This is a genomic window from Streptomyces sp. Alt3, from assembly GCF_030719215.1.
In the GTDB taxonomy this organism is placed as follows: domain Bacteria; phylum Actinomycetota; class Actinomycetes; order Streptomycetales; family Streptomycetaceae; genus Streptomyces; species Streptomyces glycanivorans.
In genome coordinates this window covers 8,173,810-8,231,261 of the sequence record NZ_CP120983.1, presented here as the reverse complement: position 1 = coordinate 8,231,261, position 57,452 = coordinate 8,173,810, and the positions used below count along the sequence as shown (strand labels likewise).

The 57,452-nt window shown below is 69.7% G+C and carries 44 protein-coding genes and 8 pseudogenes (1 of these 52 running past the window's edge); 35 read left to right on the top strand and 17 right to left on the bottom strand.

Translation table 11 applies throughout. The annotated features are described in order from the left end of the window. A protein-coding gene (locus P8A20_RS36555) for an AfsR/SARP family transcriptional regulator (RefSeq protein ID WP_147958224.1) crosses the window boundary here: on the top strand, window positions 1-2,535 show its 3' portion. Its footprint begins 507 nt before the window's first position; only the last 2,535 of its 3,042 coding nucleotides appear in the window; its start codon lies beyond the left edge, outside the window; it ends in the stop codon at window positions 2,533-2,535. Window positions 2,536-2,696: 161 nt separating this feature from the next. On the opposite strand, the gene P8A20_RS36550 is transcribed toward P8A20_RS36555, so the two are convergent. From P8A20_RS36550 to P8A20_RS36540, 3 genes are all read right to left on the bottom strand, one after another. Continuing rightward, entirely contained in the window at window positions 2,697-3,068 is a 372-nt protein-coding gene (locus P8A20_RS36550; RefSeq protein WP_306105054.1) for a hypothetical protein, read from the bottom strand. A gap of 461 nt (window positions 3,069-3,529) precedes the next feature. After that, complete coding sequence (locus P8A20_RS36545) at window positions 3,530-4,567, bottom strand: ATP-grasp domain-containing protein (RefSeq protein WP_147958225.1); 1,038 nt, start codon at window positions 4,565-4,567, stop codon at window positions 3,530-3,532. Next, complete coding sequence (locus P8A20_RS36540; RefSeq protein ID WP_306105053.1) at window positions 4,564-4,854, bottom strand: tautomerase family protein; 291 nt, start codon at window positions 4,852-4,854, stop codon at window positions 4,564-4,566. Before P8A20_RS36540 ends, P8A20_RS36545 begins: the two co-directional genes overlap by 4 nt. 292 nt (window positions 4,855-5,146) lie before the next feature. Here P8A20_RS36540 and epsC point away from each other — a divergent pair, with 292 nt between their 5' ends. The 10 genes from epsC to P8A20_RS36490 all read left to right on the top strand — a co-directional run bounded on the left by epsC (window position 5,147) and on the right by P8A20_RS36490 (window position 15,869). Continuing rightward, complete coding sequence (gene epsC / locus P8A20_RS36535) at window positions 5,147-5,857, top strand: serine O-acetyltransferase EpsC (RefSeq protein WP_014158181.1); 711 nt, start codon at window positions 5,147-5,149, stop codon at window positions 5,855-5,857. Between the two features lie 43 nt (window positions 5,858-5,900). Then, complete coding sequence (locus P8A20_RS36530; protein ID WP_306105052.1) at window positions 5,901-6,884, top strand: PLP-dependent cysteine synthase family protein; 984 nt, start codon at window positions 5,901-5,903, stop codon at window positions 6,882-6,884. Between the two features lie 2 nt (window positions 6,885-6,886). Further along, window positions 6,887-7,447, top strand: coding sequence for a cupin domain-containing protein (locus P8A20_RS36525; RefSeq protein ID WP_109879853.1), 561 nt, complete (start codon window positions 6,887-6,889; stop codon window positions 7,445-7,447). A 43-nt stretch (window positions 7,448-7,490) separates the two neighbouring features. Next, window positions 7,491-8,441, top strand: coding sequence for a DMT family transporter (locus P8A20_RS36520; RefSeq protein WP_147958228.1), 951 nt, complete (start codon window positions 7,491-7,493; stop codon window positions 8,439-8,441). Between the two features lie 308 nt (window positions 8,442-8,749). Then, on the top strand, window positions 8,750-9,577 hold the full coding sequence (locus P8A20_RS36515; RefSeq protein WP_306105051.1) for a cupin domain-containing protein: 828 nt from the start codon (window positions 8,750-8,752) through the stop codon (window positions 9,575-9,577). 8 nt (window positions 9,578-9,585) lie between these two features. Beyond that, entirely contained in the window at window positions 9,586-11,448 is a 1,863-nt protein-coding gene (gene asnB / locus P8A20_RS36510) for an asparagine synthase (glutamine-hydrolyzing) (protein WP_306105050.1), read from the top strand. Further along, entirely contained in the window at window positions 11,445-12,548 is a 1,104-nt protein-coding gene (locus tag P8A20_RS36505; RefSeq protein WP_147958232.1) for a PrpF domain-containing protein, read from the top strand. Before asnB ends, P8A20_RS36505 begins: the two co-directional genes overlap by 4 nt. After that, complete coding sequence (locus P8A20_RS36500; RefSeq protein ID WP_306105049.1) at window positions 12,527-13,777, top strand: acyl-CoA dehydrogenase family protein; 1,251 nt, start codon at window positions 12,527-12,529, stop codon at window positions 13,775-13,777. The genes P8A20_RS36505 and P8A20_RS36500 overlap by 22 nt, the downstream gene beginning before the upstream one ends. Further along, window positions 13,765-15,252, top strand: coding sequence for a dihydroorotase (locus P8A20_RS36495; RefSeq protein WP_306105048.1), 1,488 nt, complete (start codon window positions 13,765-13,767; stop codon window positions 15,250-15,252). The genes P8A20_RS36500 and P8A20_RS36495 overlap by 13 nt, the downstream gene beginning before the upstream one ends. Continuing rightward, window positions 15,249-15,869: a flavin reductase family protein gene (locus tag P8A20_RS36490; protein ID WP_306105047.1), complete on the top strand. Its 621-nt coding sequence runs from the start codon at window positions 15,249-15,251 to the stop codon at window positions 15,867-15,869. The genes P8A20_RS36495 and P8A20_RS36490 overlap by 4 nt, the downstream gene beginning before the upstream one ends. Before the next feature lie 395 nt (window positions 15,870-16,264). On the opposite strand, the gene P8A20_RS36485 is transcribed toward P8A20_RS36490, so the two are convergent. Next, on the bottom strand, window positions 16,265-16,873 hold the full coding sequence (locus P8A20_RS36485) for a TetR/AcrR family transcriptional regulator C-terminal domain-containing protein (protein WP_147958236.1): 609 nt from the start codon (window positions 16,871-16,873) through the stop codon (window positions 16,265-16,267). Between the two features lie 40 nt (window positions 16,874-16,913). Between P8A20_RS36485 and P8A20_RS36480 the strand changes: the two genes are divergently transcribed. Together P8A20_RS36480 and P8A20_RS36475 are read left to right on the top strand one after the other, a co-directional pair. Then, on the top strand, window positions 16,914-18,164 hold the full coding sequence (locus P8A20_RS36480; RefSeq protein WP_306105046.1) for an FAD-dependent monooxygenase: 1,251 nt from the start codon (window positions 16,914-16,916) through the stop codon (window positions 18,162-18,164). A gap of 415 nt (window positions 18,165-18,579) precedes the next feature. Continuing rightward, entirely contained in the window at window positions 18,580-20,487 is a 1,908-nt protein-coding gene (locus P8A20_RS36475; protein WP_306105045.1) for a CASTOR/POLLUX-related putative ion channel, read from the top strand. 364 nt (window positions 20,488-20,851) lie between these two features. Here P8A20_RS36475 and P8A20_RS36470 read toward each other — a convergent pair whose 3' ends face one another. After that, window positions 20,852-21,223 carry a hypothetical protein gene (locus tag P8A20_RS36470; protein WP_371606731.1) on the bottom strand — a complete coding sequence of 124 codons (372 nt, stop codon included), beginning with the start codon at window positions 21,221-21,223 and terminating at the stop codon, window positions 20,852-20,854. Between the two features lie 437 nt (window positions 21,224-21,660). On the opposite strand from P8A20_RS36470, the gene P8A20_RS36465 reads away from it, so the two are divergent. From P8A20_RS36465 to P8A20_RS38855, 4 genes and pseudogenes are all read left to right on the top strand, one after another. Further along, on the top strand, window positions 21,661-32,115 hold the full coding sequence (locus tag P8A20_RS36465) for a non-ribosomal peptide synthetase (protein ID WP_306105044.1): 10,455 nt from the start codon (window positions 21,661-21,663) through the stop codon (window positions 32,113-32,115). Continuing rightward, on the top strand, window positions 32,112-32,318 hold the full coding sequence (locus tag P8A20_RS36460; RefSeq protein ID WP_147961005.1) for an MbtH family protein: 207 nt from the start codon (window positions 32,112-32,114) through the stop codon (window positions 32,316-32,318). The genes P8A20_RS36465 and P8A20_RS36460 overlap by 4 nt, the downstream gene beginning before the upstream one ends. Before the next feature lie 65 nt (window positions 32,319-32,383). Further along, window positions 32,384-33,396: pseudogene (locus P8A20_RS36455) on the top strand (ATP-binding cassette domain-containing protein). Then, window positions 33,393-34,191, top strand: a pseudogene (locus tag P8A20_RS38855) (ABC transporter permease). Before P8A20_RS36455 ends, P8A20_RS38855 begins: the two co-directional pseudogenes overlap by 4 nt. A 296-nt stretch (window positions 34,192-34,487) precedes the next feature. Here P8A20_RS38855 and P8A20_RS36440 read toward each other — a convergent pair. Further along, the gene (locus tag P8A20_RS36440; protein ID WP_306105041.1) at window positions 34,488-35,231 is read right to left on the bottom strand and encodes an AraC family transcriptional regulator; all 744 of its coding nucleotides are present in this window, start codon (window positions 35,229-35,231) and stop codon (window positions 34,488-34,490) included. A gap of 55 nt (window positions 35,232-35,286) precedes the next feature. On the opposite strand from P8A20_RS36440, the gene P8A20_RS36435 reads away from it, so the two are divergent. After that, on the top strand, window positions 35,287-36,492 hold the full coding sequence (locus P8A20_RS36435; RefSeq protein ID WP_306105040.1) for an MFS transporter: 1,206 nt from the start codon (window positions 35,287-35,289) through the stop codon (window positions 36,490-36,492). 365 nt (window positions 36,493-36,857) lie between these two features. After that, window positions 36,858-37,361 (top strand): GNAT family N-acetyltransferase, encoded by a 504-nt coding sequence (locus P8A20_RS36430; RefSeq protein WP_306105039.1) that lies wholly within the window; start codon window positions 36,858-36,860, stop codon window positions 37,359-37,361. Window positions 37,362-37,582: 221 nt separating this feature from the next. Here P8A20_RS36430 and P8A20_RS36425 read toward each other — a convergent pair whose 3' ends face one another. Further along, window positions 37,583-38,470 (bottom strand): helix-turn-helix transcriptional regulator, encoded by an 888-nt coding sequence (locus P8A20_RS36425; RefSeq protein WP_147961011.1) that lies wholly within the window; start codon window positions 38,468-38,470, stop codon window positions 37,583-37,585. Window positions 38,471-38,692: 222 nt separating this feature from the next. Here P8A20_RS36425 and P8A20_RS36420 point away from each other — a divergent pair, with 222 nt between their 5' ends. From P8A20_RS36420 to P8A20_RS36410, 3 genes are all read left to right on the top strand, one after another. Next, window positions 38,693-39,013, top strand: a complete 321-nt coding sequence (locus P8A20_RS36420) for a carboxymuconolactone decarboxylase family protein (RefSeq protein ID WP_147961012.1) — start codon at window positions 38,693-38,695, stop codon at window positions 39,011-39,013. Between the two features lie 71 nt (window positions 39,014-39,084). Then, entirely contained in the window at window positions 39,085-39,519 is a 435-nt protein-coding gene (locus tag P8A20_RS36415; RefSeq protein WP_147961013.1) for a cupin domain-containing protein, read from the top strand. Further along, complete coding sequence (locus P8A20_RS36410) at window positions 39,516-40,373, top strand: aldo/keto reductase (RefSeq protein ID WP_306105038.1); 858 nt, start codon at window positions 39,516-39,518, stop codon at window positions 40,371-40,373. The genes P8A20_RS36415 and P8A20_RS36410 overlap by 4 nt, the downstream gene beginning before the upstream one ends. 91 nt (window positions 40,374-40,464) lie before the next feature. Here the strand turns inward: P8A20_RS36410 and P8A20_RS36405 are convergent. Further along, window positions 40,465-41,073 (bottom strand): annotated as a pseudogene (locus tag P8A20_RS36405) (Tn3 family transposase); the annotation flags it as partial. Window positions 41,074-41,547: 474 nt separating this feature from the next. On the opposite strand from P8A20_RS36405, the gene P8A20_RS36400 reads away from it, so the two are divergent. From P8A20_RS36400 to P8A20_RS36385, 4 genes and pseudogenes are all read left to right on the top strand, one after another. After that, on the top strand, window positions 41,548-41,961 hold the full coding sequence (locus tag P8A20_RS36400) for a hypothetical protein (RefSeq protein WP_306105036.1): 414 nt from the start codon (window positions 41,548-41,550) through the stop codon (window positions 41,959-41,961). A gap of 134 nt (window positions 41,962-42,095) precedes the next feature. Next, window positions 42,096-42,311, top strand: a pseudogene (locus P8A20_RS36395) (winged helix-turn-helix transcriptional regulator); the annotation flags it as partial. Between the two features lie 125 nt (window positions 42,312-42,436). Next, window positions 42,437-43,978: an FAD-dependent oxidoreductase gene (locus tag P8A20_RS36390; protein ID WP_306105035.1), complete on the top strand. Its 1,542-nt coding sequence runs from the start codon at window positions 42,437-42,439 to the stop codon at window positions 43,976-43,978. A gap of 104 nt (window positions 43,979-44,082) precedes the next feature. Beyond that, complete coding sequence (locus P8A20_RS36385) at window positions 44,083-44,787, top strand: TetR/AcrR family transcriptional regulator (protein WP_306105034.1); 705 nt, start codon at window positions 44,083-44,085, stop codon at window positions 44,785-44,787. Between the two features lie 134 nt (window positions 44,788-44,921). On the opposite strand, the gene P8A20_RS36380 is transcribed toward P8A20_RS36385, so the two are convergent. Next, on the bottom strand, window positions 44,922-46,946 hold the full coding sequence (locus tag P8A20_RS36380) for an NACHT domain-containing protein (RefSeq protein WP_306105033.1): 2,025 nt from the start codon (window positions 46,944-46,946) through the stop codon (window positions 44,922-44,924). A gap of 302 nt (window positions 46,947-47,248) precedes the next feature. On the opposite strand from P8A20_RS36380, the gene P8A20_RS36375 reads away from it, so the two are divergent. After that, on the top strand, window positions 47,249-48,406 hold the full coding sequence (locus tag P8A20_RS36375) for a serine hydrolase domain-containing protein (protein ID WP_147964290.1): 1,158 nt from the start codon (window positions 47,249-47,251) through the stop codon (window positions 48,404-48,406). A gap of 277 nt (window positions 48,407-48,683) precedes the next feature. Next, window positions 48,684-48,908 carry a hypothetical protein gene (locus P8A20_RS36370; protein ID WP_147964291.1) on the top strand — a complete coding sequence of 75 codons (225 nt, stop codon included), beginning with the start codon at window positions 48,684-48,686 and terminating at the stop codon, window positions 48,906-48,908. Between the two features lie 112 nt (window positions 48,909-49,020). On the opposite strand, the gene P8A20_RS36365 is transcribed toward P8A20_RS36370, so the two are convergent. Beyond that, window positions 49,021-49,353 carry a putative type II toxin-antitoxin system PemK/MazF family toxin gene (locus P8A20_RS36365; RefSeq protein ID WP_147964451.1) on the bottom strand — a complete coding sequence of 111 codons (333 nt, stop codon included), beginning with the start codon at window positions 49,351-49,353 and terminating at the stop codon, window positions 49,021-49,023. 287 nt (window positions 49,354-49,640) lie between these two features. Between P8A20_RS36365 and P8A20_RS36360 the strand changes: the two are divergent. Further along, window positions 49,641-49,760 (top strand): annotated as a pseudogene (locus tag P8A20_RS36360) (IS5/IS1182 family transposase); the annotation flags it as partial. A gap of 97 nt (window positions 49,761-49,857) precedes the next feature. Here P8A20_RS36360 and P8A20_RS36355 read toward each other — a convergent pair. The 3 genes from P8A20_RS36355 to P8A20_RS36345 form a co-directional block, all read right to left on the bottom strand. Beyond that, window positions 49,858-50,307 (bottom strand): hypothetical protein, encoded by a 450-nt coding sequence (locus tag P8A20_RS36355; RefSeq protein WP_306105032.1) that lies wholly within the window; start codon window positions 50,305-50,307, stop codon window positions 49,858-49,860. 307 nt (window positions 50,308-50,614) lie between these two features. Next, entirely contained in the window at window positions 50,615-51,736 is a 1,122-nt protein-coding gene (locus tag P8A20_RS36350; RefSeq protein WP_306105238.1) for an NADAR family protein, read from the bottom strand. A 349-nt stretch (window positions 51,737-52,085) separates the two neighbouring features. Continuing rightward, on the bottom strand, window positions 52,086-52,235 hold the full coding sequence (locus tag P8A20_RS36345) for a hypothetical protein (protein ID WP_187282481.1): 150 nt from the start codon (window positions 52,233-52,235) through the stop codon (window positions 52,086-52,088). 117 nt (window positions 52,236-52,352) lie between these two features. Here P8A20_RS36345 and P8A20_RS36340 point away from each other — a divergent pair, with 117 nt between their 5' ends. From P8A20_RS36340 to P8A20_RS36330, 3 genes and pseudogenes are all read left to right on the top strand, one after another. Further along, entirely contained in the window at window positions 52,353-52,793 is a 441-nt protein-coding gene (locus tag P8A20_RS36340) for a DUF7878 domain-containing protein (protein ID WP_306105031.1), read from the top strand. Window positions 52,794-52,833: 40 nt separating this feature from the next. Further along, a pseudogene (locus P8A20_RS36335) lies at window positions 52,834-53,121 on the top strand (helix-turn-helix domain-containing protein); the annotation flags it as partial. A gap of 52 nt (window positions 53,122-53,173) precedes the next feature. Then, window positions 53,174-53,608, top strand: coding sequence for an integrase (locus P8A20_RS36330; protein ID WP_261989076.1), 435 nt, complete (start codon window positions 53,174-53,176; stop codon window positions 53,606-53,608). A gap of 14 nt (window positions 53,609-53,622) precedes the next feature. Here the strand turns inward: P8A20_RS36330 and P8A20_RS36325 are convergent, their stop codons facing one another. Together P8A20_RS36325 and P8A20_RS36320 are read right to left on the bottom strand one after the other, a co-directional pair. Continuing rightward, window positions 53,623-53,997 carry a hypothetical protein gene (locus P8A20_RS36325; RefSeq protein ID WP_147964358.1) on the bottom strand — a complete coding sequence of 125 codons (375 nt, stop codon included), beginning with the start codon at window positions 53,995-53,997 and terminating at the stop codon, window positions 53,623-53,625. 9 nt (window positions 53,998-54,006) lie between these two features. Next, the gene (locus P8A20_RS36320) at window positions 54,007-54,282 is read right to left on the bottom strand and encodes a hypothetical protein (protein ID WP_147964359.1); all 276 of its coding nucleotides are present in this window, start codon (window positions 54,280-54,282) and stop codon (window positions 54,007-54,009) included. 99 nt (window positions 54,283-54,381) lie between these two features. Between P8A20_RS36320 and P8A20_RS36315 the strand changes: the two are divergent. Together P8A20_RS36315 and P8A20_RS36310 are read left to right on the top strand one after the other, a co-directional pair. After that, a pseudogene (locus P8A20_RS36315) lies at window positions 54,382-54,849 on the top strand (Tn3 family transposase); the annotation flags it as partial. Window positions 54,850-54,895: 46 nt separating this feature from the next. After that, a complete protein-coding gene (locus P8A20_RS36310; protein WP_424921017.1) occupies window positions 54,896-55,624 on the top strand; it encodes a Tn3 family transposase in 729 nt (242 codons plus the stop codon). A gap of 103 nt (window positions 55,625-55,727) precedes the next feature. Here the strand turns inward: P8A20_RS36310 and P8A20_RS36305 are convergent, their stop codons facing one another. Next, a complete protein-coding gene (locus P8A20_RS36305; protein ID WP_306105030.1) occupies window positions 55,728-56,810 on the bottom strand; it encodes a protein kinase family protein in 1,083 nt (360 codons plus the stop codon). 161 nt (window positions 56,811-56,971) lie between these two features. Here P8A20_RS36305 and P8A20_RS36300 point away from each other — a divergent pair, with 161 nt between their 5' ends. Further along, complete coding sequence (locus tag P8A20_RS36300; RefSeq protein WP_261988536.1) at window positions 56,972-57,196, top strand: hypothetical protein; 225 nt, start codon at window positions 56,972-56,974, stop codon at window positions 57,194-57,196. A gap of 51 nt (window positions 57,197-57,247) precedes the next feature. Here the strand turns inward: P8A20_RS36300 and P8A20_RS36295 are convergent. Beyond that, window positions 57,248-57,447, bottom strand: a pseudogene (locus P8A20_RS36295) (transposase); the annotation flags it as partial. Between the last annotated feature and the right edge of the window lie 5 nt (window positions 57,448-57,452).

Genomic DNA, 57,452 nt, shown 5'->3' with positions numbered 1-57,452 from the left:
CAGCTCTTCGATTTACGGCTCAGCTCGGGCGAGAACAGCGAACTGGTGGGTGAGATAAGGGAGTTCATCGACGCACACCCACTTCGCGAAACTCTGCGCGGCCAGCTGATGCTGGCCCTCTTCCGGTCCGGCCGCCAAGCGGAGGCACTCGAAGAGTTCGCCAAGGTCCGAGAGTTCCTGATCGACGAACTCGGCATCGGCCCCGGCGACTCGCTCAGCGAACTGCACAACGCCATACTGCGCAACAGCCCCGATCTCGCGGCTCCGCCGCAGACCGCCCCCGCTCCCTTCACCCCGGAGGACAAGCCTTCCACCCTGCCCTACGACCTGCGCGACTTCACCGGCCGTGAAGCGGAGGTCCGCGAACTGCTCGGGTTCGTGCAGGAGGCTCCGGGCACGGGGCCACTGATCATCGCCATCGACGGCATGGGCGGCAGCGGCAAGACGTCACTCGCGGTACGGGCCGCTCATCAGCTCGCCGACAGCTACCCCGACGCCCAGCTCCACATCGACCTGCGCGGGTTCACACCCAGCGGACAGCCCCTCAGTGCGGGCGCTGCCGCCGAAGCCCTGCTGCGGACGCTGGGCGTGCCGGGCGATCGGATCCCGGACGACGCCGAGGGGCGCATCGCGCTGTGGCGGCGCACCATGAGCGCCCATCGAATGATCCTTCTGCTCGACAACGCCCTGGACGAGTCCCAGGTGAGGCCGCTCCTCACCTCTCCGACAGAAACCCTCGTCCTGGTCACCAGCCGAGCCCTGCTCGCGGACCTCGACGCCGCGCACACCATTTCCCTGGGCGTCATGCCGCCCGGCGACAGCGTCGCCCTCGTCGAGGGTGTTCTCGGCCGTACACGCGCCCGTGCTGAGCCGGAAGCCGTCGCACAACTGGCCGAACTCTGCGGCCATCTCCCGCTCGCCCTGCGCATCGCCGTCGCCAGGCTGCGGAAACGCCCCCGATGGACCGTCCGCTACCTCGTCGACAGACTCCGCGACGACGCCCACAGGCTGGCCGAACTCAACTCCGGCGAGCGCAGCGTCGAAGTGACCTTGAGGCTCTCGTACGAGGGTCTGGCCGCCGAGACCCGGGAGGCCTTCAGGATGCTGGGCCAGCACCCGGGGACCGAGATCGACGTGTATGCGGCCGGCGCCTTGCTCGACAAGGGCACCCGGGACGCGGAGGGGGTGCTGGAGTACCTCCTGGACATGCATCTGCTCCAGCAGCACGAAACCGGTCGCTACGCCTTCCACGATCTGGTCCGGAGCTTCGCCCAGAACCTCTCGCGCGGCAGTACGGGTCCCGGCGGGGCGGGCGGGAGCGCGGGTGTCGAGGAGGCAGCGCAGGCCGTGCGTCGGCTCCTCGACTTCGCTCTGGCTGCCACGGACGCCGCCTGCGACGTGCTTTTCCCCGGACGTGTCCGGATAAGCCGCCCCGAGCACCGGTCGCTCGCCGAACTCCCCCCGCTCAACACCCCCGACCAGGCCCGGGACTGGCTGGAGAGGGAGCAGGACTCGCTGCTGGCCGCTGTCTCCCTCGCATACCGATGGGAGCTGGACAGCCATGTGGGGCTGCTCGCCGCCAACGTTGCCTTCCCCCTCGACCTTCGTGGTCGCCTGGAGGAATTCCGGGAACTGAGCCGCACCGCGATCACCGCTTCCCGTCGGCTGGGCGACCCGGCCCTGTTACGGCTGAGTCTGTCGAACCTTGCCGTGGCCTGCTGGAAGCTCGGCCGCTTCGAGGAGGGGATAGAGACGGCGGAGGAGGCGTTCGGGCTGGCCGTCGCTCTCCACGACCGACGCGGCGAAGCCAAGGACACCGGCGTCCTGGGGCTCCTGCTCAGCGCACTGGGCCGGTACCACGAAGCGCTCCCCCGCCTCGAACAGTCCATCTCCATCAAGCGGGAGCTCGGGGCGGAGCGTGCCGAGGCCGAGTCCTTGACCAACCTGAGCAACCTGTACTCCGAGTGGAGGCGTTTCCCGGAGGCGGTGGAGGCCGCCACTCGTGCCGTGACGCTCTCGCGCAGCATCGGTTCCGTCGACAAGGAGGTCGAAGGGCTGACGGATCTCGCGGTCGCCCGGCTCGGACTGGGCGAGACCGAGGCGGCCGCCGATCTGCTGGGCCGGGCCCGCAAGCTGGCTGTGGACGTCATGTCGCCCGCAGACATGTCCTTGGTGCTCGCCCTGTCCGCCGAGGCCGCCGACCGGCTCGGCGAGAGCAAACCGGCCGCCGAGTGGGCCGAGTCGGCACTGCAGCTGGGAGACCTGAGCGGCACACCGATGCGCGAGGCCGCCGTCGGCAACATCATCGGGCGACTGCACGCCCGCAACGGCCGCTACTCCCTGTCCCTGGAGCTGCACCGGCACGCCCATGACGCGGCTACCGTGGTCGGCTACCGGGTGGAGGAGGCACACGCGCTCGCCGGAATGGCTCATGCCCTGGAGAAACTCGGCGAGCTCGGTCCGGCCCGGGCCCACCGCGAGACGGCGAACGAAGCCTTCGAAGCCATGGGGATTCCTGCGGACCAGACGATTTGACGGTTCGGCGCTGAGCGGGGTGGCCGCGCGAAACCGTTCCTGGCGTTCACATCACCGATGCCAGGAGGGCGGCTCCCCCGTACTTCGCCCAGGCGGTGCCGGCCTCCCCCAGGGGCCAGGTGGCCCGGGGAAGCATCGGACCGCAGCTCAGGCCTAGGGCTTCAGGCGGCGAAGTTGGGGCCTTCACCGCTGGACGAAGGACCCACATTGGGGCCTTCGCCGTCCGACGCCGGAACCACGTTCGGGCCCTCACCGTCCGACGCCGGAACCACATTCGGACCCTCACCGTCCGACGCCGGAACCACATTCGGACCCTCACCGGAGGTCGGCACGGCAGGCGCGATGTTCGGGCCTTCGCCCGAGTCGGAGACGACGGCTTCGAAGCTGGTGCCGTCGTGCAGGACCAGGTGCACAGCGGCCTGGGAATCGATCCGGGAACCGCTCGTCGGACCTGCCAGGTCACCGGCGCCGCCGCTGACCGAGAGAACGATCGCCGTGAGTATTCCCGCCGTCGCGAGCACCGAGTTCCGCATCTGAATCCCGCCTTCTGTGGTGGTCCTGCCTGGGCTTTCCTGCTGACAGGAATGACATTCGCGTGTCCCGCTCCCGGGTCGTTCCGCTTCGGCTACCTGTCGCCGACCGGGAGTCGGGAACGCAGCGGGAAAGCCTGTTCGCAGGCCTGGGGCCCGTGGCGCGGCGCGCTCGCGAAGGCAGGCAGCGAGCAGTGAGGAGGAGGAACGGGGAGACGCGCTGGGCCTGCGTGACGGCGCCGTTCCCTCCGCGGGGCTTGCCGCAGCGCCACCTGCGCTGCGGGGGTACTCCACCAGGTCCCGCGGTGGCTGCGGCCGACGCAGTCGCTTCGCCGGCCGGACGCCGTCGTCGTCGCCGAACCCGACGGCTGTACATGCGGAACGCCCGGCCGGGATGTCCCGGCCGGGCGTTCCGCACCGGATCCTCACGGCCCGGCCGACACGATCACGTAGGGCGACGCACGTCAGGGAGCGCCTCGTCCGGCATGCCCTTCACCGGCCGGAAGGAGACCGACGGGGGCCGGGCGCCCGAGGACGGCCTCTGCGCGGGTGGCCAGTTCGGCAGGGGTGAGGGCGGTGAGCAGGGCGTACCCCTCCCGCACCTCCCGTACCTCCGGCTGCGCCGTACCGCGGGCCGGCGCGTCGGTCGGGTCAGGCAACGGCACGGCGGCTGCGCAGCCCACCGTCACGGGGGTGTCCAGCGGGATGCCCGACAGGGCGCGCACTAGTTCACGTTCCGCGGTGAGTCCCGTGGTCAGTTCGATCAGCCGGGAGGTGGGCCAGCTCGCCTGGCGTGGAAGTGATTCGACGACGCGCGGCCCCTCGTCGGTCCGGGCGACACGGGTGAAGGCGTACCCGAACTCGTACCCGGCCAGATCCAGGAGGCCCGTGGCCAGGGCCCGGATCTCCGCTTCCTCCTGCCGGGTGATGGGCGCGGGGAAGGTGTGGACAGGTGTACCGCGGAGCCCCGTACCGACGGTCCCGTCACCGGTGCCCGGAGCGGGCCCGGAACCTGCGCTTGGTGCTCCCTTCCCCGTGGAACGCAGTTCGACGATGCCGGTGACCCGGTGCATCCCCTCCACCGTCAGCGTCTCCACGCCGTATTCGATGTCGTACGACGGTGGTGCGTCCCCAGGGCCGGTGGGCAGTGCGAGCGCTTCCCACTGAGGGCCGCTGCGCGTGAGCAGGCCCCTGATCTGTGATGCGTCGGCAAGCGACCGTGCCGCGGCGGCCGGGTTCGGGGACACGCCGAGGTGTTCCGCCGTCTCCAGCACAGCGGGCAGGGTGCTCGCGTCTCCGCAGGCGATCAGCATGCCCACCCGGTGGGTACGGACGGTCTCCACCAGGTGGTCACGCAGCTGGTCGTCAGTGAACCCGGCCGTCTCGGCGATCGTGACGACGGGGAATCCTGCCTCCTTCGCCTCAGCCACCAGCTCGGGCGTCGGACAGACGAGGAGCAGAGGACTCGGATCGGAGGACCCGGGTCCGGCGGACGCAGTCATGGCTTCTGTCCCCCGGCGTCCTGCGGGGCGGGCGGAACAGTCGCATAGGTCGAGGGACGTTCCTCGGCGAGGGTGGGGGCGGGCTCGTCGGCAGGGCCGGGAACGGGCTCGTCGGCGAGCAGGCCGCCCTTCCCCCAGTGGTCGGGGTCCACGTCGCGCACTATGACGGTGACGGCGGCCTCGGGGCATCCCGCTATACGGGATACGCAGGCGGTCAGCTCACCGACCAGTTCCTGACGTCGGGCACGGTCGTTGCCTTTCCACCAGTCAACGGAAATCACAGGCACGGGGAGCTCCTCTGCTCGCGGTGAACCACTTGGCGGGCGTGGGCCGGCGCACCGGCCCACGCCCGCCGGTGCGCCGATGCGCAACCGGGTGGTGCTCAGGCGAGTGTGGGAGCTGCCGTTCCCGAATGTTTCCCGCCACGTTCCCTTCTTCTTCCGTCGAGGGCTCCGGTGGCCCCGGGAGACGGGAACGTGCCGGGACTCCGGGGGACGGGAACGTGCCGGGACTCCGGCGGGAAGGCCGCCCGGCAGGCTCTGTTCCAGTCAAGAGGCCCACCCCGCCACTGGAGCCACGATGAGCCTGTTCAGTCCGACGAAAGCGGAGTCGAATCCGCCCTCCGGCCCCGCGTCCAGCACCGTCAGCGCCGGGGCATCCGGAACGGCGTGGGCCACCCCCGCGTCCGCCACACCCCGTCTGCTGTCCGCCCTCCGCGAGGATCTCGGTGTCGTCGTGGCACGCGACCCGTCCGTGCGGGGCAAGAAGGAAGCCATTCTCCACCCGGCGCTCACCGCGTTGTGGGCGCACAGGATCGCCCACCGCATGCACGGCCGCGGTCTGCGGATCCCGGCGCGGCTGCTGGCCCGGTGGGCTCGCAGGGTGACCGCCGTGGAGATCCATCCGGGCGCCGTCCTCGGCCGGCGGGTGTTCATCGACCACGGTGCCGGGGTGGTTATCGGCGAGACCGCCGTGGTCGGCGACGACGTGACGATGTACCACCAAGTCACCCTTGGCGCGGTCGGCTGGTGGAGCGACAACAAGCGGCCCGAGGGCGACCGCCGTCACCCCGTCGTCGGCAGTGGCGTGATCCTCGGCGCCAATTCCACCGTCCTGGGGCCGGTGACCGTCGGTGACCGTGCGGTGATCGGCGCCCAGGCCCTCGTCAACAAGGACGTACCCCGCGGTGCTCGGGTGCTCGCGCCCACCGCCGTCATCAAGGAGCCCGGCCGCCGGCCGGAGCTGATGGAGGACGTCTTCACCGTCATCGCCTCCTCCGGTTCCTGGTGACCCGCCCCAAGTCCCTGCCGACCGACTCCCCCGATTGCGAGAGATGAGAACCGTGCCCACCATCGCACAGGCCCCCTCGGCCCACACCGCCCCCGCCCGCCCGGCCGTCGCCTCGCGTATCGAGGAGCTCGTGGGCTCGACCCCGCTGCTGGAGCTGCGTCTGCGTGACCTGGCGCCCGGAGCGCGGGTGCTGGCTAAGCTGGAGCTCGCCAACCCGATGTCGTCCAGCAAGGACCGTGCCGCCCTCTACATGATGCGCGCCGCGGAGAGGCGCGGCGCACTGCTGCCGGGCGGTACCGTCATCGAGGCCACCTCCGGGAACACCGGGATCTCGCTGGCCGCGTTCGCCGCCTCCCGGGGCTACCGCTGTGTCATCGTGCTCCCGGACAACGCCACGACCGAGCGGGTCAAGCTGCTGCGCGCGTTCGGAGCGGAGATAGTCCAGACGCCGAGCGCTCTGGGCTACCCGGGGGCGATCGCCGAGGCGGAGCGGCTGCACGCGGCCACGCCGGGTTCCTGGTTCCCGTGCCAGCACGAGAACCAGGACAACGTCCGGGCGCACTACGAGACCACCGGCCCCGAGATCCACTCCGCCGTGGCGGCCACCGGCAGCCGTATCGCGGCCTTCGTGTGCGCAGTCGGCACCGGGGGAACGCTCACCGGCGTCGCCCGCCACCTCAAGGAGCAGGATCCGGACGTGCGGGTGATAGCCGTCGAACCGGAGAAGTCGCCGATCCTGTCCCAGGGGTACGCCGGCCAGCACCGGATCCCGGGGCTCAACGGCGGTTTCGTCGCCGACACGACCGATGTCTCGCTGATCGACGAGGTCCTGACGGTGTCCGACGAAGACGCCTTGGTGACGGCCCGCCGACTCGCCATCAGCCAGGGGCTGTTCGCCGGCGTCTCGTCCGGTGCCGCTGCCTATGCCTCCGAGGTGGTCGCCCGCAGGCCCGAGTTGACCGGAAGCGTCGTCGTCACGCTGCTGCCCGACACGGGAGAGCGTTACCTGAGCATGTGGGAGAGCTGAACATGAGTCACGCGATGTTCCGTGCGTACGCGGACGCGGTGAAGGCGGAGATCGGGACCGCCACGACCACCCGTTTCATCGCACTCGCCGAGACCACCGACGGGCGGTTCGGGCTCTTCCACCACTCGATGCTGCCGGGTGCCGGCGGCGCCGACCCGCACTACCACTCGCGGATCTCCGAGTCCTTCTACGTGCTGACGGGCGAGGTGCGCCTGCACGACGGCACCGGCTGGCGCACGGCGAGAGCGGGTGACTTCCTGCATGTCCCGGAGAACGCCGTGCACGGCTTCCGCAACGAGAGCGACTCGCTCGTCGAGATGCTGATCATCTTCACTCCGGCCGAGCACCGTGAGGGGTACTTCGAGGGTCTGGCCGGTCTTCTCGCCGACGGGAACCGCCCGTCGCGCGAGGAGATGGTCGCCCTGATGGAGAAGTACGACCAGTTCGAGGTCGATGCCCCCGACACGGATCACGACCACCCGCACGGGAACGACCCCTCGCACCGTCACGGCCCGGACGGCACCCACCACCACCCGGCCCCGCACCACCTCCACCACCACTGACCGACGGGCGTCATTCGCCCTGTCCCTCCGAGGAGAACACCGCATGAATCTCGTCAACTGGGGCCGTTTCGGCCTGCTGGCCGCCCTGTGGGGCTGCAGCTTCGCCTTCATCAAGATGTCCCTGGAGGCCTTCGCGCCCCTCCAGCTCGCCTCGGGCCGGCTGATCGTCGGCGCCCTGGTCGTCCTCGGCATGCTCGCCCTGAAGCGGCTGACCCTGCCCTCCCGGAAGCTGTGGGGCCACATCACCGTGGCGTCCGTCTTCGGTAACGTCATCCCCTTCACGCTCTTCGCGATCGGTGAGCAGCACACCACCGCGACCATCGCCGGGGTGATCCAGGGGGCGACCCCCCTCATCACCATGGGTGTCGCCGCTCTCGCGCTCTCCGAGGAGAGGCCGACGACCCGCAAGGTGGCCGGACTGGTCGGAGGGTTCATCGGACTGATCGTGGTCGTCGGACCGTGGAACACGAACGGTTTCGGCACGCTCGGCGGGCAGCTCGCCTGTGTGGGCGCCGCGGCCAGCTATGCCGTCAGCTTCGTCTACATCCGCCGCTTCATCGGTCCCCACAAGCTGCCGGCGCTCTCGGTGACCGCTGCCCAGCTGAGCGCGGCAGCCGTCATCACCGTGGTGGTCACCACGGTGATGACCGGATGGACGCTGCACGGCGACCTCACCGCCAAGCCCCTGCTCTCCCTGCTGGTCCTCGGCGCCGCCTCCACCGGTATCGCGTTCGCCCTGCTCAACCGTCTGATCGCGGACGCAGGTCCGACGACGGCCTCGGGTGTGAACTATCTCGTGCCGGTGTTCTCCGTGGTCGTCGGAGTGCTGGCCCTGGGCGAACCGCTGACCTGGAACGTGCCGGTGGGCGGCATCGTCGTGATCGCCGCGCTCGCCGTCGCGGAGGGGCGCTTCTCCGCTCTGCCGTGGCGTGCGAAGCCGGCGCCGAAGGCACCGGTCGCGGCAGCTCGTGTCCCGGAGAAGGCCTGCCCGTAGACACAGCACGGCACACCACACCGAGCCGGGGCCGGCGCGGACACCCATGAGGGGTGCCCGCGCCGGCCCCGTTGTGCGTGGACCTTCCATCTACGGATCCTCAACTCCCTTTATACACATGGGAGTTGAGCACTCCTTGAGAGCCCTCGCGATACGGGGTGGTTCCCGGTCATCTCCTTCTCCCCGGTAGCGAAGCGGGAGTACGGCGGGACCGGCCGGAGCGAGCCTGAGGTCACAGGACGAGGACGGGTCCATCCCTCCCGGTCCTCCTCCCCTCCCTCCCCTCCCCCCTTCAAGGAGCTCTTCGCATGACGCGCACATCCTTCTCGGGAACCCTCGCAGCGTCCCCTCTCGGGGGTGCCAGGATCGTCACGGCCGCCGAGTTCGAGTTCACCCGGATCGCCTGCAGGCGCACCACGATCGCCACTCCGGTGAGCCCGGCCTCAGGCGCCACGCACGTCACTCTGCACGTCGTGCGCGTCGCGGCCGGCGAGTCCTTCAGCCCGGACGGGAGCATCGGGGAGGAGAACACCGCAGTCGTCTTCGACGGTCGGGGCACCGCGACGGTCGGGCCGCGCAGTCACCCGGTCGAGCGCGCCCACGCCGTGTACGCGCCCACCGGGCAGGCTCTGAGTCTCACCGCCGACGCGGAAGGGCTGACCGTGTACATCTGGCGCACGCCACTCACGGCGGGCCGCCGGCCCGGTACGGACCCCGAGACCTTCTCCACCCTCTGGGACGAGACCACCCAGCTGCGCGGCTTCGGCGGCACCGGCCAGATAGCTCCCGACTCCGACCGCGCCACCATGAACTTCGTCTTCTGGCCGGGCAACGGCAGCAGCCAGCTCTGCCTGCACTGCGGCATCCAGCAGCCGGGCCAGACGTTCAACGTGCATCTGCACCCCGACAGCGACGAGGCGTTCATCGCCTTCGAGGGCATCGGCCAGATGTACCTGCGCGACCGCTGGATCGACGTCGCCGCCGGGGACGTGCTGTACGCGGCGCCCGGCGTCCTGCACGGGGCGCGCAACCCGCACACCGGTCCCGACGCCAGGCGTTTCGTGACCTGCGGCGGTCCCAGCCCGTACGACCCGGCGCTCTATTCCGCCGCCGGCCTCTCCTCCGACGTCAGGTGATCTGAGCCATGTGCCGAATCCACGGATCCTTCCACGCCCGTACCACCGCCCAGGAGATGCGCGACGTCGCCGCCCTCCAGCACCACGGAGGGCCCGACGCCCAGTCCTTCGCCCAGCACTCCGGCTGGGCCCTCGGCAACAACAGGCTGTCGATCATGGACCCCGAAGGAGGCGCCCAGCCGTACCGGCTCGGTGACATCACCGTCGTCTTCAACGGCGAGCTGTACAACCACGACCGGTTGCGCACCGAACTCATCAGGCAGGGATTCCACTTCGAGGACCGGTGCGACGGATCGATTCTGCCGGCGCTCTACCTCACGTACGGCGAGCGGTTCGCCGAGCAGCTCGACGGCATGTTCTCCGTCGCCGTCATGGACCTCCGACGTGCCCCGCGGCTGGTGATCGCCACCGACGCCTCCGGGATGAAGCCGCTCTACTACCACTGGGAGGAGCGCAGCGGCCGCTTCCACTTCGCCTCGGAGCTGCCCGCCCTCCTCGGCTTCACCGACGTACGCCCGTACGAGGACGACCTGGGCCTGCACACCTACCTCTCGGCGAAGACGCCCTTCGGTCAGCGGACCATGTTCCAGGGCATCGACGTCCTTCCGCCGGCCGCCACCGCCGTCGTGACCCGGGAGGAGGGCCTGCGCCTCACGACCCGGAGGATGGGCTACGAGTCCGCTCCGCCGGTCGCCGAGGAGCGCAGCCTCACCCGGGCGGGCGAGGAACTGCGCGAGCTGCTCTCCCGGGAGGTGTCCCGGCTGCTGGTCGCCGACGCGCCGGTCGCCGCCATCACCTCCGGCGGGCTCGACTCCAGCCTGGTCACGGCGCTCGCCGCTCGCACCCTGCACGACCGGGGGGCGTCCGGCGCCCTGCACACCTTCAACATCGCCTACACCGGGAACTGGCCCGGGGACGAGCGCGCCTTCGCCGCGGAGGTCTCCCGGCACACCGGCACCGTCCACCACCAGGTGGAGATCGACCCGTCAACCTTCCCCGACCTGATGGGCGACGTCGTACGCCATCTCGGCCAGCCCAACGCCGATCCGATCACCCTCAGCACCTTCTCGCTCTTCCGGGCGGTCCGCGACGCGGGGTTCAAGGTCGCCCTCACCGGCGACGCCGCCGACGAACTCTTCGGCGGGTACGCGCGAATGACGCAGGCGGTCGCCGCCCCCGAGGGGACCGACTGGGCCGGCGCCTATCTCGACCACCTGGCCGCCGTTCCCCGCGCCCTGCGGGAGGAGCTGTACACGGCCGAGTACGCCGACCGCGTCCTCCCGTACGGGGGCTCGGCCATGCCGCCGGGTCTCACCGACATCCTCGAGCACGGCACGGGCAGCAGGCTCCAGCGCATCTCCCGGATCGAGCAGCGCTACCGGCTTCCCGCCTACCACCTGCGAAGGGTCGACCACCTGTCCATGGCGAGCTCGGTGGAGGCCAGGCTTCCGTTCTGCCAGCCGAGTGTCGTGCGCTTCGCGGCGACGCTGCCCGACCGGCACCGCACGGTCCCCGGTGTCGGCGTCAAGCGCGCGCTGTACCGCGCAGCCGACGGGCTGCTGCCCGAGAGCGTGCTGAACCGGCCGAAGCAGCCGTTCACCCTGCCGATCACGGCGATGCTGGCCCCGGGCCAGCGGTTGTGGGCGATGGCCCGCGACGTCCTCTCCCCGCAGGCACTGCGCTCGGACGGACGGCTGCGGTACAAGGCCGTCGACGCCCTGTTCACCGAGCAGGCCGAACGGCCTTCCGACAACGCGTCGCTGGCGCTCTGGGCGCTGATGTCGCACCAGATGTGGCGGAGCGAGTTCCTCGGCAGGCCTGCCGGGCAGCCGACCCCGCGCACGCGCGAGCTGGCGGGAGCTGCCGGATGAACGTCTCCCTCGCCCGAGCACACGGCGCACCCTGCCCCACCGCGGTCCTGGACGGCCGCGCGTTTCCCGAATCCGGACCCCAGCTGCTGGACGCGCTGGCCGGCCTTCGGGCCGAGCTGTCGGTGCAGGGCGCCGGCGATGTACTCAAGAACGCCATCGTCCGCCCTTCCCGCCACCCGCTGTTCGACCTCGACTACCGGTTCGTGCAGTCCCTTCCGGGCAGTCACGACAGTTTCGACCTGCGCGGATCGTGCGGTCACTCGATCCTGGCCGCTGTCGAGGCGGCCGCCCGCACCGGCATGATCCAGCCGCTGGTACCGGGCTGCCGGGTCCGGGTCAACGTGCTCAACAACGGCGACAACGTGGTCTGCGAGACGGAGGAGACCTCCGACGGCGGCACCCGGTTCACCGCGCATTTCCTGTGCTCGCCGCCGCTGAGGCTGCCGGAGCTGCTCATGACGGGCGACCCGGTGACCGCTGTCCCCTTCGACGGCCGCATCGTCCCCGTCTCGCTGGTGTCGATGGGGAATCCGTACGCCTTCGTGGACGCCTCGCACCTCGGGGTGAGCGGGCCCGGGGCGCTGTTCGCGGACGACCCCCTGCTGTTCGACGCCATGACGCGGCTGCGTGTCGCGGTCTGCGAATCACTGGGCTGGGACACCTTCGGAGCGTTCCCGAAGATCGCGGCGCTGCTGCCGCAGGAGGGCGGAGGACTGTACGTGCGCGCCGTGTCCGTACCGTCCTGGCACCCCACGGTCGCTCTCACCGGTGCGATCTGCCTGGGTGCGGCTGCCGGCATCGAGGGAACGGTGCCCTGGTCCCTGTCCGGGCGGAAGGCCGCCCAGGACGCCGACGCACTGCTGCCGGTCCGCACTCCGGGCGGCTCCGTGCGGGTGGCCGCCCACTCGACGTACGGCTCCGACGGGGAACACAGGCTCGCCTGGGTGTCTGTCGCCGAGAAGCAGGTCGAGTACCGGGGGCTGCTGCCCCGTCTGCGGCACCCGGCCCCGCAGAAAGCGTTCGCCGCCCCCCGCGCTTCCGTACGCCCCTCGTCCGACCACGTTTCCGAGGAGACCCCGTGGGTTCCGTTGACAGCCTGACCCCCCTGCGCGGGAGCACGTCCGCGCGGACCTTGACCGATTCGTACACCGTTGGTCCCTTCCCGGCCACCGGCCCCCGCCGGGCCCCGAGCCCCGAGCCCGTCCGGGTCACCGCCCTGGTCCCCTCGCCCGAGGTGCTGGACCGACTGGCGGCCTGCGCCGAGGCTGCCGACGTCAGCGGTGAGCCGGACAGGGACGCCGTCCAGGTGCTCCGCGAAAGCGGACTGCTGGCGCTCGTCGTCCCCAAGTCGCACGGCGGGGCCGGTGCCGACGCGGTGGCACTCAACACATGCGTCGAACAGGTCGCCTCGGTGAACGCGTCCGCCGCGATCATGCTCTTCCAGCACTGCGCCGTCACCAGCCGGATCGTCGAGAACGGCACACCGGCCCAGCACCGCGACCTGCTTCCCAAGCTGGCCGGCGGCCGGTGGCTCGCCGCCTCCGCGTGGTCGGAGAGCGGAGCCGGGGCGGACAAGAAGAACCTTGCCACCCAGGCCCGCCGCACTCCGGACGGGGGATGGATCCTCGACGGTGCGAAGTCCTTCACCACCAGTGCGGGCCTCGCGGACGTGTATCTCGTCCTGGCACAGTCACAGGACGAGGTCCAGGCACCGGACGGCGCTGTGCAGGACACGGGGTACGGGGCCGCCGGGCAGACCTTCTTCCTGGTCCCCGGAGGACATCCCGGTCTGCTGCCGGACACGTCGATGCGGCTGGCCGGAATGCGCGGCTCCGCCACCGGCTTCGTATCGGTGCGGGAGTGCCGCGTCCCGGACTCGGCACGACTCGGCGCGCCCGGCGTCGCCGCTTCGATCATCGCCCGGGTCCGCAACAGCGGCGCCTCGCTCGGCGCGGTCGCCGTGGGCGTCGCCCAGGCCGCACTCGACGCGGCGCACGCACACGCCGGGCGTCGCGGACTCTACGTCCACCAGGCGGTCCGTCACCGCCTGGTGGACCTGGCGACCCAGGTCGAGTCCGCCCGCGCGGTGGTGGAACGGGCAGGCCGGCGCACCGCGGCCGACCCCGGTCTGGCGACGCTCCACTCCAAGCTGGCCGCCTCGGAGGCCGCCGAGCGGGTGGTGGCCGACGTCGCCCGATTCCTCGGCTCGGCCGGATACGTCGAGACGCACCCGATCAACCGGTTCGGGCGTGACGCCCGGGCCGTCGCCCTGATGGGACCGACCAACGACCTCTGCAAGGAACTGGTGAGTCTGCCGTGGAACCGTTGAAGACATCCTCCTTCTCCCGTACGTCCCCGACCTCCCCCCAGGCGTCCGCCGCAGAGGCGGACCTGGTGGTGGAGGGGGGCCGCCTCGTCACTCCCGAAGGTGTCGTCGAGGGCAGCGTCGTCGTCCGCGACGGCCGGATCGCGGCCGTCGTCGTACCCGGGGGCCCGCTCCCGGCCGGGCCACGGCTGGACGCCCGGGGCAGGTACGTCCTGCCTGGCCTCATCGACTCGCACGTGCACTTCCGCACCCCCGGTCTGGAGCACAAGGAGACCTGGGAGAACGGCAGCCGGGCGGCCCTGGCGGGCGGCGTCACCACGGTGATGGACATGCCCAACACGCGTCCCCCGTCGCTGGACACGGCGTCCCTCAGGGCGAAGGCGGCCCTGATAGCGGGCCGCTCCTACGTGGACCACCGCTTCCACATGGGAGCGGATCCCGATCACCCCGAGGTCCTCGCCCACCTGGACCCTGCAGTCGCGACCTCCGCGAAGGCCTTCATGGCCGGACACCACACCGCGCCCGTGGTCTTCCGCGAGGCTCATCAGCTGGAGGCGGCCTTCGCCTCCGCCGCGCGCGGCGGGGTCCGCCTCGTGCTGCACGCCGAGGACCAGCACGTCTTCGACCTGCTGGACTCCCGTGGCGGCGACCCCGGTACGTACGCCGACTACGAACCCCACCGACCCCGCTCCGGCGCGATCGTCGCCGTCGCCAAGGTGGTGCAGCTGGCCCGCACCCACGGCACCAAGGTGCACATACTCCACGTGTCGTCGGCCGAGGAGACCGACCTGCTGGTCGCCGCGGCCGCCGAGGGACTCCCGATCAGCTTCGAAGTCACCGGGCACCACCTGTCGTTCACCGATCACGACACCGCCCGGCGCGGCCCCCGCACCAGGCTCTCCCCCGCGATCCGGGCACCGCGTGACCGTGAGCGGCTCTGGCAGGCGGTGCTCCGCGGGGAGGCCTCCACCATCGGCAGCGATCATGCTCCGCACACCGTCGAGGAGAAGAACCGGCCGCCGGCCGAGGCGCCCCCGGGGCTGCCCGGTGTCCAGGAGCTCGCCGTCTCCGTGTGGACGGGCATGCTCGCACGGGGGGTGGAGCCCGACACCGCGGCTGCCCACCTCGCGCGGTTGATGGGGGCGGGACCCGCGGATCTGTTCGATCTGGCCGGCAAGGGCAGACTGACGGCGGGCGCGGACGCCGACCTGGCGCTCCTCGACCCCACCGAGCGGTGGCAGATGTCCGCGGGGCACGTGGAGTCGCTGTGCGGCTGGTCGGCCTATGAGGGATGGATGTTCACCGGGCGGTTCACCACGGTGGTGAGGAGTGGCCGGGTGGCCTGGGACCTGGCCGGCGGCACCGTGGGGGAACCCGTCGGCCGGTGGCTGCCGGGGCCGGCCCGGCCGGCCCCTGACCTCCCCGGGGCGCGACGCCCGGCGGTGCAGGCCCGGGAACTGGAAGGGGCTGTCCGATGAGCGCCACGAGTCTGCTGGCCAAGTCCGCGCCGGATACGGCAGTGACGGCCGCCCCGGCCCGCGGGCTGTCGAACGCCTCCGTCCGTCCGGGCCCGGACCTCCCCTTGCCGACGATGTCCGGTGACATCCCCGCCGACGAGTTCCGTGCCGCGATGGCCTCACTCGCCGCCCCCGTCACGGTGGTGACGTGCTACGACGAGGCTGGGAACCCCCGGGGGCTGACGGCCAGCGCGGTGTCCTCACTGTCGCTGGACCCCCCGCTGATCCTGGTCTGCCTGGACCGGGGCTCACGCACCCATGACGTGCTCGTCGCGGCGAACGCCTTCACCCTCCATCTGCTCGGCCCGGAGAACGAGGACCTGGCGCGCACGTTCGCGGGCCCCACCGACCAGCGGTTCGGAAACGTCCGGCTGGCATCCGGCCCGACCTCACGTCACGCACCCCAACTGGCCGACAGTTCGCTGCGCCTGACCTGTGCACGGCACGACACGATCGAGGCGGGTGACCACACGATCCTGGTGGGCCGGGTAGCCGCGTCCGACTGCCAGGGCCTGGCCGGAGGACTGGTCTGGCACCACAGAGGCTTCGCCCACGCCAAACCGGTCGCGGGCCCCTGAACGGCTCCTCCCGATCCGGGTTCGAACCGGCCGGCGGACCATTGGCCCACACCGTGAAGGAGGTCCCTGTCACCGAGTTCCTTGCGCGCCCGGATCGACGCAGAATGCGAGGAAGGCTCACGGAACCAGGCCAGGAACTGCTGACGTCCTCGCCTCGCGGGCGGCCCGCCACCGGTTTTCCGGTGGCGGGCCGCCCGCATTCGACAAGTTCGCCTGAGGCAGGCACCTGCCATTCGCAGCCGCGCGAAGTCGCTGCAGGGAAGCCCGAGGATCCCGGCTGCCTCCACCCCGTGCTGGGCGACCCGTCGCCCGCACGATCCGGGATCGTGAGCTGCGCACCGGAGCCGTCCCCCTCTCGGGGGTGGCCTCCGCATTCGCTCAGGGGGTCTTCCCACTCACAGGGCGCCTGGAACGGGGCCGGTCGACTCGCTGCGCCCCGGTGAGGTGCGGTACGCCAGGCCGTTCAGGATGAGGGTGAGGCCTGCCTCGAATGCCGACTCGTGATCGATCACGGGCATGTCGGCCGGTAGATCAGCGCTGTCACCGGGGTCGGTGTCCGCCTGTTCCTCCAGGACGCTGCCGACGGTGAAGCGGCCGGCGGCCAGCATGGCCGTCTGCGCGTCCCGCTCGGGCACGCCGGAGGCGACGAGGAACCCCATCTTGCGGCGGATCCGGTCGAGGTCGCCGACAGGCGTGCTGCCGGCGTGGAGCCGTGCGCCGTCCCGGCGCATCAGCAGGGTGCGCCTGAAGCTGCGTGTGTTGTCCGCGAACCAGTCGCGCCAGTCGTCGCCGGGTGTCGGCAGGGGCGCGGTCGCATGGGGCACCATCGCCGCTTCGGCCATGGCGGCGAGGAGGTCCTTCTTGGTGCGGAAGTACCAGTAGAGCGAGGGCTGTTCGACGCCCAGCCGCTTCGCCAGCCGCCGCGTACTCACCGCGTCCAGCCCGACCTCGTCGAGCAGGTCGAGCGCTTCGGAGACGACGATCTCACGGTTCACCTTGGTCACGTTGACAAATCTATCACTGATAGATTTTGGAGTGATGGGCATGGCCGACGGATCGGGAGCACGTCCCCTGCGGGTCCTTGTCGCCGGTGGTGGGATCACGGGGCAGGCGCTGGCCTTCTGGCTCACCCGGGGCGGTCACCGGGTGACCGTTGCCGAACGCTTTCCGGCGCTGCGGGCCGCCGGGGCCCAGGTGGATCTGCGAGGGCAGGGCATCGAGGCCGTCAGGCGCATGGGGCTGCTCGACACCGTCCGGGACAAGCTCGTGGACGAGGCGGGTGTCGCCTTCGTCGACGCACACGGCAAGGCCAGGGCGACGATCATGGCCAACACCTCGGGGAAGGGCCGGCAGACCCTCACGTCCGAGTACGAGATCATGCGCGGCGACCTGGTGCGCATCCTGCACGATGCGACGAAGGACGACACCGAGTACGTCTTCGGCAAGAGCGTGGACGGCTTCGAACAGGACGAGCACAAGGTCGTCGCGCACTTCTCCGACGGCTCGTCCGGCGAGTACGACCTCCTGGTCGGCGCCGACGGGCAGGGCTCACGCATTCGGCGAGCGATCCTCCCGGAGGGCTTCGACCCTTACTGGCGCGTCGGCATCCACATGGCTTACTGGTTCGTCCCGCGCATCGCCTCCGACAGCAACATCCGGGACACCTACATGATCCCGGGCGGCCGTCAGATCATGCGCCGCAGCCACAACCCGGCGGAGACCCAGGCGTACTTCGTCATACGGGAGGAATCCGAGGAAGCCTCTGCGATCCACCGTGCGCCCGTCGAGCGCCAGCACGACTTCTGGGCGAGCAGGTTCCACGACGCCGGATGGCAGACCGAACGCTTCATCGAGGGCATGAAGAACAGCCCGTTCTTCTACTCCCAGGAGATCGTCCAGGTCCGTACCGACACGTGGTCCAAGGGCCGCGTGGTCCTGGCCGGCGACGCCGCCCACTGCCCCTCCCCCTACAGCGGGATGGGCGTCTCGGGCGGCCTGGTGGGTGCCCACGTCCTGGGGGGCGAGATCAACCGCCTGCCCGGTGACCTGCCGACCGCGCTGGCGAACTACGACCGCGCGCTGCGGCCCTTCGTCAACGAGATCCAGGGCGAAGTCAACCCGCACCTGCTGCGGCTCGGCATGCCGATGACCCAGCGCGCGATCGACGCCTTCCGGGCTGTCACCGCACTCGCCTGCTTCCTGCACGTCCCCGACCTCGCCGCGCACTTTTCGAAGGGGGACCGCGGCGGCAACTGGCAGCTCCCCGAGAGCCCGGCACCGACCGGTACCGTCTGAAAGCGATCGCGCAGTTCGCGCCGAGGGCCACCCTGGCGATCCGCTGCCACGGTGCGAACTACGGCAGGCGAAGGCCCCTACAAGCCAACCAGCGGTCGCCCCTCGGCGTTCCTCATGCCCGCATCAGCCATCCTCCCCGTCTGCGGGTGAGCGGAGCCGGACACGGAGGGCCCCCGCTGGAGCACGGATCAGCAGCGCACCTCCCGGTGACACCGGCAGTGCGTCCGTCGGGTCGGGCCGCGCCGGCCACTCCTCGCGCCCGGCCAGGCCAAGTGGCCTGAACCGGCCCGTAAAAGCCCTTCATCGGCCGGGAGCCTCGACGGGACTGGGAGAATGATCAACCGTGCTTGGCCATGGCCGTGACGGCGGATATCACGGCTTGTCCGGAAGCTGTGGACGAAGGGGAGGGCAGGGCATGAAGGGCAGACTGCGGACTCGGTTCAGGTACTGGTTCGACGGCACCATGGACAGGGGGACGCCGGCGCTGATCAGTTGGCTGGCGCTCTCCTCGGTCATGCTCATCGCGATGACTTCGACCCTGGTGGTCCTGTTCACGGACACCGACGCGGAGGACAACGGCGGCTGGCTGGGTGTCGCCTGGATGAGCGTCCTGCGGACGCTCGACGCCGGCACCATGGGCGGAGACACCGGCGGCCCGGTGTTCCTGGGTCTGATGCTGGCGGTGACGCTCGGAGGCATCTTCATCGTCAGTGCGCTCATCGGTGTTCTGACCACCGGTCTGAACCAGAAGCTCCAGGAGTTGCGCAAGGGCCGGTCGCAGCTCATCGAGCGCGGGCACACCATCGTTCTCGGCTGGTCGGATCAGGTCTTCACCGTGGTCTCCGAGCTCGTCGAGGCGAATCAGAGCGAGCGCCGCTCATGTGTGGTGATTCTCGCGGATCGGGACAAGATCTTCATGGAGGACTCGATCCGGGCCCGCATCCCCGACACCGGCAGCACACGCGTCATCTGCCGCTCCGGAAACCCTCTCGTGCGGGCGGACCTGGAGCTGGTCAGTCCGGACACAGCAAAGTCGATCATGGTGCTGCCGCCCGAGGGCACCGACCGCGACATCGACGTCATCAAAGCCCTCCTCCTGCTGCACAGCCGGCAGTGGACCGGAAGCCGGCCGCACGTCGTCTCCGCCGTGCACGACTCGGAAAACCTCGCAGCGGCTCAACTGGCCGCCGGCGGGCATGCCCTGGTGATCGACGCCGAGGACATCGCGGTCCGCCTCATCGCGCAGGCGCACCGCCAGACGGGCCTCTCGGCCGTCTTCAACGAACTGCTGAGTTTCATCAGCAACGAGTTCTACTTCTACGCCGAGCCCGCCCTGGTCGGCTCCACGTACGGGCAGGCCCTGCACGCCTTCGAACTCGGCATTCCCGTCGGGCTGCGCAACGCCACGGGAGACGTGCTGGTCAACCCGCCGATGGACAGCGTGATCGGCCCGGGGGACCAGATTCTCGTCGTCGCCGAAGACGATCTGCTCATCCGCCTTCGTGAGGCCCGCCCGACGATCGTCGAGTCGGCGATCACGTCGGCTTCGGTGCAGTCGCCGACGCTCGACCGAACCGTACTGATCGGCGAGAACTCCCGTACCAGGAAGCTGGTCAGGCTGCTGGACAGCTTCGTTCAACCCGGTTCGACGCTGGACATAGCCGCGTCACGGCAGCCGGATACAGGACTGGACGGGACGCTCGTCAACCTGACACTGGGATTCAAGGTGTGCGAGCCCACTCGGAGGTCCTCGTTGGAGGCCCTGGACCTGGGCAGCTACCAGCACATCGTCGTGCTCTCGGACGACACCATGGCCCCCGGCCCCTCGGACGACCGGACCCTGGTGACCCTGCTGCACCTGCGGGACATCGAGGAGGCGCTCGGTGACCCGTACTCGATCGTCACGGAGATGAACGACGACGCGAACCGCGAGGTCGCCCAGGTCACCAAGGCCGACGACTTCATCGTGAGCACGAAGGTGATCAGCCTGCTGCTCACCCAGCTGACCGAGAACCGCCACCTGCATGCCGTGTTCACCGATCTGTTCAATCCGGAAGGCTCGGAGATCTACCTCAAACCGGCGTCCAACTACGTGGTCCCCGGAGCCGAGGCCAATTTCTCCACGGTGATCGAGGCCGCACGGCGCCATGGGGAGACCGCCATCGGATATCGCCTCGCCGAGCACAACGAGACACCTCCCAACTACGGAGTCTTCCTCAATCCGTCCAGAAGCGCCCCGCTCGTGTTCGGCTCGAAGGACGCGGTCGTCGTCTTCGCCGAAGAGGAGGCCACTGCGGTCGACGACGACGGACGCAGCGGGTAGCCCGGTGGCGGCCGAGCTCCGTCAACAAGGCCGGGGGGCCTTGCCCTCCCAGGCCGCAAGACCGCATTCATGGCCTTGATCTGCGCGGACTCCTCCATGGTCGCCCCCGGCCGCTGCCCGGAGCCGATCACCCGGAAGGGCGCAGTCCTTTCACGGAATCGAGTCTCTGCCGAACCCGGAACGGTGCACGTTCACCTGCACGGCCTTCGCGCCCCGGCCTTCCCGCGCGGACAGCAGGATTCCCAGCCCACTGATTCGGATGGCACGCCCGTTCGCGACGGCCGGCCGCGGGTTCCACCTCCTCGATGCTGTGCCGTCCAGTTCGCGGCCTGTCCCACCCAACCGCGTACAAGCCGGAACGAGGTCAGGGACGCACGTTGCACAGCGCGAGCAGGCAGAGGTTGAACCCCTGGGTGTTGCTCGGGCCCGTACCGCCACTCGCCCCGGATCCGCCCACCGCGCATCGGGCGAGCAGGCAGAGATTTCCGCCTTGTACTCCCCGGTAGGAGGAAAGCGCCTCGGTGGCGATCCCTGAGTCGCGAGCGGTCTGCGCCTGGCCGGGGGCCTCCCGGGTCGAGGCGGTGACGGCTGATGCCGTGGGGGCGGACACCAGCAGCACGGTTGAGACGAGGGTTCCCGCGAGCTGCCAACGCAGGGCAGAGACAGGCATCTTCATGGGGTGCTCCAGATCTCTTTGAGGCATGGTCCACAGCGTCTCGAACGGAAGCCCGGACATGACTCGTTCGGTGCGGACCCTCCTCCGGATTGGTGCATGACGCAAACCGCCCCAGGGTTGGCTTGTACGCGCCAGCGAAGTGCAAAAGAGCTCACCGCAGTCAAGTGACGTGCATCACACGGGCAATCCGGGGCTGAAGTGTCTCCGAACGACTGATGTGAGGCGAATTCCGGGCGACATCGAGGTCTCAGAGGCTGTGGGCATGCAACGGGCTGCAGGGGGAAAGGCTTCGCGATCGCGATGCTGCCGTCTTCCGTCTCTGCCGAGCCGTTGCCCTGTGCCGTTGGCTGCTCCCCCACCTTGTGCCTGAGGCGCGCAGTGCGCCTTTCGGGACCGGCGGTGCCCGCCAACCGTCCCAGCCCTTTCCGTTTTCCCCTGCGGCACAGGCCCACATCGGCACGCGCCGCCGCAGGTCTCCCCCCACCGAGGTGAAATTCGTGACCGACGCACCGCGCACTCCGTCAGGCACACAGCGCCTGACTGCCGCTCAGCGAGGTATCTGGTTCGCTCAGCGGCTGGATCCGGCGGACCCGTCGTACAACATCGCGGAGTACGCGGAGATCCGGGGCCGAATAGAACCGGAGATACTACGCCGTGCTGTCAGCCACACAGCGGACGAGATGGAGGCTCTTCGCAGCACCTTCGGTGAACACGACGGGATTCCGTTCCAGCGTGTGCGAGAAGCCGTATCCATCACCGTGCCATTGATCGACCTTTCCCACGCGGTCGACCCGCGCGGGGAGGCCCTCAGGCGGATGGAACAGTGTCTGACAGAGCGTGCGGAGCTCTCGTCGGGGCCACTGGTCCGCATGGCCCTCTACCGGATCTCCCCCACGCATCACCTCTTCCACCAGCAGGTTCACCACCTGGCGCTGGACGGTTACGCGGCGGCCCTCGCACTGTCGCGTATCGCCGAGGTCTACACCGCGCTCACCCTCGGATCCGGTGCCGTCCCCGAGCTGCGACCTGCGGGCTCCTTGGCCGCTCTCATCAAGGAGGAGGACGACTACGCCGCGTCCGAGCCGGGCAAGCGGGACGAGCGGTTCTGGGCCGATCATCTGGTCGGCGCCCGCTCACCCGAACCTCCGGGGCAGCCTTGCGCGGCCCCGAGGTACGGGGCGGTGTCGGTGCGACGTGAGTACACCGCCGCGGAGACGGCCGGGCTGAAGGCGGCCGCGCGGAAGGCCGGCACCGGCTGGCCGACCTTCCTCATGGCAGCCCTGGCGGTCTGTCTGCACCGCGAGAAGGGGCTCAGCGAAGTCGTCCTCGGACTGCCCGTCACCGGACGGCGCACCCCGGCCGCCCGCTCGACCCCCGCCATGCTCAGCTCGATCCTGCCCATGCGGCTGGCCGTCTCTCCCGCCGACCGGGTGGCCGACCTCGCGCAGCGGGTGTCCGGCGAAGCCCGTTCGGTACTCCGGCACCAGCGCAGACCGGCCGAAGCGCTACGCCACCAGCTGGGCCTCACCGGGACGAGGACGCCACTGACAGGACCGTCCGTCAACATCCTCGCCTTCGACGACTCCCTGCGCTTCGGCCCCCATCCGGCGACGCTGCACAACCTGTCGATCGGCCCCGTCGAGGACCTGGCCGTGGCCGTCCACGCCTCCTTCGGCGACGGCGGCATGCACGTCGACCTGCTGGGCAACGCGAGGCGCTACCGAGAACAGGATCTCGTGGGCCCGCATGAGCGTCTGTGCCGGGTCCTCGACGCGTTCGTGGAGGACCCGGCACAGACCGTCGGGTCCGTGAGCCCGCTCGGCGAGGACGAACGGATGCGGGCCCTCGGCCTCGGCGCGGCCTCGCCGTCCGGAAGTGACGAGTCGTCGGTCCCACTGCCCGAACAGTTCGCCCAGCAGTCTCGGAGCACTCCCCGTCGGACCGCCGTCGTCTGCGACGGCACGACGCTCACCTTCGAGGAGCTCAACTGCCGGGTGGACAGGCTCGCAGGCGCTCTCGCCGCGAACGGCGCCCGCCGCGGTACCCGTGTCGCGGTGGGAGTGCCCCGCTCCACGGACCTGGTGGTAGCCATGCTCGCGGTGATGCGCACAGGGGCGGCGTACCTGCCACTGGATCCGTCCTACCCGGCGGACCGGCTCGCCTTCATGATGGAGGACTCCCTGCCCGTCGCCCTGGTGGCAACCGTGTCGTCCGCCCGCGCGATCGACCCCCAGGGGTCCGTCCCGCGCGTCGACCCCGCGTCGACGGCGCCGACAGGTGCGAGCGGACAGCCGGCAGGTCCCGGACCGCAGGATGCCGCGTACGTCATCTACACCTCCGGGTCCACCGGTACGCCCAAGGGTGTCGTCGTGGAGCACCGTTCCCTGAGCAACCTCCTGGGGCACCATCGGCAGGATTCCCACGCGCTCGCCGAGACGGCTCTCGGCCGGCAGCTGCGAGTGGCCCTCAGCGCCGCGACCTCGTTCGACGCCTCTTGGGACCCGGTTCTCTGGATGGTCGCCGGACACGAACTGCACATCGTCACGGACGACGTACGCCGGGACCCACAGGCCCTGGTGCGATACCTCGTCGACTGCCGCATCGACGCGATCGAGACGACACCCAGCTACCTGAAACAGATGCTGTCAGCCGGCCTGCTCATCTCGGACCGTCACCGGCCTCGCGTCATCGCGCTGGGCGGCGAGCCCGTCGACGACGGGCTCTGGGACGAACTGGCTGCCGACCCCCACCTGCTGGTCTTCAATTTCTACGGCCCCACCGAGACCACTGTCGACGCCGTGACCGCCCGGGTCACCGGCGCCTCCTCTGTGATCGGGCGCCCCGTCACGGGGGCCGGAGCCTATGTGCTGGACCCCTCGCTGCACCCCCTGCCGACAGGAGTGGTCGGCGAGCTGTACCTGTCGGGCGAGGGCGTGGCACGCGGATATGCGGGCCGGCCGGGGCTCACGGCAGAGCGCTTCATGCCAGACCCTTTCGGCGTCCCGGGCCGGCGGATGTACCGCACCGGGGATCTCGCCCGGTGGGACCAGGACGGTTCGCTGGAGTTCGTGGGACGCAGCGACCGGCAGATCAAGGTGCGCGGCGTCCGGGTCGAGACCGAGGAGGTCGAGGCGGCCCTGCGTTCCCTACCCGGTGTCCAGGACGCCGCGGTCGCCCTGACCGCTGGGGAGGACGGTCCCGAGCGGCTGGCCGCGTTCCTGGTGACCGGATCCGGTGCGCCCGGTCATGCGCAGGCGCGCGACGCCGTCGCGGCCCTGCTGCCCGGCCCGCTGGTCCCGACGGCCTGGGCGACCCTGGAGCGTCTGCCACTGACCCCCAACGGGAAGCTCGACACAGCGGCACTGCCCCAGGCCCTGCCCATCGCGTCCGACGGCGGCATGCCGCGCACCGCCCAGGAGTCCCGCATGTGCGCGGTCTTCGCCGCATGCCTGGGAGTAGCGCGAGCCGGCCGGGACGACAACTTCTTCGCGCTGGGCGGGCACTCGTTGCTGGCCATGCAACTGATCGGCCGGATCCGCGGCGAGTTCGGTGTGGAAGTACCGATCAGCGCCCTCTTCGCCGCGCCCACGCCTGCCGGCCTGGTGACGGCACTGGGCGACGCCGCAGCGGCACGGACCCCTGTCACGGCAGCCGGACCGCGGCCGGAGCGACTGCCGCTCTCGTTCGGGCAGCAACGTCTGTGGCTGCTGGAGAAGCTGGGCGATGCGGGTCCCTCGTACCATCTGCCGGTGGCGTTGCGCCTGCACGGAGCGTTGGACCGTGGCGCACTGGAGCAAGCCCTGTGCGATCTCGTGGAACGGCACGAGTCGCTCCGCACGCTGGTGGCCGAGACGCCCGAGGGCCCGTGCCAGCGAATCCTGCCCCCGGCCCGACTCGCTGGTCCCGTCCTGCGCACCACGAATGCCGGTGAGCCGGTGGAACCGGACCGTACGCCCTTCGATCTGGAACACGAGATCCCGCTGCGAGCACAGTTGTTCACGCACGGCGCCGACGAGCACACCCTGATCGTGACGCTGCACCATATCGCCGCCGACGGCTGGTCGATGGGACCGCTGTTGCGCGACCTGTCCGCCGCCTACACGGCGCGCCGCTCGAGGCGGCCACCCGGATGGGACGCCCTGCCGGTGCAGTACGCCGACTACGCGCTGTGGCAGCGTGCCCTGCTCGGAGACCCGGCCGTGCCCCACAGCCAGGCGGCCCGCCAGCTCGCCCACTGGACCCACTCGCTGGCGGGACTGCCGGAGGAGTCGTCCTTCCCGGCGGATCGGCCGCGCCCGTCCCGTTCCTCCGGGCGCGGCGGATGCGTCCCTGTGCGCATCGGAGCGCAGGACCACCGGACGCTGGTGGAGCTGGCCGGAGCCTGCGGCGCCAGTTCCTTCATGGTGCTGCACGCGGCGCTGGCCGCCCTCATGTCACGCCTGGGCACGGGCGAGGACGTCGCCGTCGGCACCCCGGTGGCGGGGCGGACCGACGAGGCGCTCAGCGATCTGGTCGGCTTCTTCGTCAACACGCTGGTTCTGCGGGCCGACACATCAGGTGCGCCAGGCTTCCGTGCCCTGGTGGAGCGGGTGGCCCGCACCGACCTGGCCGCCTACGCACACCAGGACATCCCGTTCGAGCGTGTCGTCGAGGCCTTGGCGCCCCCACGGTCGCTCGCGCGGCATCCGCTGTTCCAGGTGATGCTGAGCCTCAACAACACGCCCGCGCCGCGCCCGCGTCTCGACGGCCTCACAGTCAGCCACGACGCATCCGTGGGGCGGGCGGGCGCCAAGTTCGACCTCAGCTGGGACCTGTCCGAGCAACACGACTCCCAGGGTCGCCCCGGTGGGATCACGGGTGAGCTGGAGTTCGACGAGGACCTCTTCGACCTTGCCACGGCGGAACGATTCGCCGACCACTTCACCCGGCTTCTGGGCACACTGATCGCGGATCCGGATCGTCCCTTCACCGACGTCGATTTCCTGACCCCTTCGCAGCGCGCCGCAGCCCTGGACGAGCTGCCGCGCAGCGCTCAGCAGCCGCTCACTGCCGTGCCTGGGTCGCCCGAGACGGCTGACGAGGACTGGTCGGTGCTGGACGTCCTGGCCACCCGGGCGGCCGTCCAGCCGGACCGTACGGCACTCGTGGCCTGCGACGGACGCCTCACTTTCGGGGAACTCCACTTCCTGGCCGATCGTCTGGCCGCCACGCTCACGGAATCCGGGGTCCGTGGGGGTGACAGAGTGGCGGTCGCACTACCTCGCACATCGCTCGCCGTCGTGGCGGCGCTCGGCGTCCTTCGGGCGGGCGCGGTGTACGTGCCCCTGGACCCGGCTCAGCCCGCGGCCCGCACCACACTGATTCTGGAGACCGCTGCCCCGCGTCTGGTGCTGGCGACGGCCGACACCAGGGCGACGCTGCCGGACTCGGTCGACGTCCTGCTGATGGATGGGACCCAGCAGTGGCGTGCCTCCCAGGGAGCCGTACCCGTGCCGCCGCGCGGCCGGGACGCGGCGTACGTGCTGTACACCTCCGGGTCCACCGGGCTGCCGAAGGGCGTTGTCGTGGAGCACCGCTCGCTGGCCGCGCTCCTGGCTCACCACCGGCAGCAGTTGATGGGCCCCGCAGAGGCGGACAACAACGGTCTGCCTCTGAGAGTGGCGCTCACGGCCGCGATGACGTTCGACGCGTCCTTCGACCCGCTCCTGTGGATGGTTGCGGGACATGAGCTGCACCTCGTGGACGACGCGACGCGGCGGGACCCCGAGGCGCTCACCGCCGTGCTGCACGACCGGGCGATCGATGTCGTGGAAACCACGCCCTCTTTCGTGGAACAGCTCCGTTCCTGCGGCCTGTTCGCTCCCGGGCGGCCTCGGCCGAGGGTGCTGGCACTGGGAGGGGAAGCCGTGCCCGCACCGCTGTGGCGGGATCTGGCGGCGCTGCCCGACGTCGCGGTGTGGAATCTGTACGGGCCCACCGAGGCCACCGTGGACAGTGTGATGGGCCGTGTCCTGCCCGGTGTGCCACCCCACCTCGGTCACTCCGTGGCCGGCGCCCGGGCCCGGGTGCTGGACGGGCGGCTGGGGCCGGTCGCCCCCGGGGTGACGGGAGAGCTGTACCTGTCCGGTCCCGGCATCGCCCGAGGTTACGAGAACCGTTCGGCCGCGACGGCCGACCGTTTCCTGCCCGACCCGTACGGGGCGCCGGGTGGACGGATGTACCGCACCGGTGACCTGGTGCGCAGGGTGGAGGGGCGGCTGGAGTACGCGGGCCGTGCGGACGGGCAGATCAAGGTACGCGGTTTCCGGGTCGAGACCGGGGAGGTCGCAGCAGCCCTCGACACCCACGACGACGTCGCGCAGTCGGCGGTGGCGGTACGCGCCGGCTCCAGCTCGGGGGAAGCGCAGCTCGTCGGGTGGATCGTGCCCGTCGGCCGCCGGGAGCCTTCGCCCCGGGAGATTCGTGCCTTCGTCGCGCAGCGGCTGCCGGCCCACATGGTGCCTTCCCTCATCGTTCCGGTCCCCTCCCTCCCGCTGACCGCGCACGGGAAGGTGGACTTCCCTGCGCTGCCCTTCGTGCCGACGGCCGGGCGCGCCGAGGGTGAGGGGCAAGCCCCGCGGTCCGCTCCCGAGGAGATCCTCTGCGCTCTTTTCGCGGAGAGTCTGGGACACGAGCAGGTGGCGCGTGACGACGACTTCTTCGAGCTGGGTGGCCATTCGCTGCTGGCCACCAGGCTGATCGGCCGGATCCGCTCCGCGTTCGGCGTCGAACTGCCGGTGCGGGCCCTGTTCGAGTCCACGACCCCTGCCGCACTCGCCGAGCGACTGGAAGGGGCGGGCGCCGCGCGGCCCGCTCTGCGTCGGACCTCCCGCACGGAGCAGCCGCCGCTGTCCGCGGCCCAGCAGCGTCTGTGGTTCCTGCACCAGCTGGACCCGGGAGCGGCCGCCTATCACATGGCGTTCGAAGTGCGCCTCAGCGGCAGCCTCGACCGTCCTGCCCTGCAGCGTGCACTGGGCGACGTGCTGAGCCGCCACGAGAGCCTGCGCACCGTGATCGTGCCCGGAGGCGGGGACCCCCGCCAGCATGTCCTCACACCTGGCGATGCCCGGCCCGAACTGCCGGTCATGACGGTCGGTGAGGCGGAACTGGGAAAGGCGCTGCGCGAGGCCGCGGCCGCGCCCTTCGACCTCACGCGCGACGTACCGATGCGGACGGTCCTGTTCCGCGTCGGTGAGGACCGGCACACCCTGCTGGTGACCGTGCATCACATCGCCGCCGATGGCTGGTCCATGGGGCCTCTCGCGCAGGATCTGGCAGGCGCGTACGCGGCGCGGTGTGCCGGGCGGGCGCCCAGCTGGAGCCCCTTGCCCGTCCAGTACGCGGACTACACCCTGTGGCAGCGGGAACTGCTCGGCAGCTTCGAGGATCCCGCCTCGGCGGCATCGGGGCAGCTCGCCTTCTGGAGGGACCGTCTGTCCGGAGCCCCGGAGGAGACCACGCTGCCGGCCGATCGCCCCCGCCCCGCCGCTCCGAGCGGGACGGGCGGCACGGTCCCGGTGCGGGTGCCCGAGGAGACCATGGAGGATCTGTCGCGGCTCGCGAGGTCGACGGCCACCAGCACCTTCATGGTGCTCCACGCAGCACTGGCGGCGCTGCTGCACAGGATGGGCGCCGGGACCGACATCACCATAGGCACCCCGGTGGCCGGGCGGACCGACGAGGCGCTCGACCCTCTGGTGGGTTTCTTCGTCAACACCCTCGCCCTGCGTACGGATCTCAGCGGCGACCCGGACTTCACGGAGCTGCTGGCCCGGGCGAGGGAAGTGGACCTGGCTGCCTACGCCCACCAGGAACTGCCCTTCGAACGGCTGGTAGAGGCTGTCCGGCCCACCCGTGCCCTCTCCCGTCACCCGCTCTTCCAGGTGATGCTGACTCTGAACAACCACAGGCCGCCACGGCTGGACCTGCCGGGCCTCAACGCCCGGCTGGAGGGGGTCGACACCGGAGGCGCGAAGTTCGACCTGTCCTTCTCCTTCACCGAACGGGCAGGAGCCCGGAGCGACGGCACCCGCCTGGACGGCACGCTGGAGTTCAGCAGGGACCTGTTCGACACGGAGACCGCCGTCAGGATCGCCGACCGGTTCGCTCTTCTCCTCGCCCACGCAGTCCGCGATCCCGCCACGGTCATCGGGGACCTTCCCCTGATCAGCCACGAGGAGCAGAGGCGGCTGCTGGCTGTCGGAACGAGCAGGCGTGCGAGTGGATGCGAACCGGCGCCGCCGCTGACCGTGCTGGAGCGGTTCGCGGCCACGGTGGCCGCGGCGCGCAGCGGTGACATCGCGGTGACCGCCGCGGACGGCAGTCTCTCCTTCTCGGCGCTCGACGCCCGCTCCGACAGGATCGCCGCGTTGCTCGGCCAGGCCGGCACGGGCCCGGGGGATCTCGTGGCGGTGCTGCTGCCACGCAGCACCGACTCGATCGCCGCACTGCTCGGAGTGCTCAAGGCGGGGGCCGTATACGTCCCGGTGGACGATTCCCTCCCGCAAGGCCGGATCGACGCGGTGCTCGCCGACGCGCACCCGTACGCCGTGCTCACGGCCGAAGCCACTCACACCCGGGCAGCAGGCGGGTGGCGTCGCCTGAACCTGGACTCCCCGGACTCCGTCGGCGTGGCGAGCGCCCGATCGCACTCACCGGAGCAGGTCCAGCCAGGGCTCGCCGAGCCCGCCTATCTCCTGCACACCTCGGGCTCGACCGGCCGTCCCAAGGGAGTCCTCGTCGGGCATGGTTCGCTCGCCCGGCTCCTGGAGCACCACCGCCGCCATCTCTTCGGGCCGGCGGTACGGGTGGCCAGGCGGTCCAGGCTGAACGTCGCTCTGACGACGGCGCTGTCCTTCGACGCCGCCTGGGACCCCGTGCTCTGGATGCTCGACGGCCACCGGCTCCATGTGCTGGACGATCTGACGAGGCGGGATCCGGAGGCCTTGGTCGCAGCGGTGCGGGTCCAGGGTCTGGACGTCCTGGAGTCGACACCCACCCACGTCCAGCAGCTCCTGGACACCGGTCTGTTCGCCGAAGCCGGCCGGTCTCCGTGCGTCGTGGTCCTGGGCGGCGAAGCCGTCCCGGCCGCGTTGTGGGGCGACCTGCGGGCCCGGCCCGGCCTGAGCGCCTGGAATTTCTACGGTCCGACGGAGGCCACGGTGGACACCCTCGCCGCCGATCTCCGGGCGACCACGCGGCCGGCACTCGGCACTCCGGTCGACGGAACGACCGTCCGGCTCCTCGACGACCGCTTGCGGCCCGTGCCGGTCGGTGTGACGGGCGACCTCTACCTGGCCGGGGAGAGCCTGGCACTGGGCTACCACGGACAGCCCACAGTGACCGCGGGCCGATTCGTGCCCGACCCCTACGGTCCCGCCGGGGCGCGGATGTATCGCACCGGTGACCGAGCCGTGCGCACGGCGGAGGACGCCCTGGAATTCTCCGGACGCGACGACGGCCAGGTCAAGGTGCGCGGCTTCCGGGTGGAACCGGACGGAATCGCCGCGGTCCTGGCGGAACACACCGACGCCGCCCAGGTCGCTGTGGTCGCGCACGGTGGGGGCTCGGCAGGCTCTCGTCTCGCGGCGTACGTGGTACTCGCGGAACAGAACGGTGCCGGGGCGGTGGACGACAGCACGGACACCGCGGCGCCCACCGGCACTCCGCCGTCCGATGCCGCGCGGCTCGATGGGGTACGGGAGCACGCGGCGGCGCGGTTGCCCGCGTACATGGTCCCCTCCGGTTGGGCCGCCGTGGGCAGGATCCCTCTGACACCGAACGGAAAGCTGGACCGTGCGGCGCTGCCCGACCCCTCGCCGCACATGTCGTCCACCGGCACGGGACGCAGTCCCCGCAACCCCCGCGAAGACGTGCTGAGCACGATGTTCGCCGAGGTACTGGAGCGCGATCAGGTCCTCATCGACGACGATTTCTTCGCCTTGGGCGGTCACTCCCTGCTGGCAGCCGGTTTGATCGGCCGCATCCGTGACGCCCTCGGCGTGGACGTCAGCATCCGCAGCCTGTTCGAGGCACCCACCGTCGCCACGCTCGCTGAGCGGATCGGCGCCGGCGTCCAGGACAACCCGCTTGCGACGCTGTTGCCGCTGCGGACCAGCGGCGGCCTGCCCCCGCTGTTCTGCGTCCACCCGGCAGGCGGCCTGGCCTGGTCGTACGCAGGTCTGCTTCCCCACCTCGGCATCGACCGTCCGGTCTACGGACTCCAGACTCCGAACCTGGACGGCACGGAGCCGTTCCCGGACAGCATCGAGGCGATGGCCGCCCTGTACGCGGCCGAGCTACGAACCGTCCAGCCGCGCGGCCCCTACCACCTGTTCGGCTGGTCCTTCGGCGGCAACGTCGTCCAGGAGATCGCCGTCCAGCTCCAGGAGGCCGGCGAGGAGGTGGCGTTGCTGACGATCTTGGACGCATTCCCGCTCGCCCCGCTGGACGACCTCGACAACGCCAGCCGGGACACCGTCTTCAGAGCCCTGCTCTCCAACATGGGAGTCGGCCAAGAGGCTCTGGACGGGGACGGCCCGGTCGAGGCCGCTGCCGTACGCGACCAGTTCGTCGCCGGCGGGAGTCCACTCGGAGCGCTGGAACCGGCCACGATCGACGCCATGGTGGACAACTTCGCCGGTCAGGCACGGCTGATGCGCCAGTACACCCCCCGCGTGTTCCACGGACCCGTGCTGTTCTTCACCGCCACCGAGGGCCGCCCGAAGGACGCCTTCGACCTGTCCCTGTGGGGCCCGTACATCGACGGGCCCATGGAAAACCACGACGTGGCGTGCGCGCACGCCCAGATGATGCAGCCCGCCGCCCGGCAGCAGATCGGCACGACCGTCTCGGCCGTACTGGACACCGGCCACGGCTCCGAAACCCACACCACACAAGGAGACCCGTCATGACCAATCCCTTCGACGACCCGCACACCCAGCACCGCGTCCTGGTCAACGACGAGGGACAGCACGCCCTGTGGCCGTCCTTCGCGGCGGTGCCTGCCGGCTGGGACGAGGCGTTCGGCCCGGCTGAGCACGCGGCCTGCCTGGAGTACGTGGAGGTTCACTGGACCGACATCACCCCCAGGAGCGCCCGCGTACGGGTGGCATGAACCGCCCTCCCCGCGCTGCGGCCGCACCCGGCTTCGCACCCGACCCAACGCTACGGAAGGCACCCATGACCGCCCCGGCGATACGCGCCGAAGGACTCACCAAACGGTTCGGGAAGAAGCAGGCCCTGGCCGGTATCGACCTCGAAGCCGCCACTGGCACCGTGCTGGGGGTCCTCGGCCCGAACGGCGCGGGAAAGACCACGACGGTGCGGGTGCTGTCGACGCTGCTGCGACCGGACAGCGGCCGGGCCTGGATGGCCGGCCACGACGTCCTCGCGGACCCGGAGGCCGTACGCCGCGATCTCGGGCTCTCCGGCCAGTACGCCGCAGTGGACGAGAAGCTGACCGGACGGGAGAACCTCTACCTGGTGGCCCGGCTCTACGGATTCGGCCGGCATGCGGCCCGCCGCAGAGCCGGTCAGCTGCTGAGCAGCTTCGACCTGGAGGACGCGGCGGACCTTCCGAGCGGGACCTACTCGGGGGGGGGATGCGCAGAAGGCTGGACCTGGCCGGCGCGCTGGTGGCGCGACCGGCCGTGGTCGTCCTGGACGAACCCACGACAGGCCTCGACCCCCGAGGCCGCGCGGACACCTGGCAGGCGGTCAGAGACCTGGTCGCTGAAGGAACGACGGTGCTGCTGACCACCCAGTACCTGGAGGAGGCGGACCAGTTGGCAGACGCCATCGTCGTCATCGAGGGCGGCACCGTGGTCGCCTGCGGCTCAGCCACCGAGCTGAAGTCGCGCGTCGGTGGCGATCGGCTCTCGCTGAACGTCCCCGAACCTCGGCACCGCGTCAGCGCGGCCGAGATACTGGCCGCGCTCGGCACGCACTCCCCCGGCCTCGACCCGCGTACCGGGCGCCTCACCGTCGCGACCGATCACGGCGCCCAGAGTCTGGAGTACGCGCTGGGCTGCCTGCGGCTGGCCGGAATCGTGGTCCGCGACGTGGAATTGGCACCACCGACGCTCGACGACGTGTTCCTCTCCCTGACCGGCCGACCGCTCGAGCCCGGCGGGGCAGCGACGAATTCGACCGCCTCACCGAGCGTCGCGACCGTCAGCGGAGGAGATCAGTGACCGCCGTGCAGCGGCTGAGCCGCGATTCCTCCATCATCGCCTGGCGTAATCTGCTGAACCTGCGCCGGACCCCGGGGTCGGTCATCGCCGCCCTGGTCCAACCGGTGATGTTCGTCCTGCTGCTGGCCTACGTATTCGGGGGCAGTCTCGGCGGCGCCGAGTACCGGACGTTCCTGATGGGCAGCATCTTCGCCCAAGCGGTCACCTTCAACGCGGCGTTCACCGCGCTGGGCCTGGCCCACGACATGGACAAGGGCATCGTCGACCGATTTCGCTCACTGCCGATGCCCGCCATGGCGGTACTCCTCGGCGTACCTTGTCAGACCTGACGATGAGTGCCGTGACCCTGGTCGTCACCTCGCTGTGCGGGCTGCTGGTGGGCTGGCGCATCGCGCATCGCCGTTCGACGCGCTCCTGGCCTATCTGCTGATCCTCCTCTTCGCCTTCGCCATGTCCTGGGTCGGTGCAGCGATCGGACTGACAGCCAGGAGCGTCGAGGTCGCGCAGAGCGCAGGGCTGATCTGGCTCTTCCCGGTCACGTTCATCTCCTCGGCATTCGTATCCACACACACCATGCCCGGCCCGCTACGGACGGTCGCGGAATGGAACCCTGTCTCCGCCACAGCCACCGCCGTCCGCCGGCTCTTCGGCAACCCACCACCGGCCGGCCTCCCGACAAGCGACACCTGGCCCGTTGTCCACGCAGCCCCCTACGCCGTGACCTGTGCCTGCCTGATCACCGGTGCGTCCATGCTGCTCGCGCTCAGGAAATTCCGGCGCATCACCCTCGGCTGAGACCTGTTCCGCAGATTCCGCAGATGAACTGCTGAGTGGGGCCGGAGCCCCGATCGAGACGTGATCAATCCCGCGTCGGAACTCGGGCCCGAACCCTCTCTCACGCTCAGATCCACCGGAGAGCGACGCTTTGCGCCAGCATCAGACGCCGACCACCGCAGTAGCCCTCATGCGTCGGGCCGTACTTCTGCTCATGGCGCTCGACGGCCTCGCCGACCCGACAACGGCGAACCTGCGCGGCCAGGCCCCGTCCGACAGAAGTTCTTGACGGCTCGTACGCCGGCTGGAGCGTGCAGTCAGGTGGTGGGGCGAGTGCCGGGGGTATGGCCGAAGGTGCGGCGGAAGACGTTGATGAAGGTGCTGGCGGAGGACCAGCCGCAGTGGTGCGCGACTGCGGTGACGGGGGTGTCGTCGGCCAGGAGGATCAGGGCGCGGTGGAGCCTGATCTGGGTGCGCAACTGGGGGTAGGTGAGGCCGAGGTTGTCGCGGAGGCGGCGGGAGAGGGTGCGGGCGCTGGCGCCGATCTCGCGTCCGAGGTCGTCGAGGGAACGGTTGTCGGCCGGGTCTGCGCACAGGATGTCGTGCAGTTCGCGGAGGAGGGGGTCGGTTGGGGCCGGCAGGTGCAGGGGCTGTTCGGGGGAGATGGTGAGCTGGTCGAGCATGACCGCGCGCAGGCGTAGGTGGGGTGGGCTGTCGTTGTCGGGGGCGCGGGTGTAGGCGACGATGAGTTCGCGCAGGAGGGGACTGACGGCGAGGACGGCGGGTTTGTCCAGGCCGAGGGGGTTCTCGATGGCGGGCAGGCCGACGAGGTGGAGGTCGAGCTCGCCGTGGGCCTGATGCTGGTGGACGGTGCCCGCGGGGATCCAGAGCGCGCGAGTGGCGGGGGCGATCCAGGAGCCGGCGTCGGTGGTCACCGCGATGGTGCCTGTGCTGGCGTAGGCGATCTGGTGGTCGTCGTGGCGGTGCGCGTCGATCTCACCGCCGGACGCCAGGCGCTGGGTCCGGGTCGGCGCGACAGGAGTGTGGCGGATTTTCTGCATCACTTGTCACTCTATCGAAAGCGCGACACCTGGCGGTTCTCCCAACATGGGAGGGGTGCGAAGGAATACACCGATCTTGCTGCTGGCCGTGGGACACGCCTGCGTCGACATCTACCAGGGCGCCGTAGCGGCGCTGATCCCGTTCTTCGTGGCCGAACGGGACTACACCTACGCGGTCGCCTCCGGCATCGTGCTGGCCGCGTCCCTGCTGTCGTCGGTGGCCCAGCCGGTGTTCGGCGCGCTCACCGACCGGTGGGCGATGCCGTGGCTGCTGCCGGTCAGCACCCTGCTGGGCGGTGTGGGCATCGCGCTCAGCGGCCTGAGCGGCTCCTACGGGCTCACCCTGTTCTTCGTCGCCGTCTCCGGCATCGGCGTGGCCGCCTACCACCCGGAGTCCGCCCGTGTGGCCCGGCTGGCCGGCAAAGGCAGCCACAAGGCGATGAGCTGGTTCTCCCTCGGCGGCAACATCGGCTTCGCGCTCGCCCCGCTCGTGGTGTCGGCCACGATCGGTCACGGCTCGCTGCACTGGACACCCGTCCTCGTTCTCCCCGCGCTCGCCGGCGCCGCCCTGTGCGTACCCGTCCTGCGGCTGATCGCCCGGTCTCGGACCGGCACGGCCGGGACACCGGCCGCGCCGGACGCGGACGATGTGGCCTCGTTCGTGAAGCTGTCCCTGGCAGTCGTCTTCCGCTCCATCGTCTTCACCGGCCTGAGCACCTTCATCTCCCTCTACGCCCAGCAGCGTATGCAAGGCAGCACCACGGCGGGGACCGTGGCCCTGTTCCTGCTGTTCCTGGGTGGCGCCGTCGGCTCGGTCCTGGGCGGATCCCTGGCCGGCCGCTACGACCGCGTCCGCGTCTCCCGCTGGTCCTACCTGCTCTCCATCGCCGCCGTCACCGGAGTGATCTACGCACCTGGCCCGGCCATGTTCCTCTTCGTGGTCCTCACCTCCGCCGGCCTGTACGTCCCCTTCTCCCTCCAGGTGACCCTCGGCCAGGACTACCTGCCCTCTCGCATCGGCACCGCCAGCGGCGTCACCCTCGGCCTCACCGTCAGCATCGGCGGTCTCATGAGCCCCCTGCTGGGACACCTCGCCGACACCACCGACCTCAGGACGGCCCTCACCCCTCTGATCGCCATGCCCGCCCTGAGCTGGCTCCTCTTCCGCGCCCTGCCCGAACCCACCGCCCCCGGCACCCGGACCGCCACACCCGCGTCCGCATCCGCACGGCAAGAGGCGCAGACCCGCACCAACCGGTGACCACGCGTATGGCCCGTCGGACGGACCAGGGCGTGCCCGAAGACGGAATCTGCCGCCCGCCGGGACGAGCCGGCGGAAAAGGCGTGCCGGATGTGACGACGACGGCCAGGAGGAGGCCCCGGCCGTCGCAGGCGGGTTGGGCCCTTGTGGTCAGCCCGTCCCGCTTCCGTCGGCGTAGCGGATGACGGCGTCGCCGGTGACCTGGTCGAGGTCGAAGGCGTCGGCGGGCAGGCCGACGACTGCGATCAGGGTGTCCGGCCGCCGCACCATGGCCGGCAGGGCGCCCTGGTCGCACCGGAAAAGGCCCAGGAACTGTCCTTGGCCAGGACCAGGGTGCCGGTGCCGTGCTGCTACGGTCGGGCGCCATGAGCTGGCTTCCCGATGACTTCGTCCATCCCGTCCTGGTACCGCTGCCGGGTGGTGGCCATCACCTGCGGCCGATCCGGGAGGCGGACACCCCGCTCGATTATCCGGCTGTGATGGGTTCACGCGAGCGGCTGTGGACCGTCTTCGGCCCGGCCTGGGGCTGGCCTGCGGCCACCATGACCTACGAGGCCGACCAGGCCGACCTGTTGCGGCACGAGCAGGAGATCGCCGCACACCAGTCCTTCAACTACGCGCTGTTCGACGCGGCGGAGACAGCTCTGCTCGGTTGTGTCTACATCGACCCACCGGAGAGGGCCGGCGCGGACGGCGAGATCGCCTGGTGGGTGGTGGACGAGCTGGTGGGCAGCAAGGTCGAGCAGGCCCTCGACGTGCTGGTGCCGCAGTGGATCGCCGACGACTGGCCGTTCGAGCAGCCGCGCTTCCTCGGCCGCGAGATCTCCTGGTCGGACTGGCTCGCCCTGCCGGAGCATCCCGACACGTGAGTGGTCGTTGAATTACGGAACGGGCCGGACAGTGTGCTTCTGGTCATTCCGGCCGGGGTCGGGACGATGCCGGCGATCGTTCCGCCGGGCTCCAGCAGCGTTCGGGCAGATGGCGCGGCATCCGGGCAGGGGCCTGAGGAACAGCGACGTCAAAACGGTGCTGAGCTTGTCCTGCCAGGCCGCGAGGTCGTCCTGAAGCTGGTCGGTGCCGATGGGGCTGGTCAGGGGCGGGATGCGTCCTGGTGGGCTTCGTCCGAGCTGGTTGCCGCCCAGGATGCGAGCAGTATGAGGGCGTCGTGTTCGGGGGTGCCAGGTTCTGCGCTGTAGGCGGTGAGGGTCAGTCCGGCGTCGCCCGGCAGCTGCATGGCGTCGAAGTCGAGGGTGATCTCGCCGATGGCCGGGTGGCGGAATGCCTTGCGGCCCGTGTGGTGCAGGCGCACGTTGTGCTTGGCCCAGGCGGTGCGGAACTCGTCGCTGCGGGTGACGAGTTCACCGATGAGGCCGGTGAGTTCGGTATCGCCCGGGGCTCGGCCTGCTTCGGTGCGCAGCAGGGAGACGGTGGTGTTGACCGAGGCGTTCCAGTCGGGGAAGAAGCCGCGGCTGGTGGGGTCGAGGAACTGGAAGCGGGCGATGTTCACCGGGGTGGGAGCCGTGGCGGTGAACAGGGGTGCGTACAGGGCGCGGCCGAGGTCGTTGACGGCGAGGATGTCGAGGCGGCCATTGCGGATGAAGGCCGGGGAGCCGGTCATGGACTCCAGGACCCGCTTGAGGCTGGCTGGAACGGTGTCCTTGGCCCGGCGTGGGGTGCGACGGGCCGGTCGCTGGCGCTGGGCCGCGGCCAGGTCGTGCAGGTGGGAGCGTTCCGCGTCGTCGAGCTGGAGGGCGCGGCAGAGCGCGTCGAGTACTTCTTCGGAGGCGCCGGCGATCTGGCCGCGTTCGAGGCGGACGTAGTAGTCGATGCTGACACCGGCGAGCAGGGCGACTTCCTCGCGGCGCAGTCCGGGGACCCTGCGCTTGCCGTTGCCGAAGGCGGGCAGGCCGGCCTGCTCCGGGGTGATCTTGGCGCGGCGGGTGGCGAGGAACTCTCGGATCTCGCGGCTGGTGTCCATGTTGTCCAGGTTAGGAGGAGCGGGGGGCGGCTGGGAGGTTCTGCCAGTACCTGGAACGGCAGAGCCTTCCGCACGCCTGTGAGCTGCGGTTCCCTCGATGGCGTCAGATGCGGCCCCGTCCCGGAGGGCGGGCACCCCCTTCGCGGGATGCCTACCGGCCCCGGGCGGCCGACAGTGGCAATGCCGCATCCTCGTGTCCGCACCACCACAAGGAGTCACCTCATGGCGAAGCAGTCCGCACCGCAGGAGCTGGCCGGTATCGCGCCGAAGCTGGTCGAGGTCACCGACGAAGTCCTGTTCCAGGACGTGTGGGAGCGCCCCGGGCTCTCCCCGCGGGACCGCAGCCTGGTCACGGTCAGTGTGCTGGCCGCCCTCTACCGCAGCGAGCAGCTGCCCTACCACCTGGGTGTGGCCCTGGACAACGGGCTCACGATCGAGGAGCTGTCCGAGGCGATCACGCACCTGGCGTTCTACGCCGGATGGCCCAACGCCATGACCGCGATCACCCTGCTGAAGAAGATCGCGGACGAGCGCTCCGCCTGATCCCCGGCGCGAGCAGCAGAATCGCCCCGCCCCGCTCAGCGGGGCGTAGTGAACCAAGGAAGAGGAACAAGATGGCCGGCAACGGATTCGACCAGATCTTCCCGCTCGGCGAGAAGAACGACGCCTACGCGCAGTACTTCATCGGCCAGAGCTACCTGGCGCCGCTCGCCTCGGGCAGCGTCCCCGTCAGCAACGTCTCCTTCGAGCCGAGCTGCCGCAACAACTGGCACATCCACCACGGCACGAACGGCGGCGGTGACCAGATCCTGCTGTGCACGGCCGGAAGCGGCTGGTACCAGGCAGAGGGCGAGGACCCCATCAGCATGGAGCCGGGCACGGTGATCCGCGTCCCCGCCGGCACGAAACACTGGCACGGCGCGAAGGCCGATGCGTGGTTCTCCCACCTCGCCTACATCACCCCGGGCGAAGGTGTCAGCAACGAATGGCTCGACCCGGTCACCGACGAGGTGTACGGCAAGCTGCCGAAGAACGGAGCGAACGCATGACCATCCTGAACGAGACCTACACGCTGTCCAACGGTGTCCAGATCCCCAAGCTGGGGCTCGGCACCTGGTTCATCGACGACGACAAGGCGGCCGACGCGGTCCGCGCTGCCGTCCAGATCGGCTACCGCAACATCGACACCGCCCAGGCATACGGCAACGAGCGCGGAGTCGGCGAGGGAGTGCGCACCTCGGGCGTGCCGCGCGAGGACCTGTTCGTCTCGACCAAGCTCGCCGCCGAGATCAAGGACTACGACCAGGCGGTCACCTCGATCAACGAGTCGCTCCAGAAGCTGGGCCTGGACCACGTCGACCTGATGCTGATCCACAGCCCGCAGCCGTGGGACGACTTCCGCGGCGGCGACTACGCCCAGGGCAACCGCGCCGCGTGGCGTGCCCTGGAGGAGGCCCACCAGGCCGGGAAGATCCGGGCGATCGGCGTCTCCAACTTCCAGCAGCACGACCTGGAGAACATCCTCCAGGGCGCGACCGTCGTCCCCCACGTGAACCAGCTGCTCGTCCACGCCGGGAACACCCCCGCCGAGCTTCTGACCTACTGCGAGAGTCAGCAGATCCTCGTCGAGGCGTACTCGCCGATCGCCCACGGAGCGATCCTTGAGAACGCCGAGGTCCAGGCGCTGGCCGAGAAGTACGGCGTGTCCGTCCCCCAGCTCTGCATCCGCTACCCCCTCCAGCTGGGCACGGTGTCACTGCCCAAGACGGCAAACCCCGAGCACATGCGCTCCAACGCCGACGTCGACTTCGAGGTCTCCGGAACGGACATGGGCGCTCTGCGGGGCCTGCGCGATGTGGACTACGGCGACCACAGCGCCTTCCCCGTCTTCAGCGGCAAGTGACGCCACAGGAGCGCCACCTCGCTCCGGCACGGATCGGTCACGACGCACCGCGCCCGACGGCCCACATGCCATCCGGTCCAAGCGAGACGGCCTAAGCCGGATCGCCCCCGCCGTCGTCCTCGCCCAGCTCCGGCGTGTCCGGGTCGCGCAGCGGGCGCAGGGCGCCGGCGGTCGGGATGCCGGCGGTGAAGCTGTAGCGGCCGAGCAGGTTGGGGTTGCGGTGCTTGAGCGGGGAGAGGCGGGCGATGTCCTCGTCGCGGATCTCATGGCCCTCGGTGCGGAACTGGGCGACGGCGGCGTCGATGAACTTCGTCGTCCGGAGCATGATGGCGTCGAGGACCAGGCCGAGCGCGCCGAGCTGGCCCTCCATGCCGTCCCGGTAGGCCTGGTGGACAGTGCCGCGCTTGCCGTGGCACACGTCCCTCGCCAGCTTGTGGCGTGACTCCTGCACGGTGAGCTGCCGGTTCATCTGCCGGTGGTAGGTGGTGTCCACCGAATCGACCGGCCGCAGCAGGTGCTCGGTCTTCGCGATCCGCCCGTACTTCGCGAACGCTGTCCCCAGTGGATTCGGGCGGCCGTCGCGTCCGAACACGCGCAGCAGGTCGTAGGCGCGGACCTGGTTGGTGACCAGGGAACCGGCGACCTTCAGCATGTCCGGCCAGTGCGTGATCACCGTGTTCAGGTTCACGCGGTTGCGGGATTCGGCGGCGTCCAGGGCGAGGGTTTCCTCGACCTGGCGACGTGTCCGCAACCGCGGCGCGTACTCGGGCGTGGTGACGAACTTCGCACAGGTCAGGTAGAGGTCACACTCGCAGCCGCCGGCCGAACCCGCAGACGCAACACCCTCCCCGGACCCGTCGCCGTCGCCGTCGCCGTCGCCGCAGGCAACAGCCAGCGCGCCCACATCCAGACGTGGAACTCCTTCGCCGAACACCTCGGCCTCCCTCTGCGCCTGGAGACGCCCCCGGCGAGGAACCGCCCAAGCCCGGACCGACCCGGGCCGCCGTACGCACCCTGCACTCCGCGCACCGCACCCTCGTCCGGCAGGTCTTCGGCGCACCCCTGCGCCCCGGCGCGCTGCTCCAGTCCCGCCCCTGACCGCGCCGGCCGCGGCGCTCGGCGGGAACAGGGCGAAGCGGTCCCGCCGAGCTGCGCCGATTGGGACCATGGCGTCATGAGAAGAATGGTGCGCCTTACCGTCATCCCGTTCGCCGTGGCCCTGCCCTTACTGGGTGGCTGCACCCTGGACTCCGGCACGGCCAGGGACCACTCCACCGAGTTCCCACAGCCGACCGCCACCACCACGGTCGCCCCCGACTCCGCCATGCAGCTGGCCGACCACTACCGAGAATCGAGCGGAAACAAGGACGTGTACGGCATCCAGCGTGCCGACGGCCCCGCTGGCGTGCCGTTGCTGACAGTGTGGACGCGCAGCGCGGACGAGGACGCCGAACCCTTCGACCGCCTGAAGGTCTCGCTCACCGACTACCTGAAGCGCGAGGAGAACGTGAATCTGGACGAGGGGTACCTCATCGACGTGTTCGGGCCGGACGGCGACCTTCAGCACCGCCTCGACGCACGCCCGTAGCGGGTGCGGCCGAGGCCGGCGACACCATCGTCGTGCCGTCACTCGATCTCCTCCACACGTCGATGTCGAGCCGGCCGCAGAATGAGCAGCAGCAGCGCCTTCGGGTTCAGGCCGCTGATCCCGGCCCCTCGAGCATGACCGGCAACCGGGAGGCGTCCGCGTTCTCTCCAGCCGCAGCCACCCACAGCCGTCTTACGGCCGAGCTGGCTACCCGCGTGCAGCTCAGCGTCTCGCCCTGCCACCGCCGACTGCGCCACCTCGAACTCGAGGGCGTCATCCGCGGCTACCGCACCGCCGTCGACCTGGGCTTCGAGGCCCTCGTCTTCGCCACCCCGCGCGAAGAGCCCCGACACGTCCTCGACCCTCACGGCACGTACCACCGCTACCACCGACCGGGGGCCGGACACCCCGATTTACGGCTACGCTGTATCCATAAAGCGAAAGAATCTACCTCGAACAGACATATGGAGTGGCCATGGTCGATCAACAGTGCAATGGCACGCCTACGGACGCAGACGTCGTCGTGGTCGGAGCCGGACCCGTGGGCCTGGCCCTCGCCCTGGACCTCGCCCGCCGCGGCATCTCCGCACGCGTACTGGAGCGCGGCGCGGGAACCTTCGAAGGGTCACGGGCCAAGGGCGTGCAACCACGCACCTTGGAGGTCCTCGACGATCTCGGGGTCGCCGCGGAAGCCAGGGCCGTCGGCGGCCCGTACCCGCCGATGGGCCTGCACATAGGCCCCTTCACCAAGACGTGGCAGATGCAGCACCCTGCCCCGGCCGCCGCCGCGACCCCCTACCCGGACATCCTGCTGCTGCCCCAGTACGCCACGACCGCCCTGCTCCACCGCGCCGTGCTGGACCAGGGTGGCACGGTTGAATTCGGCGTCACCGCAGAGAAGTTCACCCAGGACCAGGACGCTGCCACCGTCACCACCGACGACGGCCGACTGCTGCGCGCCCGGTTCGTCGTCGGGGCCGACGGTGGCGGCAGCACGGTCCGCAAGGCCATCGGGGCCGCCTTCGAGGGCAGCACCGACGAGGCCGACCGAATGATCATCGCGGACGCCCGTGTGGACGGCCTCTCCCCGGACCGCTGGCACGTCTGGCCCCGCACCGGCGGCCGTACCGTCGCCGCCTGCCCCCTGCCCGGGGGCGACCTCTTCCAGCTCATGATCACCATCGGGCCCGACGACCCCGCCGAACTCACCGAGGAGACCCTGGCCGCCCTGCTGAAGCGCCGGGCCGGACGCTCACTGCGCCTGCACGGCCTGACCTGGGCCTCCGTCTTCCGGCCCAACATCCGCCTTGCCGACCGCTACCGCAACGGCCGCCTGCTCATCGCCGGCGACGCCGCCCACGTCCACACCCCCGCCGGAGCCCAAGGACTCAACACCGGCGTCCAGGACGCCTACAACCTCGGCTGGAAGCTCCAGCAGGTCCTCGCCGGAGCTCCCGACAGCCTGCTCGACACCTACCAGGGTGAACGCCGCCCGGTCGCAGCCAAAGTCCTGGGCCGCTCCACCGAGCTCTACGCCGGACTCAAGAAGCCGCGCACCCGCGCCCTGACCCGCGGCGACGAGGAACGCCAGCTCGGCCTGTCCTACTTCGGCGGCCCCCTGGCCCCGTCCGACGCCGCCTCCACCGCCGCCCTGCGCCCCGGCGACCGTGCCCCCGATGCTCCCCTGCCCGCCGGCGGCCACCTCTTCGACCTCTACCGCGGCCCCCACTTCACCGCCCTCGCCTTCGGCGCCGGGGCCGGTGCAGCGCTCGCCTCTCTCGACTGGCCCGCCGCCGGCGCACCCCTGCACCGCCACACCCTTCCGGGCGCCACCACCGCGAGCACTCCCGACGAGGCGTCCCTCCTGACCGCCTACGGGATCACTGACGACACCCTCGTCCTGGTCCGCCCCGACGGCTACATCGCCCACATCCACCGACCGGGCACCCCCGCGCCCCCCGGAGCCGGCCTCACCGAAACCCTCAGCCGGCTCACCCCCGCCCCACCGGCGACCTGACCTCGGGGCCGCAGGCAGCACGGCCGCATCCCCGATGGTCCCGCGCCCGCTAACGTGGACCGCGACCACCCCGCGAACCAGGCCCCGCGCGAGAAGGACACCGCATGACCAGCACCCCCGCACCCGGAAGCCCGGCCTGGTGGCTCCGGCGCACCGCCTCGCCGACTGCTCCCCGCCGGGGCCGCGGCCGGCCCTCGCTCGACACCGACCACATGGTCGCCACCGCCCTACGCCTGATCGACGAGCACGGCGTCCACGCCTTCTCCTTGCGCACCCTCGCCGACGCCCTCGGCTCAAGTACCGCCACTCTCTACCGGCACTTCGCCAACAAGGACGAGATCCTCGCTCTGACCGTCGACCTCGCCCTCGGCGAAGCCGGCACCGTCCCTCCAGCAGCTCCCGCCGGCTGGAGGGACGTCCTGAGCACCATGGGGCATCAGGTGCGCGCTGTCCTCACCCGGCACCCCAGCCTCCTGCCGACCCTCATGGACCACGTCCCGGTCGGCCCCAACGCCCTCGCCCAGCGCGAGCGCGTCCTCGCCGCACTCCTCCGCCACGGCCTGCAACCCGCTCTGGCCGCCCGTGCCTTCACCGCCGTCGGCCACTACGTCATCGGCTTCGCCGTCCAGCAGCGCGAATCCGACGGCGCGCCCCTCGCGGACTACTACCGTGACCTCGATCCCACCACCCACCCCGCCATCGCCGCCACGGCCGAGAGCCTCACCGCGGTCACACCCGACGACGAGTTCGCCTTCGGTCTCGGCCTCCTCCTCGAAGGACTCGCAAGGCAGAAGGACGCTTCACCGTAGCTTCGGGGGAAAAGAGGCCGACCTGGCGCGGACCGGCCTGCAGGGAAGACGCCATCTCGCCACTGAAACCATCGCCTCATTCAGGGGTGGGCAGGCCCGCCGAGCGGCTCACGCCGCCACTGCCGAGCAGCCCCTCAACGGCCTTCCGGCGACGCCCTCCCATCGGATGCGCGGCGCCTCGGGCCCGGTTTCACATTGCTGGTGACGCGGCCGGAGCGGCCGTGGACGCGAGCGAGGTGTTGCTGCAGCCGGATGTGCCGGAACTGGTACACGGCACCGGCCTGCCGCAGCACCCCCCGGCGATAGGCGTCGTCCAGGAAGGCGGCGGTGTCCCACGGCAGCCTGCGCGTCAGCGGCAACCAGAACCGGGCCATCGTCAGCCACTGCCCCCACGCCGTGAGTGCGAGCACGTATGCCGCCGAGCCGCCCAGCCCGCCGACCGCCCCCAGAAGCAGAGCCGCGTCCAGCGGCCACACCATCGTCCAGGGCAGCACCTGCTGGAGCAGACCCACGATGACATGTCCGCAGACAGCGAGTCCGCCGGTGACAGCGGCAGCAAGCACGAGGAACTGCCGGGTGGCGGTTGACCGGTTGACGGACAGCAGCCGCACCGGCGTGGCCGCGGCGGCGATGTCCACGGGCACCTCGAAAGCTGCGACGAGTCCGAAGGACAAGCCGGCCGTCAGGCCGAAGACCAGTCCCAGGACCAGCGTGTCCTGAATCGCCGCGCTGATCAGATCCGCGCGCGGGAAGGTTCCGGCCAGTGCGCGAAACGTTGCGTTCGTCCAGGCATGTGCCACCCCCAGTACGGAGCCGCCCAGCAGCCCGACACCGGAGCGCGTGAGGATCTCGCGAACCGGCCTGTGCTCGACCCGGGGGGCCATGGCCGCCAGCCTGAGTCGTACCTGGGTCGGAACGGCCACGGTACGGCCCACCGCGGCAAGGGCAGAGTGCGCGATACCGAAGACGACCGCAGAACAGAGCCCGAACATCGCCACCTCGAGCATCGCCGGCCTCTGCACGAAGGGCATGTACCCGATGGAAACGGCGAAAAATACCACAAGCCAGTTGGCCGCGAACATGCACAGTCCGCCGATCAGCGCGGTGTGCAGAACGCGCATCGGAAGCCGTACGGACGCGCCGAGGCGCCACCAGGCAAGGTCTCGACGCTCGTGGGCACCGGTGGTCAGGCTGTGGGCGAGGTAGCCGAGCCAGCGTTCGGCTTGGGCAGGGTCGTGGTTACGCTGTCCGGGGGCGGGGTCGGCCCGTTCGGGGGTGCGGTGCCGGTAGACCGTGGGCACGAAATTCGCCAACAGATGTTCCTCGAGGTGGCGCCCGGTGGGAAAGCTCGCGGTGTCAAGCAGTTCGACGGGGTCGTTGCCGGGCACTTCGCTGTACATCGTCCGCGCCAGGGTGGCCATCAGGGGCGTGCCCAGGACCTGTCCGAGCCGGCTGCTCGCCGGGGTGTCACGGACCCGCAGTTCGTCCAGAACGGCATCCCACACTCCTGTGGCACCACGGCTGCCCAGGGAGTGGCCGAGGCGGTCGGTCCGGGGCAGGTACTCGGCCAGATCCTCGACGGTCAGGTCGGCGAGTTCGACGCAGGCTGCCAGCACCAGAGGCGCGTGCACGTCGCGGACCGCTCGGGCGTACTCGTCCTGCCGGCTGGTCAGGACCACCGGGTGGGACGTGGAGTTGAGTGCTTCCAACGCGGGGCCGCGCAGGGCTTCGGCGAGCTCGTCGAAACCGTCCAGGACGGGCAGAATCAGATCGGAGTCGACGAGTTCGGCGGCCAGCGTCGCACCCTCGGGAGTCGTACGGGCCAGATGCGGGTGGTCCCGTAGAAGATGGTCGACCAATAGGTCCCGCGGTGTGACGGTCACTGGGTCCCAGGATCCGATGCTGAGAATGACCGGCACCCGGAGAGAGGAACTCGGGGTCGCGAGGAGCTCGAGGACGAACTCGATGGCCAGGATGGACTTCCCCGAGCCGGCGCGACCGAGAATGACCAGTCGCTGCGACTCGACACTCCGATAGGTGTCGGCGACAGTCCGCAGGTCGCCGTTCAGATCCAGAACCCGGGCAGGTGCTCCCGGCTGCAGGCGCTGGATGTTCTCCGGACGGTCCATCAGAGCGGCGGGAGCCGGCTGGTATCGCACGGGCAGCGGGAACGGGTCATGGACGCGACGATGTTTTTCTTCCCGCTGCCGGCGACGGCCGCCCGCACGGTCAAGAACCGCTTGGACCTGCTCGGCATCCCCAGCCGGCTCGTCGACTACGGCAACGGCACCTCCCTGTCCCCCCCAGTGCGACGGCAGCCACACCTACGGGTGCTGGGGCCCGGCCTACGCGGACTACGTCCCGCGCTTGGAGGCCGCCTTCGAAACCGCCGCCGAGAACTGATCCGGCAGGAACGGCTCCAACCCGACCGAGCGAGACCTCTCCGAGGAGCGGACACCGAATGAACACCCGAAACGGTAAGAAACTGGCCTCCGTCATCGGCGCCGTGTGCGCGACGGTACTGACGCTGTCCAGCTCGGCGGCACAGGCCGCCACCGCCGAGTCCGACCACTCCGACACGCTCGCCGCGCTCAAGGCGTTCCAGGCGGCGGCGGGGCCGGGCGCCGCAGTCCACGCCGGAAACGGCAGCGAGTCCTGGACCCTGTCGGCGGGTACGGGAACCGTCAACGCCAACCGGCCCGTCAAGGCCGACGAACACATCCGTATCGGCAGTCAGACCAAGACCTTCACAGCGGTGGTGGTGCTGCAGCTGGCCGAAGAGGGCCGCGTCTCACTGGACGCGCCGATCGATGACTACCTGCCCGGTGTCGTCACCGGCAACGGCTACGACGGCACCCGCATCACCGTGCGCCATCTGCTGCAGCACACCGGCGGTATCGGCGCCTACACCCCCTCCCCCGGGCTGAAGACGCCTCCGTCGAACCCGGACGGCACCTTCAGCCTGTCGGCGGTGGTGCGGTACGCGCTGGACGCCTCGCCTCCGGTCTCAGCCCCCGGCGAAGGCTTCACCTACTCCAACACCGACTACTACATCCTCGGAATGCTCATCGAGAAACTGACGGGGCAGCCGGTGCACAAGGCCGTGACCGAACGCGTCATCGAACCGCTCGATCTGCCCCACACCCTCTTCCCCGCACCCGGTGACCGCGCCCTGCCCACGCCGGCCGTCAACGGCTACCACGGCGTCCGGGTGGGCTCCTTCCACGTGTGGGTGCCGGCGGTCTCGCACGACCCCTCGCTGTTCAGCAGCACGGGAGCCATGGTCTCCACGCTGGAGGACCTGAGCGCCTTCTATCAAGCGCTGGCCACCGGAAAGGTCCTCTCCGCGAAGAGCCTTGCCGAGATGCGCACTGCACGACAGGTGAACACCGGCACGGGCTACGGTCTGGGCCTCCAGACGTACGAGCCCTCCTGCGGCGGCACGGCGCGGGGCCACTCCGGTGGTGTCCCGGGCTACGAGACCTTCACCCTGACCATGGACGACGGCCGCTACGTCTCCATCGTCACCAACCTGCTGATGCAGGTCGGCCGCCCGGACGCGCAGCTACGGCAGTTGATGGACACGGCGCTGTGCGAGGACGCACCACAGCGCGACTGACGCCGGCACACAGCGTCAGTGGCGCTGTGCCCCTCGCCGCACCGTTCCACCACCATCTGACGTGGCCGGTGTGCACGTCGCGTCGGCCCCGTCTCCCGGAGGGGCGACGCGACGGGGAGGGCGACACCCCGCCCGTCCAGCACACGCCCTGCCACGCACTCCCCTCTTCCTCCCCTTGCCTACGAGGGCGCCCTCCGGGCCAGGCTCTTCGTACGCCGGCGCTCGGTGTTCACGCACTCCCCCTCATCCCCATGTCCCACGGCACCAAGGAGTTGACATGGCACACCGGTACCGGTGCGGCGAATGCAGGTTTGCCACCCGGTGGACCACCGAGTCCGAGGTCGGCGATCTCGCGGCTGCCCACTACGCCGAAAACCACCCCAGGCTCGTACTCGGCGGCATCGTCGAGATCAACCAGAAGAACCCCAACTCCCTCGGGTGCCTGTCGATGCTCGGGATCGCGTTCCTCCTGCTTGTGATCGTCGCCACCTGCCGGCGGTAGGCCACCAGCAGCCGAGCGACCACCGTCGTGACGGGTCACGCCTTCGGGCGGCCCTGAACACTGATACTCCAGCCGTAGATCGTGATCTCGATGATGAGTGGCGCCTCTCCGCCTACCCGAGTTCAACGAGACGGAGGGCGTCCTCGATCTCGCCGAGCTTCGCTGAGGACAGGACGCACGCTCGCTCGATCAGATCGCCCTGGGACAGAGTGGTCAGCCACGTGCAGGGGGTGAAGCCCGGGCGCGGGAGCGCGAACCGCAGCACGCCTTCAAAGGGCAGTCCCTCCATGGCACCTACTTGCACTTCGAAGCCGAGACCGCTGATGTCGACGCCCGCAGGAGTGACGACCTGCATCGCCCGGATCCTGGACCCGTCGTCTGCCGCCAGCAGTACGACCAGCCGCCGCTCGTCGAACTCCACCCACCAGACTTCGCCACGTTGCACATGTCCTCCTGACTCAGGACGGCAGGCGTGACTGCGCGACCCTGACGCGTTGTGGAGACGGGTGCGACCACCGTTGATCATCGTGAGTTGTGTGGACTGACGAAGACAGGGTGGCCGCGGGTCACAGCATAGAACCCGCCCGTTGGCGGGACGCGCTCGAGGGCCTGATGAGCCGGATCGCGGGGGCGCTTCGCCCGGGTCGAACCCTGTCGCGGGACGGCGCGGTTGACAGGGCGCCCCCGATCACGGACGAACTGCTGCGGGCCATGATGGCCACGTGCGACTTGCGGACCATCAACCGGCTCAAGAACTTCCGAGCCGTCGCCACGCGCTTCGCCAAACGGGCGTACGTCTTCCACGGGACGGTCACCGTGGCCGCGATCCGCCTACGGCTCCGCCCGCAGTGAGACGCCTCGTTGTCGGCACCTGGGTTGTGGTGGCGCAGTGCGCTGAGTAGGCGCGCGTCGACAGCCCTGACGTCCCACGATGAGCTGCCGACTCGGTCTACCAGGGTGAGCGGTTGTCGCGGCGTGCTTCTGGAGTCTGCTCGGGCAGAGCCGTGTTCTGGTCGGTGCGCAGCAGCATGCCAGGGTCGGGTTCGAAATCCTCGTCGGGCCGTGCCGGCTGGTGAAAACGCTCGGTGCGCGCAATGGTGACTTCCACCAGCCGGCCCTCCTGGAACATCCAGAGCCCGAAGCAGTCGTCGTCCTGGTCGCGAAGCAGAACTTGGACCGTATGCGGATGCGGCCACGGCAGCGACTCCAGGTGTCTGAGCAGGCCCTTGCGAGCGCGCACTTTCTCGAACTCCAGGGCCCACCCGAACTCGTAGCCCCAGTGCCCCGCTATCGGGACGAAGCGTCCTCGCCACGTGCGTTCCGGGTCGTCCTGGGTCAGCGGTTCCATCACCTCGTCCGACCAACGGGCGAGCACGATGACCTCGGCATCTCTACTCATACCGGAGTATCACCGCGTCCGCCTGATCCACCGCAACCGAATTCCTCAACCGGCCGACGCATGCAAGGGCGGGCGGATTGGCGACAAAATCCCAGTCCCAGCGAGCCCGACGACGGCGCCTTCGGAGAAACTCATCTGCGCGTAAGCCCCGACTCTGATCAGCTCACACGACCCATCGGACACGCCCTAACTTAGTTAGGCAGTGTCTTCAAACACCTCGTCTGTGTCGCGGCGCGGTGTGGGACTTTTTGTGTTCCTCTTTCCAGGCCGGAATGTAGTCGCTCGGTATCGAGCGGCGGGCGGCCCCTCACAGCCCCGCGATGCCGGCCCGCTGCGCCTGCAGCTCCGAGCGTACGAGTTCCAGGAGACGGCCTGCCCAGTTGCGGCCGCGGCCGGCGTTGTCTCCCCAGAAGTCCGAGTCGGCGTCGTCGTAGATCACGGTGGCGTCGTCCGTGGTCAGCAGGATCTCGGCCAGGTCGGGGTGCTGGTCGTACTTCGCGCGCAGTAGGGCCGTCATCACCGCGGTGCGGGCGTGCTGCCAGCCCTCACGCTGCGCTGCCGCGGTCGCGGACTTGCGTGCGTCGGCATGGGTCTCTGCCGTGGCGATCGCGGTTTGGACCTCGAGGTCAGCGACTGACAGCGCCCAGTAGGCGTGGGCAGCAGATGGGTAACTGACCTCGCCGACGACGATCGGGGCCGGGTAGTCGTTGCGCAAGCCCCGGAATCCCGGGGCATCGACCGATTTGCTCGGATACGTGTGGTAGAGCTTGATCGCCGGGGCGAAGGAGATCACTGGTCCGTCTGCCGGGACGCGTGCGGCTCGTTCAGCGGCCCATCGCGCCCGTTCTTCGAAGTAGGCGACGGCCCTGTCGTAGTTTTCCTGCATGATCGGCCCATCGGCCGGGATGTACGTTTCGCCGCCGGGTCCCGCTACCAGAACTCGCAGCGGCCAGTCTTTGCTGTCCATGTCGCCCAGTGCGTAGCGGCGCCGCGAGATCGGGATGGCGAGGAAGGCGTTGCGGGCTGCGGCTCGGTTCTCCTCTGTCCGGTCGGCAAGGAAGGTGTCGACGGCGGCGAGGCATCGGCCCGTCGAATCCGGGCGCCCGTTGAGCTGGTCGATGGTGTCCCGAATTTCGGCGACCAGCAGGTCGGGGGTGAGGTAGCTGTGAGGCTCGCTGAAGGTCCAGCTGGCGAGTTCGAACGCGGATGCCTCAGCGCCGTCCGGCAGGGTGGTGGCAACCCAGCCGCTGCGGAGCTTGTCCTGGAACTCCTCGAGGGTGACCAGTTCCCAGCAGTCGATGAGCCCGTCGGCGTAGATGAACAGGTCGGTGAGGAAGTGCGTGCCGCCGTTGCGGATGAAGGCGTGGCGCCAGGTGCCGGGTATGCGAACGCCGTCCGCAGTGCGATGCGTGGTCTTGTTGCCGATCATCCGACGATTGTGTCGCAGCCGCTGTTGCGCGGTCGGGGATTTTCCGCACGCGCATAGGCTGCCCTGGAAGTCGTCGGTGAGGAACTGCAGGCCGATGCCGCCCGCGCGCACGGGCTGGGGGATGCGTCAGGCGGCGAGGTTCTATCGTGCTCGTGCTCGGCAACGTCAACGACGCGCCTCCGGTCAGGTCCTCGACGGGATTTGCGTTCCGAGAGTGGGCACCGGCCGCCCGCGCAGGACACCGACCCGAGTCCTGGGCGACGAGGCTTACTCCAGCCGGGCGGTCCGGCGCCCTGCTGCGGCGCCGTGGGATCGCCTTTGGCTGCGGGGCGAAGGCGGCCGGATTGACCTATGCGGCGAGGGCTGGCTCCTCGTCGTCCGCCGAGGGCGGCAGGTCGGGCTGCTGCTTGAAGCGCTGCGACGAGCTGCGGGCTCTGCCGGCTGACTCGATCACATCGGGGACCTGGCCCAACAGCCCCTTGATCGCAGAGAGCAGCACGAAGACCACGCTAAGGGCTGTCCCGCTTTCCTAGCGAGCCCTATTGGGCAGCTCGGTATAATTCGTGCGTTGGGTGGCTGGCGGATCTGCGGGCCCTTGGACTCCAGGGAGGGCCAAATGGCAGTGAATTTCGCGTACCAAAACGTGGCTATACCGGATCTGTACCGCCGTGGCCTCCGTCCTGAAACGGCACCTCTTGAGGTGCTGCTCGTGGACATCGAAGCCGACTTGGTCATCCGGGATGGCAGCCAGGTGGTGATGGCGGAGGGGCTGTTTCCGGTGGCTGAACTGGCGCGCGACCTGGTGGGTTGGCTGGGCCAGCTGGACGGCGACCGAGATGACTTCGAGTTCGACTCGATGTCTTACGCCGACGTGGGCGAGGTGCGGATCGTGGGGTCTGTCGAGGGATGGCGGGTCGGCTCTGTCTCCGAGCCAGGCTCGTGGACCTCGCCAGTTGGCTGGGATGTGCTCGTGTCGGAGATCGCGCAGTTCGTGACGGCAGTCCGCAAGGACGTGGTGGCGCTTGGCGTCGAGCCCGGCCTGATCCCCGCTCTTTGAGGCACGCCCGGTAGTGCCCCGGTTAGTGGATGATCTTGCCATGTTGGGTGTGATCACTGCGTCGGAGCCGTCATGGATAGCCCCGTTCACCGGGTTGAGCCTCCGCTCCTTCGGCACGTTGGTGGCACAGCTGCGGCACGAGGGCGCTGACGCGGTTCGCAGAGGCCGCCCGTGGAGCCTGCCGCTGGAGGACCGGGTGTTCCTGGTCACGGCCTACTGGCGCACCAACTTGACGTTGCGGCAGCTCGCCCCACTGTTCGGCGTCTCGAAGTCCGCGGCCAACCGCATCGTCAGCCACCTCGGCCCCCTGCTCGCGCTCAAGCCCCGCTGCCCTACTCGGCCACTTGAATCTACAAACAACAACACGTGGCTATGTCGCCGTGTTCAACGAAGACGTCGTCCGCCACTATCAGGGCTTTCTCGACCGACGCCGCCAGGCCCGCCCCGCGGACGAGTACCGCCCGGTCACCGACACCGAGTGGCGCGGGTTTGAAGAGCACTTCGACCACCGAAAGGTTGAGCTGGGCGGGTGCGCTCGGCCCTACCGCACCCCTTGCCAGCATGAACACGCCTGTTTGCGATGTCCCATGCTCAACATCAACCCCAAGATGCTGCCTCGCCTCGACGAGATCGAGACCGATCTCCTGGCTCGCCGGGCCCGTGCCGAACAGGAGGGCTGGCTCGGAGAGATCGAGGGCATCGACCTCACCCTCACCTTCCTCCGTGAGAAACGAGAAGAGAGCCAGCGGCTGGCTCGCATCGCGCCGGTCAACCTCGGCATGCCGGGCCTCCGGTCTGCAGAGAGTGACCGGTGATCAGAACTCGTCGATCACACGTCGGCAAGGATCGCGGCTCTCAGCCGGGCGTACTCGTCGACAGCAGCGGGCACATCGTCGAAGTAGTCATCCCAGAAACCGGCGCGCTGCCATTCAGCCGGCGCCAAGGTCAGCCTGCCGTCCTCCAGCTCTGCGACCCAGCAACTCGGCATTCGACTGCTCACGACCGTGAACATCGCTGCGTCCCACAGTCCTGGGCTGTCCCGGTACTCCATGGTGTCGAGCAGCTCAGGAATGCGGAGCAGCACTCGGTTCGCAGTAGTGAGGACTTCCAGCACCGGGTACTCCGCTCCGACACGGATGGAAGGATGATCGGTCACGACCTCTCCGGTCGCCGGGCTGATGATTTGAATGCAGCGGACGATCATGCGGGCAGCCTACGCAGGCACGAGGTCTACTCGGTCGTCGGGTTGCAAAGTGCAGAGAAGAAACCGGAACCATCGGAGCAGATCCATGCCGTACGACCGGATCGTGGTCGCCGGCCGACTGGCCGCCTGCAACTCGGCGAAGAACGACGCGGCGGAAGCGACCGGCAAGCCGTTCGGATCGAGCAGCCTGTACGGCTCCTGCGGCTCGCCCGTCTCGACCAACCGTCCGAGCTCAGGCAGCACAAAACGCGACAGATCCCGCCCGGGACCCCGAGGATCAACCATGGCCGGGAAGTTAACATAAACAAGCTCTGACCTGCTAAAACACCAGAGTTAGTTCAGTCAACGGGCCATCGACCTGTTGGACATCCGAAGTACGCCGAGTTGGACACCGACTTCATCGCCGAGTTCACCTCGGTTGCCACCCGCGAGAACCTGTCCAAGGACGTACTGCGGCGCCGGCTGCTGCTGGTCCTGTTCGGACTGGGCACGAACATGGGGATCAAGCGGGTCGCGGTGACCGGCAAGCACGGCGAGAGCGAGGCGACGCTGCGCAGGGTGCGGCACCTGTTCGTCAACCGGGACAACATGCGCGCGGCCCTGCGCAGGCTGGTGAACGCCACGTTCGCCGTCCGGGACGAGATGTGGTGGGGCACTGGCACGGCGTGCGCCTCCGACAGCCGCAAGTTCGGCGCCTGGTCCTCGAACCTGATGACCGAGTGGCACCAGCGCTACCGCGGCCCCGGGGTGATGATCTATTGGCACGTGGAGCGGAAATCGGTCTGCATCTACTCCCAGCTCAAGAGCTGTTCGGCCTCTGAGGTCGCCTCGATGATCGAGGGCGTGCTGCGGCACTGCACCGATATGGAGGTCGACCGGCAGTACACCGATACGCACGGTGCCTCGATCGTCGGGGTTCGCCTTCGCGCACATGCTCGACTTCAAGCTGATGCCGCGGCTGAAGAACATCGGCTCGGCGAAGCTGTACTGGCCGGCGGCCGGTCAGGACGAGAGGTGGCCGAACCTGGCTCCGGTGCTGTCCACCAAGACGATCGACTGGGACTTGATCGCCCAGCAGTACGACCAGATCGTGAAGTACACCACCGCCCTGCGCCTGGGCACGGCCGAGGCGGAGCAGGTCCTGCGGCGCTTCACCCGGGGAGGGCCCAAGCATCCGACGTACCGGGCGATCGAAGAACTCGGGCGGGCGGTGAGGACGGCGTTCGTCTGCGACTACCTCGCGGATGTCGAGATGCGCCAGGAGATCCACGAGGGGTTGCAGGTGGTGGAAAACTGGAACTCCGCGAACAAGGACCTCTTCTACGGCAAGGACGGCGGGCGCGGACAAGGAGCCCCAGGAGGTGTCCATGCTGTCGTTGCACCTGCTCCAGTCCGCCTTGGTGCACGTCAACACGCTGCTGGTGCAGGAGGTCCTGGCCGATCCGAAGTGGGCGGAACAGCTCACCGACGCGGACCGCCGGGCGTTGTCGCCGCTGTTCTGGACCATGTGAATCCGTACGGCCGGTTCGAGTTGGACATGAACAGCCGCCTGGACCTGGCGCTTGTGGCGGCGGTGACAGTGCCTGGCCCACGTAGTCCGCAGAGCGAGGCCTCAGCTACACGGTGACCCGAGCTACTGCCGGGTGGTCGTAGAGCCCGGGAAGATGCACCGAATGCCCGTCGGTAGGCAGCGGCCGTGGCAGCCGATGCCGGACAGTCGAGGGTGTAGATCAGCTCGGAATTGTGGCGCCAGCGCCCAACTGTCGTTTGATCTCCGCGGCCGGGAACGGCGTCTGCTTGCTCTCGGTGAGCAGACGGCGGAAGAAGGAGTCCACAACGACGGTAGGGCGTGCGTGCCGGTCGATGATGGCCGAGATCTCAGGCGGGATGTCGCCAGGTCGCCGGCCCGCGATCCAGTCGTGCAGGAAGGCTTCGCGTTCCGTGTCACCGCGCACGCCGTCGAGCAAGTGGTACTGGAGCAGGTGGCTCGCCGTGTAGCAGTGGTCGTAGGCGAGGTGGTCCGAGAGGAAGGTGGACTCGTCCGCCGAAAGGTCGAAGCGCGAGCTCAGGGCAAGTCCGAAGTCAGCGAAGTAGAGCTGGCGTCCATCGGTCAGTATGTTGGCAAAGTGAGCATCGAAGTGGACAAGTCCGCGAGAACTCATGAAAGCAGTTCCCCTCATCAGGGCTTCCTCCACCCAGCGGAAGGGCAAGCTGTCCCCGTCCTCCGACACGGCGGGATTGCGGTAGTCGGACAGCCATTCGGCGAGTGTGTGCGGCACGTGCTCCAGGAAGACCACCAGGCTGCACGAGGACTGACCGATGGCCTCCAGCCGGCCACGAACGGCGGGTGATCCCTCCCAGTGCGCGACGGCCCCCTCCAGGCCCCCGAACTCGTCGGTGAATCCTTCGGGAGGGGAGTCAGGCAGAACCCGCCAGTGGTACATCAGGGGGAATCCCGCATACTCGTCACCCAGAACCCAGTTCGTGGTCATGGTGTGCACGGCAAGCTCCCGCCAGGCACCGAACCCGGCCGAGCCCACCCCGTACTGGTAGAACATCGGCAGTTCGAAGATATTCGCCGTCGACCGCACGTTCTCCGGGCGCAATTCGATGTCCGTCAAAGGGATCCGCTTGACGAAGACGCGCGTTCCGTTAATGTCCAGCGCTGCCGACCTGCCGCCGATGCCCGACCCGAGCGGGGTAGCGGCTGCCACGACCTCCCCGAGCCGGTGGTCGCTCAACAAGGAGAGCTGAATGCTCACGGTCCCGTAACCAGCCAGGCGCGCGGCGCGCAGCAAATCCCGGTCCAGCATCGACGACTCCTCGTGCCCGAACCAGGGCTTCGGAAATCCCGCGTACGGCACCAACCTTACGCTGAGAAGGTCAGCCACTCTCATAAACGACGCTCGAAGGGCTGGACGCCGCGGCCCGCAAGGGCAACCACGGCGGCCGACCGCCGGTCATCACCGACGACATGCTGCACACCGTGCTCCGACGTCGCACGAACGGCGAGACTGTCGAGGACATCCAGCCCGACCTGCTCATCCCCACCGGCCGCAGCAAGGGACACAACCCCAGCCTCTCCAGCATCTACCGGGCACTGGCCGAGCACGAGAAGACCCAGGCGTACCCGGAAGCCGTCGCCGCAGCGCATGCCGACTTCGCCGCTCTCCAGCAACGCGACCACAGTCCCAAGTAGTTACTCAGCGCTACACGCCACCTGGCGGTAGCTATACGAGAACAGGGCCGTGACCAGCACGGCCAGTAGGAGGCCGAGCGTGTCGACACAGATGTGCCGTTTGCGGCCAGCAATCTTCTTGCCTGCGTCAATGCCCTGGCCGACCGCGGCACGTTGGCCGAGGTCTTGATGCTCTGGGCGTCCAGGACGCAGGCGCTCGGCTCGGCATCGCGGCCTTCGACCTCCCGGGCCAGTCGCCGCAGGAGACCGTTGAGCT

Excerpts from the sequence above, each read along its gene's own strand:
- P8A20_RS36545 (WP_147958225.1), bottom strand. The coding sequence starts at position 4,567 with ATGACTGCGTCCGCCGGACCCGGGTCCTCCGATCCGAGTCCTCTGCTC.
- P8A20_RS36350 (WP_306105238.1), bottom strand. The coding sequence starts at position 51,736 with ATGATCGGCAACAAGACCACGCATCGCACTGCGGACGGCGTTCGCATA.
- P8A20_RS36430 (WP_306105039.1), top strand. The coding sequence starts at position 36,858 with ATGAGCTGGCTTCCCGATGACTTCGTCCATCCCGTCCTGGTACCGCTG.
- P8A20_RS36530 (WP_306105052.1), top strand. The coding sequence starts at position 5,901 with ATGAGAACCGTGCCCACCATCGCACAGGCCCCCTCGGCCCACACCGCC.
- P8A20_RS36355 (WP_306105032.1), bottom strand. The coding sequence starts at position 50,307 with ATGAGTAGAGATGCCGAGGTCATCGTGCTCGCCCGTTGGTCGGACGAG.
- P8A20_RS36385 (WP_306105034.1), top strand. The coding sequence starts at position 44,083 with ATGACCAGCACCCCCGCACCCGGAAGCCCGGCCTGGTGGCTCCGGCGC.
- P8A20_RS36525 (WP_109879853.1), top strand. The coding sequence starts at position 6,887 with ATGAGTCACGCGATGTTCCGTGCGTACGCGGACGCGGTGAAGGCGGAG.
- P8A20_RS36440 (WP_306105041.1), bottom strand. The coding sequence starts at position 35,231 with ATGCAGAAAATCCGCCACACTCCTGTCGCGCCGACCCGGACCCAGCGC.
- P8A20_RS36490 (WP_306105047.1), top strand. The coding sequence starts at position 15,249 with ATGAGCGCCACGAGTCTGCTGGCCAAGTCCGCGCCGGATACGGCAGTG.
- P8A20_RS36370 (WP_147964291.1), top strand. The coding sequence starts at position 48,684 with ATGGCACACCGGTACCGGTGCGGCGAATGCAGGTTTGCCACCCGGTGG.
- P8A20_RS36305 (WP_306105030.1), bottom strand. The coding sequence starts at position 56,810 with ATGCTGGACCGGGATTTGCTGCGCGCCGCGCGCCTGGCTGGTTACGGG.
- P8A20_RS36400 (WP_306105036.1), top strand. The coding sequence starts at position 41,548 with ATGAGAAGAATGGTGCGCCTTACCGTCATCCCGTTCGCCGTGGCCCTG.
- P8A20_RS36520 (WP_147958228.1), top strand. The coding sequence starts at position 7,491 with ATGAATCTCGTCAACTGGGGCCGTTTCGGCCTGCTGGCCGCCCTGTGG.
- P8A20_RS36375 (WP_147964290.1), top strand. The coding sequence starts at position 47,249 with ATGAACACCCGAAACGGTAAGAAACTGGCCTCCGTCATCGGCGCCGTG.
- P8A20_RS36460 (WP_147961005.1), top strand. The coding sequence starts at position 32,112 with ATGACCAATCCCTTCGACGACCCGCACACCCAGCACCGCGTCCTGGTC.
- P8A20_RS36415 (WP_147961013.1), top strand. The coding sequence starts at position 39,085 with ATGGCCGGCAACGGATTCGACCAGATCTTCCCGCTCGGCGAGAAGAAC.
- P8A20_RS36505 (WP_147958232.1), top strand. The coding sequence starts at position 11,445 with ATGAACGTCTCCCTCGCCCGAGCACACGGCGCACCCTGCCCCACCGCG.
- epsC (WP_014158181.1), top strand. The coding sequence starts at position 5,147 with ATGAGCCTGTTCAGTCCGACGAAAGCGGAGTCGAATCCGCCCTCCGGC.
- P8A20_RS36515 (WP_306105051.1), top strand. The coding sequence starts at position 8,750 with ATGACGCGCACATCCTTCTCGGGAACCCTCGCAGCGTCCCCTCTCGGG.
- P8A20_RS36320 (WP_147964359.1), bottom strand. The coding sequence starts at position 54,282 with ATGGTTGATCCTCGGGGTCCCGGGCGGGATCTGTCGCGTTTTGTGCTG.
- P8A20_RS36470 (WP_371606731.1), bottom strand. The coding sequence starts at position 21,223 with ATGTCCGGGCTTCCGTTCGAGACGCTGTGGACCATGCCTCAAAGAGAT.
- P8A20_RS36475 (WP_306105045.1), top strand. The coding sequence starts at position 18,580 with ATGAAGGGCAGACTGCGGACTCGGTTCAGGTACTGGTTCGACGGCACC.
- asnB (WP_306105050.1), top strand. The coding sequence starts at position 9,586 with ATGTGCCGAATCCACGGATCCTTCCACGCCCGTACCACCGCCCAGGAG.
- P8A20_RS36550 (WP_306105054.1), bottom strand. The coding sequence starts at position 3,068 with ATGCGGAACTCGGTGCTCGCGACGGCGGGAATACTCACGGCGATCGTT.
- P8A20_RS36420 (WP_147961012.1), top strand. The coding sequence starts at position 38,693 with ATGGCGAAGCAGTCCGCACCGCAGGAGCTGGCCGGTATCGCGCCGAAG.
- P8A20_RS36410 (WP_306105038.1), top strand. The coding sequence starts at position 39,516 with ATGACCATCCTGAACGAGACCTACACGCTGTCCAACGGTGTCCAGATC.
- P8A20_RS36340 (WP_306105031.1), top strand. The coding sequence starts at position 52,353 with ATGGCAGTGAATTTCGCGTACCAAAACGTGGCTATACCGGATCTGTAC.
- P8A20_RS36325 (WP_147964358.1), bottom strand. The coding sequence starts at position 53,997 with ATGATCGTCCGCTGCATTCAAATCATCAGCCCGGCGACCGGAGAGGTC.
- P8A20_RS36300 (WP_261988536.1), top strand. The coding sequence starts at position 56,972 with ATGCTGCACACCGTGCTCCGACGTCGCACGAACGGCGAGACTGTCGAG.
- P8A20_RS36425 (WP_147961011.1), bottom strand. The coding sequence starts at position 38,470 with ATGGACACCAGCCGCGAGATCCGAGAGTTCCTCGCCACCCGCCGCGCC.
- P8A20_RS36480 (WP_306105046.1), top strand. The coding sequence starts at position 16,914 with ATGGCCGACGGATCGGGAGCACGTCCCCTGCGGGTCCTTGTCGCCGGT.
- P8A20_RS36390 (WP_306105035.1), top strand. The coding sequence starts at position 42,437 with ATGGTCGATCAACAGTGCAATGGCACGCCTACGGACGCAGACGTCGTC.